The sequence below is a fragment of the Mesorhizobium sp. WSM4306 genome (genome assembly GCF_007003975.1).
Classification (GTDB): Bacteria; Pseudomonadota; Alphaproteobacteria; order Rhizobiales; family Rhizobiaceae; genus Mesorhizobium.
Map to the genome: position 1 here is coordinate 56,849 of NZ_VFTC01000016.1, position 57,340 is coordinate 114,188.

Consider the following 57,340-nt stretch of genomic DNA (forward strand, 5'->3'; position numbering starts at 1 on the left):
GCGCTATGTCGACCATTTCCCGACGTCGGGCGAGTTCGTCACCTTCGACCGCTCCTGGTACAATCGCGGCGGTGTCGAGCCGGTGATGGGCTTCTGCACGCCGGAACAGCACGAGAAATTCCTCGACGAGACGCCGCATTTCGAGCGGATGATCTCCAACGAGGGCATCTATTTCTTCAAATTCTGGCTGAACATCGGCCGCGAAACCCAGCTCGAACGGTTTCACGACCGCCGCTGGTCTCCGCTGAAGAACTGGAAGTTCTCGCCGATCGACATTGCCGGCATCACCAAATGGGATGACTACACCAAGGCCCGCGACCAGATGGTCGACCACACGCACAAGGAATTTGCGCCCTGGATCGTCGTGCGGGCGAACGACAAGCGGCGCGCGCGGCTGGCCGTCATGCGGCGCATCCTGTTGTCGTTGCCTTATGATGGGCGTGATCTCGACGCCATCGGCAAGGAAGACAAGAAGATTATCGGCGAAGGGCCGTCATTCCTCGAGAAGTAGACGCGGGCAAAACAGAGCCCACCCCTGATACAGGGATGGGTTCTGTTTTATTGTTTGCCACGACTATGCTGCCGTCATGCCGCCAGGCGAGGGATCCGCTGCAGCCGCTTCAGCGCGGTGTCGTCCTGCAGCGCCTGCTGGAACAGCGTGATCTCATGATCGATACGGTCGCACAGCACGTCCGTATCGCCCTTTGCGCGCTTCTGCAGAAGTGCGGCAACCAGCTTTTAGCCAGCTGCCTCGCCCTGCCTTCTCCGATCTCACGACGCCTGCCGCATGCCGAGCATGTCGGGCGTGCCTCTGGCCAGCACCGGGGCGTGATGGTTGCGGCGCGAGCGCACGACATCGAGCGTGTGTTCGTTGAAGGTCAGCAAGGTGGCGACGACCTGCTGGGTGCCATAGGTGTGCTGATAACCGAGCGGCGTCGCCAGGAAGTGCAACTGCAGCGTCCGCAGCACCCACACCGGCTCGACCTCGATAATGACCTGATTGATATTGCGTGCGAGACCCCATTCGACGAAGCCGGCGATCAGCTCGGTTCCGACCGTAGACACGCCGCGCTTGCCATCGCGAAAGCCTGGCGCCACCGCGTAGCGGGTGAGCTCCCAGACATTCGGTCCCGAAGGGCGGTTTCCCTCGCAGAGTTCCGGCATCACATCGCTCAGGAGATGCGGCCGCGTGGTCGGCAGCATGCGCAGATAGCCGGCAAGCTCGCCATGGCGGATGATGAGGTGATGCTCGGCCTCATCATGGTCGAATTGATCGATTTCGAGGCCGTTCGGGCGGGCGAGATCGGTCCACTGCATCTCTTCGACGAAGACTTTGTAACGCAGGCGATGGACCGCCTCCCACAGGTCGGGTCGCTCCATCAATTGTTGAGTGGTGAGGGAAAATAGCATTAGCCGTCTCCTGGGCTTAAGAGGAAGATACGGCCGGGCTTTCCCGAAAAAATTGCGCGAAGGTGTTGGCAAGGATTTCTAGGCTGCCTAGCCGACATGGCTAATATAGCTGCGCCCAGTCGCCTCCGCGACGGCTTGCGCCCTGCTGTGGGCGCCGAGTCTGCTTTTGGCGTTAAGAAAGTATTATTTTCATGTCGCGCAAAAGCGGCCTTGGTTTTGCGACAACGACATGCGTTAGCCGTCTTAAGAGGGCGATAGGATCGGTCTTTCCTGAAGATATTGAGTCAACGAGGCAGCCGACAATTTTCGGAGCCGTCAGAAAGCTGAAGCACGTCGAGCGAAAACAGATTCTCACAACGCGCTTCAGGTCTTTGTTTGACGCATGTCGCCGCGCAAAATCGAGGTCATTAGTCAGCTGATATAGCCGTGCCTGATTGCTTCGGCGACTGCCTGCACGCGGTTGGCGGCGCCCAGTTTGCTCTTGGCGTTGAGAAGGTGTTTCTCAGAGGTATGCTCCGAGATGCCGAGGATCTGCGAAATCTCCCACTCGGATTTGCCGACCGCCGCCCATTGCAGGCATTCGCGCTCGCGCGGCGTCAATTCAATGTGATCGATCGTTTTGCCGGCCGTCGTTTGAAGCTGCATGGCGCGGCCGATGGCATAGGTGGAGGCCAGCGAGACCATTGCGAATTCGGCGTCGGACAATTCGACCGCCTCACCGCCCAGCGAAACCAGCGCGATCTGGCCTTCGAGCGTGACCAGCGGGAAGGCGAGGCCGTCACGCAGCTTGAACTGGCGGGCGTCGCGCATCACCTCGTCGCTGCTCTTGTCGGCGGGCATGCTTTGAACGGCGTCGCGCCATTGGAATGGCGCCCGCAACAGCTTCAAATGGCTGACGACCGGATCGTGGTCGACGTAGTTGCGCGCCAGGTAACGCTCCAGCCATTCGCTGGGCCAATCGCAGAGCAGCACATGGTCCTTCGTCTGGCTGCTTGGTGTACCGGGCTGCGGCACCGTTGCGGCTATCAGGGCCGTCAATCCGAAATTCGAGGTGACACTGAGTAGCTGTTCGCAGACCGCGGCCGCCGTGCCGGCACGCTGAACCCGGTCAATATATTCAAGTGTCCGGTCAAAATAACCCATCGCAACATCTACCCCATGTTGCCTACCGCTCTTGAGACCGATGTTACGTGCCTAATCCGCACTTCGCCATCAACCCCGGATTGCAAGCCGCATGCTTGTTTTTCTAGCGCAGCGACCGCTTGCCCTCGGACCGAATCTGCGCGGCTATTTGCAACCTCACTAAAGCATAACCTGAAACTTGCCCTTTGAAATCAAAAACAATTGTGCTTGCGCCGTTTTTCGTATCAAAAGCCAACGGCCAAGACGGGCGGAGTTCTTTCGTGACATCTCGCTGGATAGCCATCGCCTTGCTGTCGCTGCTGGTCGGAGCGCAGCCTTTTGCCGGCGTCGCACGGGCGACGGAACCGCAGGTGCCGGTGCTTTGGGACGCCAAGGAGCGGCTGCCGAAACCGGATCTCTCGGCGCTGCCGAGGCTCAGATTCCTCACCACCACCGATTTCCCGCCCTTCAACTTTCTCGACGGCGCCGGCCGGCTGTCCGGCTTTCACATCGATCTGGCGCGGGCGATTTGCGCCGAACTCGACATCGCCGACAAATGCCAGATCCAGGCGCTGCCCTGGGCCGAGCTCGACGACGCGTTGCAGAAAGGCGAAGGCGAGGCGATCATCGCCGGGATCGCCGCGACTCCGGAAACGCGGGCGAAATACAGTTTTTCGCGCTCCTATCTGCAGTTTCCGGCGCGCTTCATCATGCCGAAAGCCAAGGCCTTCGCCGAGCCGATCCTCGACAAATTGCGCAGCAAGCGGGTCGGCGTGCTGGCCGGCTCGGCGCACGAAAAAATGCTGCGCGATTATTTCGGCACAGTGCAGATCGTCCCCTTCAACAGCCCTGAAGACCTCTACACCGATTTGAAAAGCAGCAAGATCGACGCCGCCTTCGGCGACGGCATGCGTTTTTCCTTCTGGCTGGGCGGCACGGACGCGGCAGGCTGCTGCCGCTTCGCCGGTGGCCCTTATCTCGCGCCGGAATATTTGGGGTCCGGCATGACCATTGCCACAAGGGCCGGCGACCCGGCGCTGGCTGCGGCCATGGACTACGCATTGCAGGAAATCTCGGTGAAGGGCACGTTCGCCGAATTCTATCTACGCTATTTCCCGGTCAGTTTCTTCTGATCCGGTCCCGGTCAGCTTTTTCTAGGGACTGCCGATATTAAGGTGATGCCGGCCTGCGAACGGCTCGACCCGCCCTGACCTGAATCTCAACAGCCCCCTACCGGCGAGACTTTCAGGTCAATGTCCGCAGCCGGGCCTTCGCGCCGCGGGCGATGGCTGCGACGGTCAGCGTGTCGAGATCGAGCTGGCGGCGGATCAACTGCAGCACCCGCAATTCCTCCATGCGCATTTCGAGATCGACGGCGGCAACCTCGAAGGCGGCGGCATAGGCGGTGTCGTGCAGCCGCTCGGGCAAGGCCTCGCCAACACGCTCGAGAACGCCTTCCAGCCCATCCTTTTCAAGCAGCATCTTCTGGCAATCCTGGGCGATGGCAATCAGCCTGTCCTGCCTGAAATCCTCGAACACCGGCCATGTGCGCACGACGTCGCCGATGCGCGCCAGTTCGATATCGGTCATGTCGCGATCGGAAGCCGAGGTGATGACCATCAGGTAGATCAGGGCTTCATGCGTGGACAGCAACGGCATTCAAAACTCCTTGATGTTGGGTTTCGAAGGTAGGAAGGCGGTATCAGTGCCGCAAGGAAAAACCGCCGCGCGCGTTGACGCCCAAGGCGTGCACGCCTAGAGACCGGTTGAAAACTCCGATCCGGCGATGCCGGTGCATGATTTGGAAGACAGCGACATGACGGGATCAAACATCGTCGATCTCAATCCCGAGATGCTTGCGGCAGCGACCGAAAGCAAGGCCTGGCCGTTCGAGGAAGCCAAAAAGATCATCGAGCGCTACAAAGGCGTCGACTTTCCCGAGACCGTGTTGTTCGAGACCGGCTACGGGCCGTCGGGCCTGCCGCATATTGGCACTTTCGGCGAGGTCGCCCGCACCTCGATGGTGCGCCACGCCTTCCATGTGCTGACCGGAAACAAGGTCAAGACCAAGCTTCTGTGCTTCTCCGACGACATGGATGGCATGCGCAAGATCCCCGACAATGTGCCGGATCGCGCCGCACTCGAGCCGTACCTGCACATGCCGCTGTCGTCGGTGCCTAATCCGTTCGGCGGCGACTATGCGAGCTTTGCCGACCATAACAACGCAATGCTGTGCCGGTTCCTCGATACGTTCGGCTTCGACTACGAGTTCGCCAGCGCGACGCAGTACTACAAGGCCGGCCGCTTCGATGCGATGCTGCTGCGCGCCGCCGAGCGTTATGACCAGATCATGGCGGTGATGCTGCCGACGCTCGGGCCGGAGCGCCAGGCGACCTACAGCCCGTTCCTGCCGATCTCGCCGAAAAGCGGCCGCGTGCTCTACGTGCCTATGAAGCATGTCGACGCCAAGGCCGGCATCATCACCTTCGACGATGAGGGCACCGAGACCACGCTCTCGGTGACCGGCGGCAGGGTCAAGCTGCAGTGGAAGCCGGATTTCGGCATGCGTTGGGCAGCGCTCGGCGTCGATTTCGAAATGTTCGGCAAGGACCACCAGACCAATGCGGTGGTCTACGACCGCATCTGCAACATTCTCGGCGGACGCGCGCCGGAGCATTTCGTCTACGAGCTGTTCCTCGACGAGAACGGCCAGAAGATCTCGAAGTCGAAGGGCAACGGGCTGACCATCGATGAATGGCTGCGCTATGCGCCGACCGAAAGCCTCGGCCTGTACATGTACCAGCGGCCCAGGCAGGCGAAAAAACTCTATTTCGACGTCATCCCGAGGGCCGTGGACGAGTACTACACCTTCCTCGGCGCCTATCCGCGCCAGGACTGGAAGGAGCGGCTGGGCAATCCGGTCTGGCATATGCATGACGGCAAGCCGCCTGCGATCGACCTGCCGGTGCCGTTCTCGCTGCTGCTCAATCTGGTCAGCGCCTCCAACGCGCAGAACAAGGATGTGCTGTGGGGCTTCATCTCGCGCCATACGTCCGGCGTGACCCCGGCAACGCATCCCGAGCTCGACCAGCTGGTCGGCTTCGCCATCCGCTATTTCGACGATTTCGTGAAGCCGACGAAGACGTTCCGGCCGGCCGACGACGTCGAACGCACGGCGCTTGAAGCTCTTGGCAACGCGCTTGCTGGCCTGCCGGCCGGCGCGGACGGCGAAGCGATTCAGAACGCTTCGCTCAACGTCGCGCGCAAGATCGAACGCTATCAAGATCATTCCAAGCAGAGTCCGGACGGCGGTCCCGGCGTTTCCGGCGCCTTCTTCCAGATGATCTACCAGGTGCTGATCGGCCAGGAACGTGGCCCGCGCTTCGGCTCGTTCGCGGCGCTTTACGGCATCGCCGAGACGCGCGCCCTCATTGAGCGGGCGCTGGCTGGTCAGCTGGCGGCGTAGCACCCGTCCCGGCCGGCGGCGTGTCTGTCGCCGGGGCATCGAGGATCGGTTGCGATGCCGTCGGTGCGGCAACCGGCGTTGGCGCCGGTGGCAAGCCGCCAAGATCGGGCGCGGCGCCGAAGATGCCCTTTTTGGCAGTGCGCGCCTTGTCGCCCGCTTCGACATAGGGGCCGCCGGCCACCGCGCGCGCCCAGCCGTTTTCGACCAGCCACTGGCCGACATCCTGCTTACCGATGCGGCATTCGGCGGCGATCAGGTTGCGGCCGGCCTCCGGCGGCACCTTGCACGCCACGGCCCGGCCGCGCAGGAAAGACCGAAACGCGGTGCGCGCGCGAACACCGCAAGCCCAGGACTTGCCGTCCTCGGTGCAGGTCTCGTCCTCCCTGACGATGTCGATGCCGGAAACCGCAACGGAATAACCATTGGCCTCGATCAGGCCGGCGGCGGATGCGACCGGCTGGAACAGTTTTGTCCCGCCCCAGTCGTCGACTGCTTTGGGCCGGCGCGGCTTGGGCGGTCCGGCCAGCGCCAGATCGCTCAGCGGCGCGCGTGGCTCGACGCGTTCGAACTCCTCTGCCGGCAGCGGGGGCGGCGCGATGGCCTCGGGATCGATCGTTCTTGAATGCACCGGAGGCGAAGGCACGGGAGGCTCGGCGGGCTGTATCTGGGGGATGGCCGACGTTGCCGGCTCCTCGGGCACGGCGTCAGCGCCCGGATCGATCTGGTCGACGACGACGCTGTTCTGCTCGGGCTGCAGGACGCGGCCGCCGGCGACAACCAGGGCCACCATTGCCGGGACCGCCAGCACGGCCAGGGCCAGTTGCAGCAGCCGCACTACTGGCTCGCCCAGACGATCCGCGCCACCCATTCGACATCGCGCATGGAGATGTCGCGGTCCGGGTGGTCGGGATTGAGCGAGATCAGCACGATCGATTTCGTCGTCTGACGGTCGAGCACCTTGGCCATGACCTCCCCGGCATTGGTCTTGACGACGACGCGGTCGCCCTTGCGGGTAGCGGCGCCCGGCTCGACGATCAGCACATCGCCATTGCGGTAGAGCGGCAGCATGGAATCGCCCTGCACCTTCAGCGCATAGGAGGTTTCCGTCGCCCGCGCCGGAAGCTCGACCAGATCCCAGCCCTGGCCGGAGGGATAGCCGGCATCGTCGAAGAATCCGCCGGCCCCGGCCTGGGCAAAGCCAAGCAGCGGCACCGCTGAACGTTGCGCTGTCGTGGCGCCTGAAGCGTCCCTGGCGCGGCCTTCGACCAACCCGGTGAATTCGTCGAGCGAGGCGCCCGTCGCCTCGATGATCTTGGCCAGCGATTCGGTCGAGGGCCACCGCGGCCGCCCATCCGAGGACAGCCGCTTGGACTTGTTGAACGCGGTCGAATCCAGGCCGGCACGCCGGGCAAGGCCTGAGGCCGACAGCGAATAACGCTCGGCGAGAGCGTCGATGGCGGCCCAAACGCGGTCATGCGAGAGCAATTCGCTCTCCTCAAAACAGGAAAAAATACCTTTTCCTGTCTAGCGCGCATTCGCCTGATTGTCCACCGGCGGAGCTAGCGGATCATCGAGAAAGCTGAACCGAGACGGAGGGCCTATCCGATCCCGGCCAAGGCCTTCGGCAGGCCCTTTCTGAGTTCCTCGGCGTTCATGACCGGCACGAAATCCACGTCGGCATTGAACGCAAGGAAGAAGCGCTCACTAAAATAGGGCATCTCGGAACTGTCCTTGATGTCGACGAAAAGATAGGCGGTCCGCCGACCCTTGTCGGCGGTGAAATAAGCGGCTTCCGGCTTCAGCTCGGACAGGCTGTGTTCGATGAATTTCTCCATGCTGCCGTCCTTGAGCGCCTTGTTGCCTTCCACGGTCGGAACAGAAATTTTCAGCATCATGCGCATGATAATTGCTCCCTCCGTCAACAGTTTCCTTAGCGACAGCTAATTTTAACACCTGCGCGCGTTACAAAGAAGCACCCGCCCTCTGCTCCCGAAAGCGTGATCAGGCGCGCTTGGCCTCGTCGCGCAGATTCCGGTGCGAGGCCATGAACGTCCGCTCGGCATTGGTGGGCGGACGCGGTTTGGCAGAACGGCCAAGTGCCGCGACGACCTGGTCGATGTCGAGCAAGCGGCGGCCGCGACGATCGTAGACGCCGCCCGTGGTCATGATCAGCGCGGCTGTCTCGCCATTGTCGAGGACAAAGCGGTGCTTGCCGATGATCGAGGTGCCGTCCCAGGTCTCGATCGAGGACGCCACCTCGAACCGGTGCCACAGCCTTATATCGCGCACATAGGCCGCTTGCAGCCCGCCGATCCCATCGGCGCCCAGCCATGCTTCCTGGTCAAGTCGATGAAGCCGACGCGCAGGAAAATGTCGATGCGCCTGCAGCGCCGCGCGTCCTATTGGACGCGCAAAGGACGCTGTAGCACTTTGAGCTGGCGCATGATCCTTTCCGAAAATCGATTCCGATTTTCGGGGTCATGCGCGAGATCGGCCGGCATCATGTAGCGGGCATTGTTGAGATGGCTGTTGAAGTCGATGTCGGTCGGCAGGCAACGAAAGGCGAGCCGGCTTTCGTCACCCATGTGATAAGGGCCACGGCGCGACGCCGTGGCCATCATGCGCGCCAGGCGACCCCAGACATACATCCTGAGGGCGTCAGGCTGCCTTCTTCACATCGCCCTTCGCGTAGGGATCGAAGCGCTGGTAGAAGGTCTCGCCCTTCTCGGCCAGGTCGAGCAGCAGCTTGGGCGCCTTGAACTCGGCGCCGTATTTCTTCTGCAGGCCCTTGGCGATCTTGACGAACTCCTTGGCGCCGATGCCGTCGATATAGGACAGCGCGCCGCCAGTGAACGGCGCGAAGCCGAAGGCCAGGATCGAACCTACATCGGCCTCGCGCGGATCGGTGACGATGCCCTCTTCCATCACCCGCGCCGCTTCGAGCGCAATGGTGACCAGGAGGCGCCGCTGCAGCTCCTCATAGTCGACCTTCTCCGGCTTCAGCTGCGAATAGAGATCCTTCAGCCCCGGCCACAGCTTCTTCTTGGCGGGCTTTGCGGGATAGTCGTAAAAACCCTTGCCGTTCTTGCGGCCGAAGCGGCCATGGGTGTCCACCAGCGTGTTGATCAGCGCCATCTGCTTGGGATCGACGGCCTTGTCGCCGAGGTCCCTGATGGTCTGCTTCATAATCTTCTGCGCCAGATCGATCGCCGTCTCGTCGGTCAGCGCCAGCGGGCCGACCGGCATGCCGGCGGCCTTGGCGGCATTCTCGATCATCGGCGCCGGAACGCCCTCGATCAGCATCTTGTAGGCTTCCGACATGTAGCGCAGCACGCAGCGGTTGACGTAGAAGCCGCGCGTGTCGTTGACGACGATCGGCGTCTTCTTGATGGCGCGGACAAAATCGATCGCGGTGGCCAGCGCCTTGTCGCCGGTCTTCTTGCCCAGAATGATCTCGACCAGCATCATCTTGTCGACCGGCGAGAAGAAGTGGATGCCGACGAAATTCTTCGGCCGCGCCGAATTCTTGGCCAGCGCGGTGATCGGGATGGTCGAGGTGTTGGAGGCGAAGATCGCCGACGATTTCAGCACCGCTTCGGCCTGTTCGGTGGTAGCCTTCTTGACGGCCGAATCCTCGAACACCGCCTCGACGACGAGGTCACAGCCGGCGAGATCGGCATAGTCCGCCGTCGGCGTGATCAGCGACAGCAGCGTCTCCTTCTCCTCAGGCTTGACGCGGCCCTTCTTGACCTGATCCGAGATCAGGCTGTCGGAATGCGCCTTGCCCTTTTCGGCCGACGCCATGTCGCGGTCGAGCAGCACGACCTGGATGCCAGCCTTGGCGGTGACAAAGGCGATGCCGGCGCCCATGAAGCCGGCGCCGAGAATGCCGACCTTCTTGAACCTGGTTTCCGGCACGCCGGCCGGGCGGCGGGCGCCCTTGTTGAGCTCCTGCAGCGAGACGAACAGCGAGCGGATCATCGCTGCCGCTTCCTTCGACTGCATGATTTCGGTGAAATAGCGCTGTTCGATCCGCAGACCGGTGTCGAACGGCACCAGCAGGCCCTCATAGACGCATTTCAGGATGGCCGCGGCGGCCGGATAATTGCCATAGGTTTCGCGGCGCAGGATGGCGATGGCCGGCGGCCACAGATTGAAGCCGGCGGGCGAATAGATCTGGCCCCCGGGCAGCTTGAAGCCCTTCTCGTCCCAAGGCTGGACGGCTTTCAGGCCGTTCTTGATCATTGCTTTGGCAGTGTCGATCAGTTTGCTCGGCTCGGCGACCTCGTGGACCAGGCCCATGGCCTTGGCCTTCTGCGCCGACAGGTTCTGGCCCGTGGTCAGCATCTGCAGCGCCTGCTGCTGGTCGGTCAGCCGCGGCACGCGCTGGGTGCCGCCGGCGCCGGGGAAGATGCCGACCTTGACTTCCGGCAAGGCCATCTTGACCTTATCGCTATCGGCTGCAACACGGCCGTGGCAGGCAAGCGACAGTTCGAAGGCGCCGCCCATGCAGGTGCCGTTGATGGCCGAAACCCAGGGCTTGCCCGAGGTTTCGAGCTTGCGCCAAAGCGCGCCCATACGGCCGGCATTGTCGAACAGAAGCTTCGCCGCCTTCTCCGGGTCCTTGCCTTTCTCCTTGGCGAAAACCGTCAGCATCTTCTGCAGCATGGTGAGGTCGGCGCCGCCGGAGAAGCTGTCCTTGCCCGAGGTGATCACCGCACCCTTGATGCCAGCGTCGGCCACCACCTGGTCGATGATCTTGTCGAGCTCGTTCATCACCTCTTCGGTAAAGACGTTCATCGACCGGTCCGGCATGTTCCAGGTGACCAGCGCAATGCCGTCTGCGTCGGTGTCGACCGTGAAGTTCGTGTAGGTCATGTCTCTCTCCTTCCGGCCGAAAATCAGACGCGTTCGATGATCGTTGCGGTGCCCATGCCAGCGCCGATGCAGAGCGTCACCAGAGCGGTGTTGAGGTCGCGACGCTCCAGCTCGTCGAGCACCGTGCCCAGGATCATCGCGCCGGTGGCGCCGAGCGGATGGCCCATGGCAATGGCGCCGCCATTGACGTTGATCTTGTCGTGCGGGATGTCGAAGGCCTGCATGTAGCGCAGCACCACCGACGCGAAGGCCTCGTTGAGCTCGAACAGATCGATGTCCGACAGCTTCATCTTGGCGCGCTTCAACAGCTTCTCGGTGACGTCGACCGGACCGGTCAGCATCAGCACCGGCTCGGAGCCGATATTGGCGAAGGCGCGGATGCGGGCGCGTGGCTTGAGACCCATTGTCTTGCCAGCCTTCTTCGAGCCGAGCAGCACGGCGGCCGCACCGTCGACGATGCCGGACGAGTTGCCGGCGTGGTGGACGTGGTTGACCTCTTCGACTTCCGGATGCTTCTGCACCGCAACCGCGTCGAAGCCGCCCATTTCGCCCGGCATGACGAAGGATGGGTTGAGCGAGGCCAGCGACTGCATGTCGGTCGACGGCCGCATATGCTCGTCATGGTCGAGGATGGTCAGCCCATTCTGGTCCTTGATCGGGATGACCGAATTGTTGAAGCGGCCATCGGCCCAGGCCTTGCCCGCGCGCTTCTGGCTCTCGACCGCATAGGCGTCGACGTCGTCTCGCGAAAAACCGTATTTGGTGGCGATCAGGTCGGCCGAAATACCCTGCGGCACGAACCAGCCGGGCAGGCCGACGGAGGGGTCCATGAACCAGGCGCCGCCGGAGGCGCCCATGCCGACGCGCGACATCGATTCGACGCCGCCGGCAATGACGATCTCGTCCGCCCCTTGCGCAATCTTGGCGGCACCGAAATTGATGGCGTCGAGGCCCGAGGCGCAGAAGCGCGATATCTGCATGCCCGGCGCCCTGTTGTCGTAGCCGGCCTCGAAGGCGGCGGCACGCGGAATGACCGAGCCGGCCTCGCCGACCGGATCGACGCAGCCGAAGATGATGTCGTCGACAGTGCCGGTGTCGAGCCCGTTGCGGTCGCGCAGCGCTTCAAGCGTCTTTGCAGCAAGCCGCACCGCCGGCACTTCGTGCAGCGAGCCATCCTTCTTGCCCTTGCCGCGCGGCGTGCGCACGGCGTCATAGACATAAGCTTCGGCCATTTTCTTGCTCCTTGGGTTTGCCGGTCGTGGCTCTCAGAGAGAGCGGCCAATCAGCAATTTCATGATCTCGTTGGTGCCGCCGTAGATGCGCTGGACGCGGGCGTCGCGGAACATGCGGGCGATCGGATATTCATTCATGTAGCCATAGCCACCATGCAATTGAAGGCATTCGTCGACGACTTTTCCCTGCAGGTCCGAGAGCCAGTACTTGGCCATAGAGGCGGTGACAGGGTCGAGGCCGCCATTGATATGGCGGCTGACGCAATCATTGTAGAAGACGCGGCCGATGGTGGCCTCGGTCTTCAGCTCGGCCAGCTTGAACTGGGTGTTCTGGAACTCGATGATCGCCTTGCCGAAGGCCTTACGATCCTTGACGTAGTCGATTGTCAGCGCCAGCGCGCGCTCGATCATGGCAATGGCGCCGGTGCCGATCTGCAGGCGTTCCTGCGGCAATTGCTGCATCAGCTGGATGAAGCCTTGTCCCTCTTCATGACCGAGCAGGTTGGAGGTCGGCACGCGCATATCGTTGAAGAACAATTCGGACGTGTCGTTGGCCTTCAAGCCGATCTTGTCGAGGTTGCGGCCGCGCTGAAAACCTTCGACCTCGTCGGTCTCGACGACGATCAGCGAGGTGCCCTTGGCGCCCTTGGCCGGATCGGTCTTGGTGACGACGATGATAAGATTGGCGAGCTGGCCGTTGGTGATAAAGGTCTTGGAGCCATTGATCTTGTACTGGTTGCCGTCCTTCTCGGCTCGCGTCTTGACACCTTGCAGGTCGGAGCCGGCGCCCGGTTCGGTCATGGCGATGGCGCCGATCAGCTCGCCGGTCGCCAGCTTCGGCAGCCACTTCTTCTTCTGCTCTTCCGAGCCGTAGTGCAGGATGTAAGGGGCGACGATCGCATTGTGCAGGCCGATGCCGAAACCGTCGACGCCGACATGGCCGATGGCCTCGATGATGGCGCTCTCGTGTGCGAAGGTGCCGCCGGAGCCGCCATACTCCTCCGGCATCGAGGCGCAGAGCAGGCCGGCGGCACCCGCCTTGCGCCAGCTTTCGCGGTCGACCATCTCGTTCTTCTCGAACTCGTCGTAGCGCGGTGCGATCTCTTCCGACATGAAGCGATGCGCCATGTCGTAAAGCATGCCGACCTCGTCCGCCGCCCAGGCGGGCTTCGGCAAAGAGAGCACTTCGGCTGGATTTGTCATGCTATTTCCTCCCCGGCGCCGACGTTCCCCTCCCCCTCGAGGGGAGGGTGGCCGCGCAGCGGCCGGGTGGGGTCGCCGATGACGTGCTCGACTTTATCCTTGAACAGTTGAGGCCCATGCATTTGCGATCTTCCTCCTGCCAGCGCTCCCAAGGAGGCCAGCGCACTTCACGCAGGACCCCTCCCGGCCCTTCGGGCCACCCTCCCCTCGAGGGGAGGGGGACGCCGGCTTTTTTAGAACGCTTCCGCCGGCAGCGCCATTAGCGTCTCCGCACCACTGGAAATGCGGGCGAGATGCGCCGACGTCTCGGGCATGATCCGCTCCATGAAGAAGCGAGCCGTCACCACCTTGTTGTCGTAAAAGGACTGCGAGCCGTTGGCGCCGGTCTTGGCCTGGGCCGCCTTGGCCATCTGCGCCCACATGTAGCCCAGCGCCACCAGGCCGAAGAGATGCATGTAGTCGGTCGAGGCGGCACCGGCATTGTCGGGCTTGGCCATGCCGTTCTGCAGCAGCCACATCGTCGCCGCTTGCAAATCGTTGAGGCCCTTCTTCAGCGCCTTGGTGAACGGCGCCAGCTTCTCGTCGGAGCGGTTCTCCTCGCAGAATTCGCCGACGTCTTTGAAGAACGCCTGGATGGCGCGGCCGCCGTTCAGGCCGAGCTTGCGGCCGACGAGGTCGAGCGCCTGGATGCCGTTGGCGCCTTCATAGATCATGGCGATGCGGGCATCGCGCACGAACTGGCTCATGCCGTGCTCTTCGATATAGCCGTGGCCGCCGAACACCTGCTGCGCCATGACGGCGTGGTCGAAACCCTTGTCGGTGAGCACGCCCTTGATCACCGGCGTCAGCAGGCCGGTGTAGTCGTCGGCTGCCTGGCGGTCCTTGTCGTCGGCGGAGCGGTGGGCGATGTCGGACTTGATCGCCGTCCACAGCGCCAGCGCGCGGCCGGCCTCGTTGAAGGCCTTGATGGTCATCAGCGAGCGGCGGATGTCGGGGTGGACGATGATCGGATCGGCCTTCTTGTCCGGCGCCTTGGCGCCCGACAACGAACGGCCCTGCAGCCGGTCCTTGGCGTAGGACACCGCGTTCTGGTAGGCGATCTCAGACAGCGACAGGCCCTGCAGGCCGACGCCGAGGCGGGCTTCGTTCATCATCGTGAACATCGCCTTCAGCCCGCCATTGGCCTCGCCGAGCAGCGTGCCCTCGGCCTCGTCATAGTTCATGACGCAGGTCGAATTGCCGTGGATGCCCATTTTCTCCTCGATCGAGCCGCAGGAGAGCGTGTTCTTGTCGTCCGGATTGCCCGAGGCATCGAGCTTGAGCTTCGGCACGATGAACAGCGAGATGCCCTTGACGCCTTCCGGCGCGCCCTCGATGCGGGCCAGCACCAGATGGACGATGTTGTCCGACATGTCGTGCTCGCCAGCCGAGATGAATATCTTCTGGCCTGATATCTTGTAGGTGCCGTTGCCGTTGGGCACCGCCTTGGTGCGCAGCAGGCCGAGATCGGTGCCGCAATGCGGCTCGGTCAGGTTCATGGTGCCGGTCCAGGACCCCTCGACCAGCTTCGGCAGCCAGGTCGCCTTCTGCTCGTCGGTGCCGTGGGTGATGATCGCCGCGATCGCGCCTTGCGTCAGGCCGGGATACATCATCAGCGCCATGTTGGCCGAGACCATGTATTCGGCAACGGCGGTGTGCACGGCGTAGGGCAGGCCCTGGCCGCCGAATTCTACGGGCGCCGCCAGTCCCATCCAGCCGCCTTCGCGATACTGGTCGTAGGCCTCCTTGAAGCCTTTCGGCGTCGTCACCGAGCCGTCGTCATGGCGCACGCAGCCTTCCATGTCGCCAACGCGGTTCAAGGGATGCATGACGTTTTCGGCGAGCTTGGCGCCCTCGGCGAGGATCGCCTCGACCACATCGGGCGTCGCGTCGGCAAACCCGGGAAGATTGGAATAGCGCTGGTAGCCCAGCACCTCATTGAGCACGAACAGCGTGTCCTGGACCGGAGCCCTGTAGATCGGCATGTGTTTCCTCCACCATGCGGTCTTGGTCGCGGGATCAGGTCCCGAAAACGAGCTCGGGGCAGCATGCAGACCAATGTTGAAAGCGGGATAGCAAAAATTGACGTTTGCGTAAACGTCAATTTTGTCGCCGCGACAAAATTTCCTTGTGCCAGCCTATCGGCACGAAGTGACAGACACCAGCGGTCCACGGGTTGAGCAGGCGAAGATGGCGGCAAACGAAAAGAGCCGCGCGGGCAGCCCGCGCGGCTCTTTTCAAACTTCTTGGTGGAGCGAGATCAGCTCGCGGCGCTGGCCGGCGCTGAACGCTCGGACAGCATCTGGCGCACGGCCGACATCGAGCCGCTCAGTTCGTTGATCGCGTCGTCGATCAGCGCGCGCTGCTTCTGCAGGCGGGCAAGCTGCTTCTCCGACTTGTCGAGAGCCAGCCGCAGCTGCTTGGTATTCGATCCCGTGGGATCGTAGAGATCCATCATCTGCTTGACGTCGCGCAGCGAGAACCCGACCTTGCGGCCGAGCAGGATCAGCTTCAGCCGAGCCTTGTCGCGACGCGTGTAGAGGCGCGTTGCCCCGTCGCGCTTCGGATTGAGCAGGCCCTTGTCTTCATAGAAGCGCAGCGTGCGCAGGGTCACGCCGTACTTCTTGGCCATCTCGCCGATGCGCACGAGTTCCTCGCCGGCTTCGACAGACATATTGTTGGTGTTGGCCGCGGCTTCGCCGGGCGAAACAAGTTTCATGGTCACTGGCTTTCCCCTGTAGTGGCGTGGCGGTCTCGGACCTTGCAACGCCTGAGTGGAAGCGGGGGCATGCTTCCAGTCGTGGGTTTCAACGAATTCATCGCAAAAGGCACGAACAGCGCCCCTCTTACGTTTACGTCAATTCTATATCGATAGCCGCCTCATGACGCAAGGGCGTTCTGGGGTTGCGAAACCTTATGCCGCACCCCCGATGCCGGGTCCGGACGGGCGCTGCCTGTATTTCAGCAACGTCGTAACTTCTTAAGCTTGGTTAACGCCTTGTTTACCACGATGGGTGAAATGTGCGCATGTCGGTCATCCGTGTTTATCCTGTAGCGAATTTTTCACGGTTTTTCGGAGAGCGGGCCTGGCCCGGGAAGCTCGTCTTCCGCCGCAGCATAGCCGCGCGGCCGCCTTCGTTCCCGACAGGGACTTTGGGGAAACTGGCAGCAAGCCGGCCATTCTGAAAAACGGACGCATCGATGAACAGCAAGCGGTCCTATCTCGATACACTCAACGCCGGCAGGCCACGCAGGCCGAACACCACGCTTGATGAATTGAACCGCTCGCTGGAAACGCTGGAACAGCGGCTGGAGCGCAAGCGCGAGGACGTGGGAGAGCGCTTCGATCCGCGCCGGCCACCGGTCGAGCCGCGCTACGCCAGCGCCCAGCCCTACGCCCCGCCGCGCTGGTACGAGGACCCGCAGCCCGCGCCGCGGCCGAAAAGCCCTGTGACGTCCGGCTTCGACCAGAATTATCAGGGGCTTGCGCGCGACATCGACCGTGTGCGCGGCCAGGAAGACAGCGTCGCCGTGGTCGGCAAGATCGCCGGCGAATTGCGCGGCCTGCGCGAGGAATTGCGCCATCAGATGACCGCCGGCCTGCAGCGCGAATTCGCCGCGCTGCGCAAGGACATCGAACGGGCGTTCCAGGCGAGCAGCCAATCGGGAGGCCAATCAAGCGGCTTACCCGGCAAGGGCAGCGCCGAACTCGGCCTCGAGTTCGAGCGGCTTTCCGGCGCCATCCAGACGCTGGCCGAAAAGAGCGACGACAGAAGCGTCAACATGCTGCGGCTCGAGCTCGAGCAGGTGAAGACCGCGCTCGACACGCTGGCGCGCGAGGAAAGCGTGCTGAAGGTCGACCGCCGCTGGGACGATTTCGACCGCCGCTGGAGCGCGTTCGAGGACCGCGTCGACGCCGACCAGCGCAACCGCGCGGACGGCCCGGGATTTTCGGCCCTGACCGACCGGCTCGAGCAGATCAGCAATGCCGTCAACAATCTGCCGGAATCGCTGTCGCTGCGCTCGATGGAGGAAAAGGTCCGCACGCTGGCCGGCGCCGTCGATCACTTCGTCAGCCAGCAAAACAACCGCGGCGGCGACACGCTCGGCCTGATCGACGAACGGCTTGACGAGATTACGCGCGCCATTGTCGCCTCGACCGTCGCCGCCCAGGCCAATTCCTTCGACCCCGAGCCCTTCGAGCGCATCGAGAAGCGGATCGCCTCGCTGGCGCAGCAGATCGAGGAAGTGGTGCAGGTCCGTCCGAGCGGAGAGGTTCTTGACCGTCTCAGCATGCTGTCGAACCGGGTCGACGACCTCGCCGGCCGCGCCAATCTGCCGGAAAAGGCGATGGAGCGCCTCGGCAACCAGATCGCGATGATTGCCGACAAGATCGACCGCGCCCCGGCCATCCCGGACGTCGACTATATTTTCCAGGGCCTGGAACAGCGCTTCGACGTGCTGTCGGGCATGATGGAACGCCGGCAGGGCGACGCCATCGAACAGGGCAACATGCTGTTTCGCGATCTCGAGCGGCGGCTGGACGAGGTCGCCGACCGGCTGGACCAGCGTCAGCCGCAAGCCGACAGCGCCGAAATCATGGACGCCATCGACGCTCGCTTCACCGCGCTTGCCAAGCGCATGGAGACGCGTGTCCCCGATCCTGCCAACGAGGCGGCGATCCGTGGCCTGGAAAGCCGGCTCGAAGACATTTCAAGCCGGCTGGAATCGTCGGCCGCGCAGGTCGCCGGCATCGATCCGGCACTGATCCGCAGCCTCGAGGCTCAGGTCTCCGGCCTGTCGGCGCATCTGTCGAAGCCCGGCACGCCGCTGCCGGAATTCGAGGACATCAGCCCGCGCCTCAACGAAATCGAGAAGTCGCTGGCCGGCACCCGTGAGTCCATCATGGGCGCGGCACGCGAGGCGGCCGAGAGCGCCGTGCGCTCACTGGCCGATTCCAACGCCAACACCGCGGCCGTCACCGGCCTTGCCCAGGATCTGAAGACGCTGGAAGCGCTGACGCGCCGTTCGGACGAGCGCAATTCGCGGACATTCGAGGCTATTCACGACACACTGCTCAAGATCGTCGACCGCCTGGGCTCGCTGGAAACCAGCGAGCCGGTCGAGGCGGTGAGCGAACTCCTGGATGCGCCGGCCGAGCCGGGACGACGAGCCCGCGCTGCCCGTGCCTCCAAGATCGCGGTGCAGGATGCACCGTCGATGGACATCGACCAGCCGCTGCCGCTGACCGGAGACATGGCCGACCTCGACGGTCGCGCCGCCGCCATCATGCGCACCGAGCCCGATATGCGCAGCGACCCGGTCATGCACAGCGAGCCGGTGCGGCGCTCGCCGGCCGAGGCTGCCGCGGCCGCTGCCCAGGCAGCGCTTGGTTCCGATACGATTGCCGAGAAAGGCGAAGGCACGGCCAAGAAGTCGCTGTTCGGCGGATTGGCGCGCGCCTTCAGGGGCAAGAAGCAGGCGGATATGCCGCCACTCGCCGGTTCGACGCCCAATGTCGACATGCCGAGCGTCGATCTCGACGAGCCGCTCGACCCCAAGTTCGCCAACCGGCCGCTGGAGCCAGGCTCCGGCGCGCCTGACCTCAACGCCATCATGAAGCGCGTGCGCGACGAGCGCGGCCCGCCGGCGCGCCAAAGCACCGGCGATGCATCGAAATCCGACTTCATTGCCGCCGCCCGGCGCGCGGCGCAGGCCGCGGCCGCCGAGGCCGACGCCCTGAAACGCCAGTCCACCATGAAGGGTCCGGTAAAAGCGCTGCGGATCGGCGACCTGCTCAAGGCGCGGCGCAAGCCGATCCTTATGGGAGCGATCGCGATCATGCTGGCGCTTGCCGGCCTGCAGCTGGGCAAGGCCTTCTTCGCCGACCCGGTCGAGGTCGCCAGCAACGATACGGCGCCGATTGTCGCATCGCAGCCGGTCGAGACCGCATCGGTCAACGCTCCCAGCCAACCCAAGGCAGACACGCAGGCAACCGTGCAGGATGCACCGGCCCGGATGGTCAGGCAGGCGGAGCCATCGCAGCCGCCCGCCAAGGATGACGCGCCGATCGAGGCTGCTTCGACAAGTTCTGTTGGCCCTGACCTGCCAGCAGCCGAATCCACGCCAGCACCAATGGCTTTGGCCGATCCTGCCCCGGCGCCAGACGCAACATTGCCGACGACCGCCACTGCGGAACCGGCGGCTGACGCGCAACCTGCGGCCGCTGTCGTGGCGCCCTCGGCATCGGATACGACCGGCGCCGTTCCGCCCGCTGACGCTGCGGCAACGCCTGTCGTCGCCAAGATCGACGTTCCGGCCGATGCCGGCCCGCAAGCCTTGCGCGACGCGGCCGCCGGCGGCGACGCCAAGGCGCTGTTCGAGCTCGGTTCGCGCTATGCCGAATCGCGCGGCGTCAAAGAAGACATGGCGGCAGCCGCCAAATGGTACGAAAAGTCGGCCGAACTCGGCTTCGCGCCGGCCGAGTACCGCATCGGCAATTTCTACGAAAAGGGCATCGGCGTCACGCGCAACATCAAGAAGGCAAAGACCTTCTACCAGCTCGCCGCCGCGCAAGGGAACGCCAGCGCCATGCACAACCTCGCCGTGCTCTTTGCCATGGCCGCGGACGGCGTGATCGACAATGAATCGGCCGCGCACTGGTTCCAGGCGGCGGCTGATGTCGGCGTCAAGGACAGCCAGTTCAATCTCGGCATCCTGGCGGCCAAGGGCGTCGGCATGAAACAGAGCCTGGAGGAATCCTACAAATGGTTCGCACTCGTCGCCAAGGCCGGCGACAAAGATGCGGAGGCCAAGCGCGACGAAGTCGCCAGTGCGCTGCGGCCCGAACAGCTCGAGCGGGCGCGCGCCGCCACCGAACTGTGGAAGCCGAAGCCGCTCGACCCGGCTTCCAACTCGGCCGACATCCCGGAGTCCTGGCAGGAAGGCACGCCGCAGACGACCGCCAGCGTCGACATGAAGAAGGCAGTCAAGAACATCCAGCTCATCCTTAACAAGAACGGCTACGATGCCGGCGGCGCCGATGGCGTGATGGGCGGCAAGACCAAGACCGCGATCATGGCCTTCCAGACCGACAACAAGATGCAGGCGACCGGCGAAATCGACGAAAAGCTGGTGAAGGCGCTGCTGGCGCACAAATAACGGCAGATGCGTCGCTAACGCGACGCTCTTGCCACACATTTGCCTGTTAACTGATTGAGATGTTTTTTGTTTCGGCAGAGCGGCGGGGTTTGACCCGAGCGCCCCGTCGGCGCAAGGAAAAATTGGCTTTTCGGTGCGACAATGCCCGGCAATGGCTGCAATCGCCGACAGGCAAACTGATCGAGACTGACGGGTGGGCATCTATCTCCCGATCGCGGAAATTTCCGTCAACGTCTTCGTCCTGCTGGCGATGGGCGCGGCGGTGGGTTTCCTGTCGGGCATGTTCGGGGTCGGCGGCGGCTTTCTGATCACGCCGCTCCTGATCTTCTACAACATCCCGCCGGCGATCGCGGTCGCGACCGGCGCCAACCAGGTCATCGCCTCCTCATTCTCCGGCGCGCTCTCGCACATGAAGCGCGGCACGCTCGACTTCAAGCTCGGCGGGGTGCTGCTGGCCGGAGGTGTCGTCGGCTCGACCGGCGGTATCTTCGTCTTTGCCTTCCTGCGCCGGCTCGGCCAGCTCGATTTGTTCATTTCGCTGCTCTACGTCGTGCTGCTCGGCACCGTCGGCGGGCTGATGCTGGTCGAAAGCGTCAATGCGCTGCGCGCCACGCGCAGCGGTGCTGCGCCGGTCTTGAAGAAGTCCGGCCAGCACAACTGGATCCACCGGCTGCCGCTGAAGATGCGGTTCAGGGCCTCGAAGCTGTTCGTCAGTGTCATTCCGGTGCTGGGGCTCGGCGCGGGTATCGGCTTCCTGTCGTCGATCATGGGTGTCGGCGGCGGCTTCATCATGGTGCCGGCGCTGATCTACCTGCTGAAAGTGCCGACCAACGTCGTTATCGGCACTTCGCTGTTCCAGATCATCTTCACCTCGGCCTACACCACGCTGGTGCACGCCACCACCAACCAGACGGTCGACGTCATGCTTGCCTTCCTGCTGATGGCGGGCGGCGTCGCCGGTGCGCAATATGGCGCCAAGGCAGGCCAGAAGCTGCGCGGCGAACAGCTCAGGGCGCTGCTGGCGCTGCTGGTGCTGGCGGTCGCGATCCGGCTTGCCATCGGTCTCTTCGTCACGCCGCCAAACCTCTATTCGCTGACCGCGGCAGGCCTGAACTGATGCGGGGATGGAGGATTTTTTCGGCCGCCGCTTTGCTTTTCGCCCTCGCCCTGCCGGCGGCAGCACAGGCGCCGAACCCGCTGCCGGAAGGCATCCAGATCGGTCTTTCCACCGACGCCGTGTCGATCACCGCCGGTTTTTCCGGCGCCGACCTGACCATTTTCGGTTCGCTGGAAAACCCCGATCCGCTGGTGGCGCGGCAGGGACGCTATGACGTCATCGTCGTGCTGGAAGGGCCGCCGCGGCCGGTGGTGGTGCGCCGCAAGGACCGGGTGCTTGGCGTCTGGGTCAATCTGGAATCCGAGACCTTCGAAAACGTGCCGGTGTCTTATTCCGTCGCCACGACGCGGCCGCTGCAAGACATCACCGAACCCAACAGCTACAAGCAGCTGTCGCTCGGCGCTTCCAATCTTTACATGCAGCCGGCCGATGCCACCGACGGCCCGGCGACGATCGAGGAATTCACCACGGCCCTGCGCGAGCGCAAGGCGGCGACCGGCCTCTACAGCGAGAATGTGGGTGGCGTGCAATTCCTGTCGCAGAACCTGTTCCGCGCCACGGTGCGGCTGGCGCCCAACGTACCGGTTGGAACGCATAAAGCCCGCGCGTTCCTGTTCAAGAGCGGCCTGTTCCTCAAGGAAAGCTCGGCCCAGCTCGAAATCCGCAAGTCGGGTTTCGAACAGTCGATCTTCCGCGTCGCGCACGATTATTCCTTTCTCTACGGCGTCTTCGCCGTGTCGCTGGCCATGATCACCGGCTGGCTGGGCAGGCTGATCTTCCGCAAGGATTGACGCGCAGCACCCATTTCCCGGGGGAAAGGGGTTCCCCTTTTCTCAATCTTGCGATAGACCGCCGCCTCCCAACCCACGGGTAAACACGCACAATCATTCGGCAGAACGGTCAGACCCCTGGACGGCGTGTCTTGCGACGCCTGCCACCGCGACGACCCAATGACAGGAGGCTGCAATGCACCAGGCATTTGGCGGCATCGATTTCGGCACGTCCAATTCCACGGTGGGCGTAATCCGGAACGGCCAGGCACGACTGGTGGCGCTGGAAGGGGAACAGCCGACATTGCCCAGCGCTGTGTTCTTCAACTTCGAGGACGGCCACACCTATTTCGGCCGCCGCGCCATTGCCGACTACACCGACGCCATCGAAGGCCGGCTGATGCGGTCGCTGAAGAGCGTGCTCGGCAGTTCGCTGGCGCATGAGAAGACGCGCATCAAGGCACGCCAGATCGGCTTCATCGACATTGTCGGCATGTTCGTCGACCATCTGAAGAAACGGCTCGAGGAAAATGCCGGCGCTCCGGTGGAGAGCGTCGTACTCGGTCGCCCGGTGCAGTTTGTCGACGACGATGCGGAAGCCGATGCCAAGGCGCAGGGCGAGCTTGAAAAGGCAGCTCGCGCGCAAGGCTTCAAGCACATCGCCTTCCAGTTCGAACCGATCGCCGCTGCACTCGATTACGAACAGGGTGTGGCACGTGAAGAGCTGGCGCTGATCGTCGACATGGGTGGCGGCACGTCCGACTTCTCGATCGTGCGGGTTTCGCCGCAGCGCGCGCGCTCAGGCGACCGCAAGGACGACATCCTGGCCAACCGTGGCGTCCATATCGGCGGCACCGATTTCGACCGGCTGCTCAGCATCGCCCATGTCATGCCCAAGCTCGGCTATCTCTCACCGACGAAAGACGGCAAGCGCAACCTGCCGGCGAGCTACTTCATCGACCTGGCGACGTGGCAGCGCATCAACCTTGTCTACACCGCCAAGGCGATGACGGACCTCAGGCAGATCCGCTTCGAGGCCAAGCGCGCCGATCTGGTCGAGCGCTTCATCCACATTGTCGAGCATCGCTACGGCCACGCGCTCGCCGGGCTGGTAGAACGAGCCAAGATCACACTGACGGATCAGGCTTCGGCCGATGTGACGGTGGCGCTGCCCGACGTGCATTTTGCCGCCGAAATTACGCGGGCCGGCCTGGAAGAGACGATTGCCGCCGACATCGAACGGGTATCCGCGACGGTGCGGCAGACGATCGCCGACGCCAGCGTGAGAGCGTCCGACATCACAGCCGTGTTCCTGACCGGCGGTTCGACCGCGATCCCGCTGGCGCGACGAGAGATCCTGTCGCTGGTGCCACAGGCAGCTGTGATCGACGGCGACATGTTCGGCTCGGTCGGCCTTGGCCTGGCGCTGGATGCGCAGCGGAAGTTCGCTTAGCCCTAAGCGGGATTGCTGCTGCCGGGCTCGGCGCCGAGATGCGCCTTCAGCGCCATCTGCGCCAGGCTTGCCTGGCGGTCGCGATGGGTGATCATGGCAAAGTCGCGTTTCGGCAGCTCGAGCGGCACCGACCGGAGACTGCCCTCGGCAACGGCGCGCCCGACGACCAGATCCGAGATGATGGTGGCGCCGGCGCCGGCCTCGACCGCCTGGCGAACCGCCTCGTTGCTCGGCAGCACCAGGAATATCTGCAGGTCGGCGAGCGAAACCCCCTCGCGGCGTGCCAGATCCTCCAGTACCTCGCGCGTGCCCGAACCGCCCTCGCGGATGATCCAGCGCAACCCCCTGATGTCGGGGCGGCCCGGCGCGATTTCGGCGATCTCGGGATGCGAGGCGGCGACAACAAGCATCAATCTGTCGACGTCGACCTTGGTGCGGCGAAGGATGTCGGATTCGGTGCGCCCTTCGACCAGGCCGAGATCGGCAGTGCCGTCCAGCACATTGGCCTCGACCTGCCTGGTGTTGCCGATGCTGACGCTTAGCCTGACCGCCGGGTAGGCCTCGTGGAAAGACGCCAGCCGGCGCGGCAGCCAATAGCTGGCAATGGTCAGGCTGGCGGCGATCGAAAGACTGCCGGCGACCGTTTGCGAGACATGTTCCAGCACGTTGCGGGCGGCGGCGGCGCGCTCCAGCACAGCCTTGGCCTCGGGCAAGAAGCGGTGGCCGGTTTGCGCCAGCTCGATGTTGCGTCCGACCCGGTTGAACAGATGAACGCCGTGCTGCTCTTCAAGCGCGCGGATGGCCGCCGACGCGGCCGACTGGGAGATGCCCAAAAGCTCTGCCGCCTTGGTCATATGGCCACGCTCGGCGACGGCGACGAAAATGCGCAATTGGTCCAGGGTCATGAGACCATTAAGAACCAATTTCGATCGAATTTACAAGAACAACTGATTAGACAGATCGATAGCTTTATTCTACTTTTTCTGGCGAAGTTAGAACAAATTCGCCAACAGATCGCAGCCAACAAAATGATCGGGCGGTTCAGATCCCTGCTTGCGCATTGGACCCGTGGCCTCAGGCGGCGGCTGGCCGGCGACCGCTATCATCCTGAAGAGCACTATATGCGCGGCCCCGGGCCGAAGACGCGGGCCAAATTCTCAGGTAGCAAAAGCACGCCTGGCCTATGAAGAACGGAGCGCCGCGGGGGGCCAATTCCGCACCGTCGCAACGGCCGCTTGCCGATACACGCGCGCCGGACGAAGGCGACGGCGTCGACACCTCTCCCAAAGTTTCCGACAGCATCGCCAAGACCACCTGCTATATGTGCGCCTGCCGTTGCGGCATCGACGTCCATATCAAGGACGGCAAGGTGCGCTACATCAACGGCAACAAGGACCATCCGGTCAACCGCGGCGTGATCTGCGGCAAGGGCAGTTCGGGGATCATGCAGCATTACAGCCCGGCGCGGCTGAAGAAGCCGCTGTTGCGCAGCGGCCCGCGCGGCTCCGGCGAGTTTCGCGAGATCGAATGGGAGGAAGCCTTCTCGATCGCGACGGAGCGGCTTTCCAAGATACGCCAGACCTATCCGAAGAAACTCGCCTTCTTCACCGGGCGCGACCAGTCGCAATCGCTGACCGGCTGGTGGGCGAGCCAGTTCGGCACGCCGAACTTCGCCGCCCATGGCGGCTTCTGCTCGGTCAATATGGCGGCCGGTGGGCTCTACACGATCGGTGGCTCGTTCTGGGAGTTCGGCGAGCCCGACTGGGACAACACCAAATACTTCATGCTGTTCGGCGTCGCCGAGGACCATGATTCCAACCCGATCAAGATCGGGCTCAGCAAGCTCAAGGCGCGCGGTGCCAAGGTGGTGTCGATCAATCCCTGCCGCACCGGCTACAACGCCATTGCCGACGATTGGATCGGCATCCGTCCCGGCACGGACGGCCTGTTCGTCTTCGCGCTGATCCATGAACTGCTCAAGGCCGGCCGCGTCGATCTCGATTATCTCATCCGCTACACCAACGCGCATGTGCTGGTCATCCAGGAGCCGGGCGCCGCCGATGACGGGCTTTTCCTGCGCGACAGCGACGACAATCCCGTCGCCTGGGACCGAGTGGCGAAGGCCTCCATCGACGCAGCCGATCCAGAGGCAAAGCCGGCGCTGACCGGCAGCTACACCGTCGCCGGCCGCCGTTGCGTGCCGGTGTTCCAGCTTGTTGCCGACCGCTACATGGACGACAGCTACGCGCCCGATGCGGTCGCGGCACGCTGCGGCATTCCGGCCGACACGATCCGCCGGATCGCGGCCGAACTCGCGCATGTCGCCTTTGAACAGACGATCGAACTGCCGGTGGCGTGGAGCGATTGGGCCGGGCGTCGGCACGAGACGATCAAGGGACGGCCGGTGTCGATGCACGCCATGCGGGGCATCTCGGCCCACTCCAACGGTTTTCACACTTGCCGCGCCATCCACCTCTTGCAGGTGCTGCTGGGCACGATCGACGTGCCCGGCGGTTTCCGTTTCAAGCCACCCTACCCGCGCTCGGCGCCGCCGGGGCCGAAGCCGTGCGGCAAGACGGTCAAGCCGATGACGCCGCTGGACGGCGTGCCGCTCGGCTTCGTCTGTGGGCCGGATGACCTGCTGGTCGATGAGGCCTGCACGCCGCTTCGCATCGACAAGGCCTATTCCTGGGATGCGCCGCTCGCCGCGCACGGGCTGATGCATACGGTCATCCGCAATGCCTGGGCCGGTGACCCGTACAAGATCGACACGCTGATGATGTACATGTCGAACATGGCGTGGAACTCGTCGATGAACACCGTCGAGACGATTGCCATGCTGACCGACCATGACGGAGCCGGCAACTACAAGATCCCCTTCATCATCTATTCCGATGCCTATTATTCGGAGACGGTGCCGTTCGCCGATCTGGTGCTGCCCGACACCACCTATCTCGAACGGCATGACTGTATCAGCCTGCTCGACCGGCCGATCAGCCATGCCGACGGGCCGGGCGACGCCATCCGCCATCCCGTCGTCGAGCCCGACCGCGATGTCAGGCCGTTCCAGTCGGTGCTGATCGAACTCGGGGCGCGGCTCGGCCTGCCCGGCTTCGTCAATGATGACGGGTCCGCGAAATACAGCGACTACGCCGACTACATCGTCAATCATGAGCGTACACCGGGCATCGGCCCACTTGCCGGCTGGCGCGGCAAGGATGGCGAAGCCATCGGCAAAGGCGAGGTCAACCCAAACCAGCTGCAGCGCTACATCGACAATGGCGGCTTCTGGCACCAGGACTTTGCCGCCGACCAGCGCTATTACAAGATGGCCAACCGCTCCTATCTCGACTTCGCGGTGCAGATGGGTTTCATCTCGAAAGCCGAGCCCATCATCTTCCAGCTCTATTCCGAACCGATGCAGCGTTTTCGCCTCGCCGCGCGGGGCCATGGCCGCGTACAGCCCCCGGAGGCAGAACGCGAACGCATCGAGACCTACATGGACCCGCTGCCGTTCTGGTTTACGCCGTTCGAAGAGGCCGCCGTCGATCTCGAAAAATATCCGCTGCATGCGCTTACGCAGCGGCCGATGCACATGTATCATTCCTGGGGTTCGCAGAATGCGTGGCTGCGGCAGATCACCAGCCAGAACCGCCTGTTCGTGCATCACCAGACCGCCGCTGACCTCGGCCTTGTCGACGACGACTGGGTGTGGATCGAAAGCATTAACGGCCGCGTGAAGGGGCAGATCAAGCTGGTCGACGGGGTCAATGCGGATACGGTGTGGACCTGGAACGCCATCGGCAAACGGCGCGGCAGTTGGGGGCTGAAGGATGACGCCGCCGAGAGCAATCGCGGCTTCCTGCTCAACCACATTATCGGCGACCAGACATCGGCCGATGCCAACGGCAAGCGCTATTCGAATTCCGATCCGGTGACAGGACAGGCGGCGTGGTTCGATTTGCGCGTGCGCATCGTCAAATGCGCTGATGAAGAAGCGGGCTTCACCGAGCCGCAATTCGAGCGTTTCAGCCAACCGCCAAATGTCGCGCCATCGCCCGACATCCTTCGCTACGGCGCCGAATTCCGCGTCAACAGGGAAGCCGTGGAATGACCTGCCTTCCCGCCCATACCGACAAGAAACTGGGTCTGGTCATCGACCTCGACACCTGCGTCGGCTGCCAGGCCTGCGTCACCGCCTGCAAGGAGTGGAACACCGGCGGCCACATGGCGCCGCTGACCGACATCCACCCCTATGGCGGCGATGTCGACGGCGTCTGGTTCAACCGCGTGCACAGCTACGAGCACACGACGGAGGCGGGCGGGCGCACGGTGAACTTTCCGCGCTCCTGCCTGCATTGCGAGACGCCCGCCTGCGTCACCGTCTGCCCGACCGGCGCCTCCTACAAGCGGGCATCGGACGGCATCGTTTTGATCGACGAAAGCAAATGCATCGGCTGCAAACTGTGCAGCTGGGCCTGTCCCTATGGCGCGCGCGAGTTCGATACCGATGTCGGCGTGATGAAGAAATGCACGCTGTGTGTCGACCGCATCTACAATGACAATCTGGCCGAGGAAGACCGCGTGCCGGCCTGCGTTGCCGCCTGCCCGACCAGCGCCCGGCATTTCGGCGACCTCGGCGATCCAGCCTCGGCGGTGTCGCAACTGGTGGCCAGCCGTGGCGGCGTCGACCTGATGCCGGAGATGGGCTACAAGCCGACCAACAAATACCTGCCGCCCCGTGCCCAGCGCGCCGCATCGGTGGCGGCGCCAAGGCTCGAGCCGGTCAAGGCCGAAGGCGGTTTCCTCGGCTGGGTCGACCGCATGCTTTCGAACTGACCAATGCATCCAGCCTTTTCCGTCGTCTTCTTCACCACCGCTACCGGCGCGGGCTACGGCCTGCTGGCACTGCTTGGCGTGCTTGCCTGGCTAGGGTTCATCCCGGCCGATTTCTGGCTCGGCCTCATAGGCATGGGGCTGGCGCTCGGCCTGATCGCCGCCGGCTTGTTGTCCTCGACCGGCCATCTCGGCCGCCCCGAACGTGCCTGGCGCGCCTTCTCGCAGTGGCGCAGTTCCTGGCTGTCGCGCGAAGGCGTGGCGTCGGTAGTGACCTTCATTCCAGCCGGGCTGCTCGGCCTTGGCTGGGTGGTCTTCGGCCGCACCGGCGGCTGGGTAGCCATCGCCGGGTTTCTGACGGCTATCGGCGCCGTCGTCACCGTCTGCACCACCGGTATGATCTATGCCTCGCTGAAGCCGATCGCGCAGTGGCACAGCCGCTACACGCTGCCCGGCTATCTCATCTTCTCAGTGATGACCGGCAGCGTGTTGCTCAACGCGCTAGTGCAGGCCTTCGCCATCGGCTCGACCGTCATTGCCGCCGCCGCCCTGCTGTTCATCTTGCTGGGTTGGGGCTGGAAGCTGGCGACTTGGCGATACAATGACGCGCTGGAGATCACGACCACCGCAAACACCGCGACAGGGCTTGCCAGCGGCACTGTGCGCTCGCTGGAGTGGCCGCACACCGAAGAAAATTATCTGCTCAAGGAAATGGGCTTTCGCATCGCCCGCAAACACGCCGCCAAGCTACGTGGGATTACGCAGTTGCTGGCTTTCGCCTTGCCTGCCCTGCTGCTCGTCATCGCCTTCGTCGTGCCGTGGCCGGTTGCAGGGGTCCTGTCGGTGCTTGCGGCTATCATCCAGTTCGCCGGCATGCTGGTCGAACGCTGGCTGTTCTTCGCCGAGGCCAAGCACACCGTCACCCTCTATTACGGCCGGTAGCTTCTTCTGGCTGTCACGCCCGCAAGGCTTATCGCCTATGGCAGTGCCAGCCCCCTCTCCGTCTCGGCTTCGCCGAGCCACCTCTCCCCCGCTCTCGCGGGGGCGAGGAAGCTAATCGCAAAGGTCGCGGCCTCTATAAGCTTGGGTTCCTCGCCCCCACAAAATGGGGGAGAGGTGGCCGCGTAGCGGACGGAGAGGGGGCTGGCGCTGCCCTATGCGATTGCCCTTCCCATGCCCGTGCCGAAACCGGCAAATCCTTCATCAGAATCTCGATCGCGGCATCAACGACGGCAGTCCTGCGGTCGTGCGCGTAGAGACCGTATTGGACGGTGAGCGGCTCGGGCACCGATGTCTTCAGCACCCGCATCGAAGCGGTGCGCACCGATTCCGGCGGAAGCAGTCCGACGCCCAGTCCGTTCTCGATCGCCGCCTGCAGGCCGGTCACGCTCTGGCACGACAAAACGATCCTGTGCTGCCGGCCGGCGGCGACCAGCGCCTCGATCATGCGCCTGCGCCAAGGGCAGGTTGCACCGAAGGCGACGAGATCGAGCGGCCGTTCCTGATCCAGCACATAGTCCGTAGCGCAGACCCACTGCAGTTCGACATTCCATGTCGTCAGGGCGTCGGCTGCTACGACGGATGTCGGGGCAATCATGACATCCAGCGCGTCCTCGCTCCAGAGCCGTCCGAGCGCGACGCTGTGCTCGACGGCCGCGTCGAGGCTGATGTCGGGATAGGTGCGATGAAGCCGCCCGAGTGCTGCCGACAGCGCGGCGGTGGTGACTTCCTCGGCGAGGCCGATGCGCACGCCGCCGCCAATGCCGGCCTGCTGCAGCCGCGCCACCGCTTCATCGCCCAGAGCTAGGATGCGGGTCGCATAGCCCAGAAACAACTCTCCCTCCGCAGTCGGCACGACGCCGCGGCCGGTGCGCTGGAACAGATGCCGATGGAGCAGGCCCTCGAGCCGGCGCATCTGCATGCTCAGCGACGATTGGGTTCTGCCGGTTTGTGCGGCGACCCTGCTCAGGCTGCCTTGCCGGCAGACCGCCACAAAGGTGCGAAGAAGGTCGAGGCCGATCTGTTCAGATATCATCTTCTTTGAACTCTGTTGTCAACGATATCAGTCTACAGCGATATCTCCTCACGCGCTATCTCCCTCCCACATGAACAGCGCAGGGAAGAAAAACATGAAAGCGATCCGTGTTCACCAGCATGGCGGGCCAGAGGTGCTTGCCTATGAAGATGTCGATATCGGCCAGCCCGGACCGGGCGAGGTCCGCGTGCGCAACCGGGCGGTCGGCCTCAACTTCGTCGACGTCTATTTCCGCACCGGCGAATATGCGCCACCCGCTTTGCCGTTCACGCCGGGCAATGAAGGCGCCGGCGAAATCATCGCGGTCGGCGAAGGCGTCAGCGGCTTTGCCCCGGGCGATCGCGTTGCGTATGTCGAGACGCTCGGCGCCTATGCCGAGGAGCGCATCGTGCCGGCGCATTTCGTGGTGCACCTGCCCGACGCCATCGATTTCGAGACGGGTGCGGCGATGATGCTGAAGGGACTGACGGCGCAATATCTGTTGCGCCGCACGTTTCGCGTCGAGGCCGGCCACACCATCCTCGTGCATGCCGCGGCAGGCGGTGTCGGCCTCATCCTGACGCAGTGGGCGAAGCATCTCGGCGCGACCGTCATCGGCACGGTCGGCTCACCCGAGAAGGCCGAACTGGCGCGCGCCAATGGCTGCGACCATGTCATCGACTACAGCAGGGAGGACTTTGCCGCGCGGGTGAAAGAGATCACCAAGGGCGAGGGCTGCCATGTCGTCTATGACGGCGTCGGCAAGGCCACCTTCCCGGCCTCACTTGATTGCCTGCGGCCGTTCGGCACCTTCGTCAGCTTCGGCACGGCGTCGGGATCGATCCCGCCCTTCGACATCATGCTGTTGATGCAGAAGGGATCGCTGTTCGCCACCTGGCAGTTGCTGTTCCATCATCTCGCCAGGCGCGAGGACGTTGTCGCCATGAGCGAGGATCTCTTCAATGTCGTGCTCAGCGGTGCGGTGAAAATACCAGTGCATACCCGCATGCCGCTCGCGCAAGTAGCCGAGGCGCATCGCCGTCTCGAAACGCGACAGACGACCGGCGCAACAGTTCTGCTGCCGTAGGGCTTAGCCCGGCCGCAGCATCGAACCGGAAATGGCGAAGATGCGCTCGGCGCCCAGCATATAGGCCATCAGGGTCTCGCGGCGGAACAGGCCGGCATAGGCGCGGTCGAGCACATTGAGCGAACCGGTATAGGCGCCGAAGGCCGGCATGATCATGCGGCCGCCATCGCCGGCAAAGCAGCGTCGCCGCACCGAACGGCCGCGCTGGACGATGCGCGCACAAGGATGCAGATGGCCTGCGACTTCGCCCTCGGTTCTCGCCTTCGACGGCTCGTGGCGGAACAGCAGCGAGCCAATGGCGAGTTCGCGCACCGTCTCGCCCGGCAGGTCGGCCGGCGCTTCCGGGTCATGGTTGCCGGCGACCCAGAACCAGTCGCGGCCGGCCATCAGCGCTTCCAACCGTTCGCGGAAGGATTGATGCATTCGCTCGGCGCCGCCGCCATCGTGAAAGGAATCGCCCAGGCTGATGACGATCGCCGGCTGGTAGTCGGCGATCACCGCCTGCAGCCGGAGCAAGGTTGCGGCGGTATCGTAAGGCGGGATCAGCGCGCCGCGCCTGGCGAAGGACGAGCCCTTTTCCAGATGCAGATCGGAGACCGCAAGCAGCCTGAGATCGGGGAAGTAGAGCACGCCGCGCGGATCGCAAATCGCGCGCTCGCCGGCGATGCCGACCACGTCGGCCTCGGCGATCAGTGTTGCACGCGCCAGCGAAAAATTCATTTCAAGTCAGACCCTCTTGGTCCGGTTTCGCCCTTGGCCCCATGGCCTCTTCGACCAGATCGGCGGCCTCCATGAGCAGGGACTCGTTGGCGCCGCCATTGACCGATTCCCTGCCGATCTCCAGCATGACCGGCAGAGCCAGCGGCGAAATCTGGTCGAGATGCTTATGCATGATTCGACCACGCACACGCGAGAGCATCTCGGCAAGTCTGCTGACATCGAGCAATCCGGCCGAGGCATCGGTGCGGGTTGCCTGCAGCAGGATATGGTCGGGTTCGTGGCTGCGCAACACATCGTAAATGAGGTCGGCCGAGACCGTCACCTGACGGCCGCTCTTCTCCTGCCCGGGAAAACGCTTCTCGATCAGGCCAGCAATGACGGCGCAGGTGCGGAAGGTGCGCTTCAGCATCCAGCTGTCGTTGAGCCAGGCCTCGAGATCGTCGCCCAGCATGTCCTCGTCGAACAGTTGACCAAGCGAGGGCTTCTTCGCCTTGAACAAGGCCGCCATGTCGTCGAGCGCCCAGACGGCAAGCGAATAGTCGGTGGCGACGAAGCCGAGCGGACGGGCGTTGGCGCGCTCCAGCCGGCGCGTCAAAAGCATGCCGAGCGTCTGGTGCGCAAGCCTGCCTTCGAAGGGATAGGCGACCATGTAATGGCGGTTGCCGCGTGGAAAGGTCTCGACCAGAAGGTCGCCGCGCTTGGGCAGCACCGACTTTTCCTTCTGCAGCCTGAGCCAGTCGGCGACCTGCTCGGGCAGCGCCTGCCAGCGGTCGCTGTCGGCCAGCATGCCGCGCACCTGCTCGGCCAGATAGGTCGACAGCGGAAACTTGCCGCCGGCATAGGAGGGCACGATGATGTTGGCGCCGGCGCCGTTCGAGACGACGCATTCGTTCTCGCGGATGCCCTCGAAATGCAGCACCTTGCCGGCGAACAGGAAATTGTCGCCGGGGCGCAGCGTCTCGGCGAAATATTCCTCGATCTTGCCCAGCACCGGTCCGCCGCGCCCGACCATGCCGCGGCCCTGCCTGACATAGCGGACGTTGAGCTCCGGCATTTCGACGATGGTGCCGACATTCAGCCGGTATTGCTGGGCAACGCGCGGATTGGAGACGCGCCACAGCCCGTCCCTGGTCTGGCGGATGCGGGCGTAGCGCTCATAGTTCTTCAGGGCATAACCGCCGGTGGCGACGAAGTCGACAACACGGTCGAAAGTCCGGCGCTCCAGCCCCGCATAGGGCGCAGCGCTGCGCACCTCTTCGAACAGTTGGTCAGCGTCGAAAGGCGCGCCGCAGGCGACACCCAGCACATGCTGCGACAGCACATCGAGCGCGCCATTGATCAGCGGTGGCGTGTCCTGCGCGCCGAGATAATTGGCGTCGAGTGCCGCCCGGCATTCCAGCACTTCGAAGCGGTTCGCCGGGATGAGGATCGCCTTCGACGGCTCGTCCATGCGGTGGTTGGCGCGGCCGATGCGCTGCGCCAGCCGGCTGGCGCCCTTGGGCGCGCCGACATGGACGACCAGGTCGACATCGCCCCAGTCGATGCCGAGGTCGAGCGTCGAGGTGGCGACGATGGCGCGCAGCGCGTTGTCTGCCATCGCCTTCTCGACGCGGCGGCGCTGGCCGACGTCGAGCGAGCCATGATGCAGCGCGATCGGCAGCGAGTCCTCATTCGCCCGCCACAGTTCCTGGAACAGCATCTCGGCCTGGCTGCGGGTGTTGACGAAGAGCAGCGTCATGCGGTGCTTCTGGATCGCCTCATAAATCTCGGGAATGGCATAGCGCGCCGAGTGTCCCGACCACGGCACGCGCTCGCGCGAGTCGAGGATGGAGATATCGGGCCTGGCGCCGCCGGAGACGGTGATTAGCCCGGCCATCTCGCCGGCTGGATTCTGCCCGACCAGCCAGCGCCGCAACTCATCGGGCTCGGCCACGGTTGCCGACAGGCCGATCGTCTGCAGGCCGGGCACGTAAGCGCGCAGCCGCGCCAGGCCGAGCGCCAAAAGGTGGCCGCGTTTCGAAATCACCAGCGAATGCAGTTCGTCGAGCACGACATAGCGCAGATCCTCGAAGAAGCGCCTGGCATCGGGCGCCGCGATCAAGAGCGCCAATTGCTCGGGCGTGGTCAGCAATATGTCGGGAGGCGCCAGCTTCTGGCGCTGGCGCTTGTGCGAGGGCGTGTCGCCAGTGCGCGTCTCGATGGTGACGGGCAGGCCGATCTCTTCCACCGGCTTGCCGAGATTGCGCTCGATATCGACCGCCAGCGCCTTGAGCGGCGAGATATAGAGCGTGTGAATGCCGCCATGCGCCTGGCCGGGTTTGCGTCGGGGACGGTTGGCCAGTTCGGTCAGCGACGGCATGAAGCCGGCCAGCGTCTTGCCGGCCCCGGTCGGCGCGATCAGCAGCACGGATTGTCCGGCCTGGGCTCTCGCCAAAAGTTCGATCTGATGGGCGCGCGGCGACCAGCCCTTCTCGCCGAACCATCTGACGAACGGTTCGGGCAAGGCGACACTGGCATTCTGTTCGGCAAGGCGCGGCTGCTCGGTCACGCGAAAGAGGTAGCGCGAGCGCGCGCGAACGCCAAGCGAAATCGGAACAAAAGGTGATCGGGGAGAGCGCTCCTCGCCCCGTTTACGGGGAGAGGATGCCGGCAGGCAGGTGAGGGGCAGCGCTAACGTGTGAGGTTGTCGACGTCAGCGCCGCCCCTCATCCGCCCTTCGGGCACCTTCTCCCCGTGAACGGGGCGAAGGAAGGGAGGCTACAGCCTTCGAAACCCCGTCGGCCCGCCATACAGATACCCAATCCGGTCGATCGCGTCCTTCAGTCCTTCGCGCGATACCAGCATGGTGTGGCCGTTGGCGTGGATCATATCGCGGGCGTCGGTCATGATGGCGACGTGGCCCTTCCAGAACACCAGGTCGCCGCGCTTCAGCCCGGCGAAATCCGGACCCGGATCGAGCGGCTCGCCGAGGCCTGCCGCCTGCATGTCGGAATCGCGCAGGACATTGCGGCCGGCCATGCGCATGGCCAGTTGGACAAGGCCCGAACAGTCGATGCCGAAGCCCGACGTGCCGCCCCAGAGATAGGGCGTGCCGAGAAACATCTCGGCCACCGAGACGTAGTCGGCGGCGACATCGCCGAGCGGTCGCAGATGGCCGGCGATCAGCGCCTCGCCGGAGGGCAGCAGCGCATAGTGGGTGCCGCGCGTTTCGGCAGCGCTCGTCACCGTCACTGTCGAGCCCATCGACAGCTGGCCGGCGATCGGAAAGCGCAGGTCGGCGCCGGGATACAGGAAGGTGCGCGGCGCAGACACAATATGGGTGGGCGCATGCGCGCGAGCACCCAGCATCGTGGCACCGACATAGCCGACATAGCCGTCGCGTTCAGCCTGGACCCAGGCCCAGCCCTCGGCTTCCTCGAAGACAAGCACATCGTCACCAAACAGCACCTGCGTGTTGACGCCGGCATCCGGGCGCGGCGCCTTGCGGATATCGGCCACGGAGGCCGCGATGCGCGCCGGACGGCCGGTGACGAAGCGATCGGCCGATACCTCGCCTTTCAGCCTGGCATCGGCGAGGTCGGAACGGAAGGCGTGAAGGCGGGCATCCCTGGCAGTCAAATCAGCAATCCAGCTATTGGGTATGGTCAGATGGGCAGCTCATGCGCCCGGGCAACGATACCATCGCCGAAGCGCTCGACAAAGAGCGCGCCTTCGACCGTGCGCCGGATCAGCACGTTGCGCTTGTCGAGCTCGTCGCGATGGCGCGACACCAGCTTCAGCGCGCCCATCGTATCCAGCGCGCGGGTGATGACCGGCTTGGTGACGTTGAGCCGGGCTGCCAGGCCGCGCACTGTATGCGGCGGGGGATCAAGATAGATGGTGAACAGGATCGCCGTCTGGCGCATGGTGAGATCGGGCGCGTTATCGCGCACCTGCGACAGCATCACCTGCTGCCACAGTCGCATCGCCTGGCTCGGACGCATCGAAATCGACATCGCCCGAGCATGACGGCAAATTGTTTCGGTTCCGTTTCAGTCTGGAGGCCGTGCGCTATGCCTCATGACCTCAGGCATAGCGCCTCGAAATGATCCGCTCCAGCGCACGGATGCCTTGCGCCTCGCCGCCCGCAGGGCCGTAGGGGCGGTCGGACGGGTTCCAGGCAAAGATGTCGAAATGCGCCCAGCCCGGCGTCCGCTCGACAAAGCGTTTCAGGAACAGCGCCGCGGTAACCGAACCGGCAAAGCCGTCGGTGGTGACATTGTTGATGTCGGCGATCTTCGAGGCCAGCCTGGCATCGTAGGGCCGCCACAGCGGCATGCGCCACAACGGATCCTCGACGGCAACGGAGGCCGCCACCAATTCGGACGCCAGCGCTTCGTCGCCGGTGTAGAAAGGCGGCAGGTCGGGACCGAGCGCGACGCGCGCGGCCCCGGTCAGCGTCGCCATGTCGATCAACAGTTCAGGCTCCTCATCATCGGCCAGCGCCAGTGCATCCGCCAACACCAGCCGCCCTTCTGCGTCGGTGTTGCCGATCTCGACGGTGGTCCCCTTGCGGCTGGTCAGCACATCGCCAGGCCGGAAAGCATTGCCGGCAATCGAGTTCTCAACCGCCGGGATCAGGACGCGCAGCCGGACCTTCAGCCCGGCGGCCATGATCATCGAGGCGAGGCCCAGCACATTGGCGGCGCCGCCCATATCCTTCTTCATCAACAGCATGCCCGACGACGGTTTGATGTCGAGACCGCCTGTGTCGAAACAGACGCCCTTGCCGACCAGCGTCACCTTCGGCGCATCGGCCCGTCCCCAAATCATGTCGATCAGGCGCGGCGCCCCGACAGAGGCGCGGCCGACCGCATGAATCATCGGAAAATTCTGCTTGAGCAGATCGTCGCCCTTGATCACCGACACCTCGGCCTTGTGTGTCGCCGCCAAGGCCCGCACGGCCTTTTCCAACTCGTCCGGTCCCATGTCACTGGTCGGCGTATTGACGAGATCGCGCGTCAGGAAGACGCCGTCGGCGATGCGGCGGACACGGCCCGCATCGGCGCCGGCCGGCAGCGCAAAGCGCAATACCTTGCCTGGCTTCTTGCCGTATCGGGTGAAGACATAGCCGCCGAGAACCAGGGCTATGGCCGAGAGTTCCGGCTCGGCATGCGCCGAGGCAAGGTGCCAGTCGCCTTCCGGCAGGGCCCTCGCCAGCGCACCGATGGCCAGCGCGCCCTCGCCTTCGCCGATGCCGAAAAGGGCGCCGGCAAGCGCGCCGTTTTCGCCGGGCACGGCGAGTGTCCTGCCGGCTTCGCCGGAAAAGCCGTTGGCGGCCGCCCAGGTGATCGTGGAAGGCGAAAGCCCCAAGGCCTCCAGGCCATCCCTCGCGACCAGATGGACGGGCAAGGCAGTGTCTAGTGTCTCGACGAGTTCGACGGGCATTCGATGGTCTCCGCGCAGGCTTGCAAGTCGTCCCCAGTCACCTGACAGGGACGTCGAATGATTTCAACATCTATGCACAGAGGCCAGGCATAGGAAAATGCAAGCCAATGGCTTCCGGCGGGCCGCGTACCGATCTCAACGGGCCGCTTTTTAACTATCCGTTAGGGTTAACAGAATATTTCTGGGGGAATGAAGACGGCCACGCAATGGCCGCGCGCAGGAATGGAGAGCCCCGTGCCGATGCCGACCAACCGCAGGATGAACGTCACGGGCAAACGGTTGGTCACCACGGCGTTGCTGATGGCGCTCGCGGCCGGTGTTGCCGGGTGCGGAACCAGCAAGCTCACGACCGGCTCGATCGGGCGCACCAGCGGCAAACCGCTGGAAACCATGTCGGCCAACGAGTTGCACAGCGCGACCACGCGGCTTGGCGAATCCTACGCGAAGAATCCCAACGACAAGCGGCTGGCGACAAATTTTGCGGCGGCGTTGCAGATGGACGGCGATGCCGACCAGTCGCTTGCCGTGATGCGCAAGCTCGCGATCGCCTACCCCAAGGATCGCGACGTGCTCGCCGCTTATGGCAAGGCCCTCGCCGCCAACGGCCAGTTCGAGTCCGCGCTCGACGCCGTGCGCCGGGCGCAGACGCCGGAATATCCGGACTGGCGGCTGATGTCGGCGGAGGCCGCCATCCTCGACCAGATCGGCCAGAAGGATGAAGCGCGCCAGGATTATCGCAAGGCGCTGGACCTCAAGCCAAACGAGCCCTCGATCCTTTCCAATCTCGGCATGTCCTATGTGCTGGAAGGCGATCTGCGCACCGCCGAGACCTATATGCGCTCGGCCGCCCAGCAACCGAACGCCGACAGCCGGGTGCGCCAGAACCTGGCGCTGGTCGTGGGTCTTCAGGGCCGTTTCGACGAGGCCGAGAAGATCGCCTCGCAGGAGCTTTCGCCCGAACAGGCGCAAGCCAATGTGGCCTACCTTCGCCAGATGCTTGCCCAGCAGAACGCCTGGAGCCAGCTCAAGGATCAGGACAAGGGCAAGCCGGCGACCAACTGAGCGCCGAATACACCTCCGCGCAGCGCAAAATCCATCCACATCAAAGCTGAAAATCCAAGAGCCGTATTGCATCAGCAACGCGGCTCTTTCGTATGGCTGCAACGAAGCCTACTGGCTCGAGGAATTGTGCTGGTCGCCGAAGATGCCGCGCTGGCTAACCTGCATGCCGGCCGGTCCAAGAATGATGGCGAACAACACCGGCAGGAAAAACAGGATCATCGGCACGGTGAGCTTCGGCGGCAGGGCGGCGGCCTTCTTCTCGGCGGCATTCATGCGCATGTCGCGACTTTCCGAGGCCAGCACGCGTAATGCGTGCGCCACGGGCGTGCCGTAGCGCTCGGCCTGGACCAGCGCCTGGGACACCGACTTCACCGATTCCAGGCCGGTACGAGCCGCGAGGTTTTCATAAGCCTGCTTGCGCTCCTGCAGATAAGAGAGTTCGGCATTGGTCAGCACGAACTCCTCCGCCAACGCCACCGACTGCGAGCCGATCTCATCGGCGACCCTGCGCATTGCAGCCTCTACCGACATGCCCGACTCGACGCAGATCAGCATCAGGTCGAGCGCATCCGGCCACGCCTGCTGGATCGACTGCTTGCGCTTGGCGGCACGGTTGTTGACGTAAAGGATCGGCGCGTAGAAACCGGCATAGGCGACAAGGATGCAGACGAACAGCTTCACGAAAGCCGGCCGGTCCGGCAGCCCGCCGAGCACGAACAGATAGATCGCCGCCAGCGCGAAACCGACAAAGGGCAGGACCAGGCGGAAAAACAGGAAGCGCGTCAGCGGGTTCTGGCCACGAAAGCCCGCCACTTTGAGCTTCTGCAACGTGCCTTCATCGGCCAGCGCACGCCGAAGGTCCAGCCTGTCGACGATGTTGCGCATGCCGACAGACTGTTCCTCGCGCAGCCCCTTGCTGCGGCGATTGGCTTCGTTGGCCAGCCGCGCGCGCTGCTTGGCACGCAGTTCGTCACGCTCCAGCGCGACCGATTTCATGCGCGCCTTGAGCTGATTGCCGCCCAGGGCCGGCAGCAGCGTGAAGACGGTCGCGAACACCGCGATGCCGACCAGCAATGCGATCAGGAAGGCGGGATCGGTCAGCGATTTGACGACTTGGTCGGTCATTCGTTTTCAGTCTTTTCGTTCGAGCTTTCCGAAGTCGGGCCTAAACCTCAAAGTTCATCATCTTGCGCATCACGAGAATGCCGATAGACATCCAGACGCCGGAACAGCCGAGGATCAGATTGCCGGTGCTGGTGGTGAACAACGGCATGATGTAATTCGGGCTCGACAGGTAGACGAGAAGGGCGACGACAAAAGGCAGCGCGCCGATGATGACGGCCGAGGCCTTCGCTTCCATCGACAGCGCCTGGACCTTGGCCTTCATTTTCTTGCGATCGCGAAGCACGCGCGAAAGGTTGCCCAGCGCCTCGGAGAGATTGCCGCCGGCCTGCGACTGGATCTGGATGACGATGCCAAAGAAGCTTGCCTCGCTGCACGGCATGGTTTCGGCCATGCGCAAAGTGGCATCGGGGATGGACATGCCAACCTGCTGTGAATCGACAATGCGGCGGAACTCGGTCTTGACCGGCTCCGGCGATTCATTGGCGATCAGGCGAATGGCATCGTTGAGCGGCAGGCCGGACTTGACGGCGCGTACGATGATGTCGAGGGCGTTGGGAAACTCGTTGAGGAACGCCTTGACCCGGCGCGCGCGGCGAAACGAGACGAACCAGCGTGGCAGGCCGAACGCGCCGGCCAGCAGGGCGCCTGGCAAGACCAGCATCGGCGCCCCGGCGAAATAGGCAAGCGCCGTCAGCGCGATGCCGCAAAAGACGGAGTAGAGATAGAAACGCTCTATCGGGACCTGCATGCCGGCCTGACGAATCTGGGCCTTCAGCGGCGGCTTCTTGACAACGCGTTCGTTGGTCTTCTGCTTTTCATCGAGCTGTTTCAGCGAATCCTGAACGGATTTACGCCGCTTGACCGCCTCAGCGACACGGTCGCGCGAAGCCTTGACGACCGAACGATCGGTCTCGGCGGCCTTGATCGTCTCGAGCCGCTTGCCGGCCTGCTTCTCGTTGTTCATCCGGGTGAACAGAAACGCATAGGCGACCGCGCCGGCGCTGAAGCCGGCGAGCACGATGAACGCCAGTACGGTGGTGTCAATTCCGAACATCAACCTTGGTCCCCACGCCTCCAGATGCGTCAGTCAGCGCGTTTCTCCATCGATTCCAGCGCATTGGCGAGGCGCTGTTCCTCGCCATAGTAGCGGGCGCGATCCCAAAAATGCGGACGGCCGATGCCGGTCGAGACATGCTCGCCAAGCAGCCTTCCGTTCGAGTCCTCGCCCTTGATGTTGTAGAGCACGACATCCTGCGTGATGATAACGTCGCCTTCCATGCCGATCACCTCGGTGATGTGGGTGATGCGGCGCGACCCGTCGCGAAGGCGTGCTGCCTGGATGATGACATCGATGGAGCCGACGACGATTTCGCGCACGGTCTTCTGCGGCAGTGAATAGCCGCCCATGGCTATCATCGATTCGATACGATTCAGACATTCGCGCGGGCTGTTGGAGTGGATCGTTCCCATCGAACCGTCATGGCCGGTGTTCATCGCCTGCAGCAGGTCGAAAACCTCCGGTCCGCGCACTTCGCCGACGATGATGCGTTCGGGCCGCATGCGCAGGCAGTTCTTGACCAGGTCGCGCATGGTCACCTCGCCTTCGCCCTCGAGGTTGGGTGGGCGGGTTTCGAGACGCACCACATGCGGCTGCTGTAGTTGCAGCTCGGCCGAGTCCTCGCAGGTGATGACGCGTTCCTCGCGGTCGATATAGTTGGTCAGGCAGTTGAGCAGCGTCGTCTTGCCGGAGCCGGTGCCGCCGGAGATGACGATGTTGCAGCGGACACGGCCGATGATCTTGAGGATTTCGGCGCCCTGCGGCGAGATGGCGCCGAACTTGACCAGCTGATCGAGCGTCAGCTTGTCTTTCTTGAACTTGCGGATGGTGAGCGCTGTGCCGTCGATGGACAGCGGCGGGGCGATGACGTTGACGCGGGAACCGTCGGGTAGGCGGGCGTCGCAGATCGGGCTCGATTCGTCGACGCGGCGGCCAACCTGGCTGACGATGCGCTGGCAGATGTTGAGCAGTTGCTGATTGTCGCGGAAGCGGATGCCGGTCTGTTCGACCTTGCCGTTGACTTCGATGTAGACGTTCTTGGAGCCGTTGACCATGATGTCGGCGATATCGTCGCGGGCAAGCAACGGCTCCAGCGGGCCGTAGCCCAGCACGTCGTTGCAGATGTCTTCGAGCAGCTCTTCCTGCTCGGCAATCGACATTGCGAAATTCTTGATGGCGATGATGTCGTTGACGATATCGCGGATTTCCTCGCGCGCGCTCTCGGGATCGAGCTTGGCGAGCTGCGAGAGGTCGATGGTGTCGATAAGCGCGGAGAAGACCTGACTCTTTGTGTCGTAGTAGGTCTCGCTGCGTTCGCGCTGGACCTTTCTTGCCGGCTCCGCCGCCATCGGCGGCGCCTCAACAGCACGGCGAGCGGGCGGCATTGCCGGCGCAGCAGACGACGACGCTGCGGCGGGCCGGGAAAGAACGGCCGTGTCCGCAGGCTTTGCAGCCGCCGGCGCCGCGGGTGGCGGTGCTGGCTGACGGAATTCCGGGGTGGACCGGCTGCCGTCGTCGGAGCCTCTTTTACCAAACATGATCGACTACCAATTCCGCTTGAGAAGCGTCATTTCTTGTTACGCGAGAGCTTGCCGAGCAGGCCGCCAAGGCCTGCCTTTTTCTTGGCCTTGATTTCGCTGCGACCGGTCAGCACATGCGCGATTTCATTGATCATCCCGACGACCGGGCTCTTGGCATCCATCTCGCCCAGCATGCGGCCGTTGTTGGCGGCGTTTCCAAACAGCAACGGGTCGAAGGCGATCACCGACATCGGCGTAATGCCGAGCGGCTCGGCGAAGTCGGAAGCTGATATTTCGGGTCGTTTCGGCACCCCGGCCTGATTGATGATGAGCTTCGGCGGCGCATCGTTCGGGCGAAGCCGCGTCAGCATATCGACCATATTCTTGGTGTTGCGCAGATTGGCCAGTTCCGGTGTCGCCGTGATGACGATCTCGTCGGCCTTCATCAGTGTGTTCTTGGTCCAGCCGGTCCAGACATGGGGGACGTCGAGCACCAGCAGCGGCACGCTGCGCTGCGCGGTGTCGATGACTTGAGTGAAGGCCTCGGGATCAAAGTCGTAGACCCGCTCCAGAGTGGAGGGGGCAGCAAGCAACGACAGATGCTCGGCGCACTGGGCAAGCAACCGGTCGAGATAGACCTCGTCGACGCGTTCGGGCGAAAACACGGCCTCGGCTATGCCTTGCGCGGGGTCCTGGTCGAAATTTATGTTGGCTGTCCCGAAAGCCAGGTCGAGATCGGCGACGACCACTTCCGACTTGAACAGCGACGACATCGCCCACGCCACATTGTGGGCAATGGTCGAGGAGCCGACGCCGCCCTTGGCGCCGATGAAGGCAATCGAGCGGCCGATCGGCTCGGCTTCCGGATCGACGAAGATCGACGACACCACGGAGACGACATCGGCCATCGACACCGGCGCGATGACATATTCGGAAATACCGAAGCGGATGAGTTCGCGGTAAAGCCCGACATCGTTGTAGTGGCCGATCACCACGACTTTCGAGGAGGGATCGCAATATTCGGAAAGCTGGGCAAGCTGCTCCAGCAATTGCTTCGGTTCGCTGCGCGATTCCAGCAGGATCAGGTTCGGCGTCGGAGCCGACTGGTAGAATTCGATCGCCGTGGCGATGCCGCCCATATGCACTTTCAGATGCGCCTTCGCCATGCGGCGATCCTCGCCGGCCCGCTCCACCGGATGCGCGACACCTTCGGTCTCGCAAAATGCCTGGATCGAAATACGCGGGACCGGCCGCAGCGCCTGCATCGCGGCAATATCTGAATCTGATTGCGAGCTGTCGCCGCCGTCTACGGGCGCGTCGTAGGCAAGATTGCTCATCGTCATGCTCTTTCCGTGACTTCTCTTTCCGGTCTCTACGCGGGACTGGCGCTCCTAGTACGTCACTTCCGAATTGCCGAGGAACTCGTCCGAAATACCCCTACCGCGATAGACGTCGATCACTGCCCCGCGGTTCTCGGCGTCGATATCGGTCGACTTTCTTGGCCCCAGCAGATCCGCCGGATTGGCGAGCTGCGCGGCGAGGTTGTTCTGAGACGAGCAGCCGTAATCGGCGTAGTGCTTGTTTTCCGACGTCTCGAACAAGTCCTCTGGCCAGCGCCCGCATTTGTCGGTCTGGGCTCTCACCGAAATAAAGGAGACGCGGATAGGCGCCGAGGCCTCCGGGGAAACCGACTGATAGGAGGTAACGACGATCCGGTTTCGTTTGATGCCGCTGGCAACCGCCAGCCTGGCGAAATCGCGCGCCGCGGCAGTCGCTGCCACCTCGTTGGCCGAGCCGATCGGGGTTGCGATCGTCAGCGTCGGGGCAGCGCTCTTGTCGTAGCTGTCGAGGAAGCCGAGAAGCGTGTCGCGCTGCGAGCCGGTCATGCCGCGATCACCGGCGCCGACCGGAAGGTCGATCTTCTGGTTCTTCTCGGCTATCACGATCGGATGCGTGGTGCGATAATCATCGGGGATTGCCCCAACCGTGATGCTGTCGCGCTTGGCGCAACCGGCGAGCGAGGCCGCGATCGCGATCGCCAGGATCGGTATTGCCGATCGGCGGATCCGGGCACCACCGGACCGCACTGTTACGGCGACCGCCATTGCCTTCGATGCTGACTGAGACATGTCCGCTCCCCGCTTACTTGTAGATGAAGCCGACAACGCCGTGGTAGCGGCCGTTGGGCTTGTCGGTCTGCATGGTGCCGTAGACGCGGTTGACGCGGCCAAGGAACATGGCCGGGCCATCGCCGGCGGCATTGAAATTGTCGTCCGGCTTGGCCAGGTCGTTGCGCGCCACCGGCCGCGCCAGATAGGGGGTGATGATGATCACCAGTTCGCTTTCGTTGCGGACGAAATCGCGGCTGCGGAACAGCGTGCCGAGCACCGGGATCTTGGCCAGGCCGGGCAGACCCGAGACCGCCTGGCGGACGTCGTCGCGAACCAGGCCGGCGATCATCATCGAGCCGCCTGACGGCAATTCGACGGTGGTGTCGGCAAGCCTCTTGCGGATCGACAGGAGCGTCGTGCCGGGCAAGTTGGCGGCGCCCTCCAGGGTGGTCGCACCTTCCATGGTCGGCTCCGACACGGAGGTCCTGACCTTGAGGCTGATCCGGCCCGCCGACAGCACAACGGGCTGGAACTCGAGGCCTATGCCGTATTCGAGCTTTTCGTTGGTGTAGGTTACCTGACCGGTCTGGTTGTCGGTCGAAACGTTGCTCGTACGTGCGGTGATAAGATTGAATTCGCCGCCGGCCCTGAACGTTGCCTTCTCGCCTGAAACCGCCGTGAGGGTCGGTTCGGCAAGCGTCTTCATGACGCCGCTTTGCTCCATGGCGTTGATGTAGGCTTGAAGGCCATTGCCTTTCCCGTCACCCAGCAGATTCAACCCCGAATTCTGCGAAATCGGTTTGCCCAGCCCGTAGTTGGCCGAACTCAGCGCACCGTAGGAAATGCCGTCAATGCTGCCGTTGCCGACCATATTGACGCCGAGCTGCTTCATCACCGAGCGGCTGACTTCGGCCACGGTCACCTTCAGCGTCACCTGGTCGTCGCCGATGATCTGCAGCAGGTTGACGATCTTCGAGACCCGGCGCTCGGCATCCGGATTGTTGATGTCGACGCCGCCATTGGCATTGCCACCGGCCGCGGTCTGCGAATACTGGCCGGTCGTCGCTTCACCGCCTGACACGAAGATGGTTGCCAGATCGACGGCGCGCTTGGCATCGAGCGGCGTATCCACGGTGCCGGTCAGGACGACGTTGTCGTTCAGCAACTCGACCTTGATGTCGGCCGTCGGCAGAAAGCGCTTGAGATAGTCGTCCAACCCAGCGACGTCGCGTTCGACGGCCAGATCCAGGCTGACGATCTGCTCGCCATTGGGACCGAAGACGAAGATGTTGGTTTCGCCCACTGCCTTGCCGAACAGATAGATGCGCCTTGCCGTGCGCGTCACCGCATCGGCGACCGCCGGGTTGGCGACAAGGATGTCGTAGGCGTCGCTTGGCAGGTCGATGACCACCGATTTGTTGAGGCCGAGCTTGACGCGTTGCGTGGCAGTCGAAGCCGTGACCCCGGCCCTCTTGCCGGCGGCCTTGGCCTCGAGGAGGCCACTTGCATTGGCTCCGAGGAAAAGCAGGCCGATTGCCGCAGCCATGGTGACCGGCAGTTTAGCGATTAACCTCATTTCCTTGCCCCTACTTCGGAAACTTCGCCCGATTTGATCAACCGCACCGTTCCGCGCCGCCCATTGCCGGAAACGAGGTAGTCGGCCTCATCCGTATGTTTTTCCTTGTTGTCGGTGATCGAGCGCAGTGCCAGCGTCAGGCGATCGGCCATCTGCTGGGCGACAGTGATGATCTCGGCCTGCTGCGGCGTCAGCTCCAGCGTCGCCGTCTGTCCGACCCTGGTCTTCTTGCCTTCCTCATCCTCCTGGATGGTCTGGTCGATCGCCAGGACGCGGATGTTCTTGAGGATGGTTTCTGTAGTGAATCCGCTGCCGGCGTTGCCGGTGTCGGATCTGCGGGTCATGATGACGTCGACGAAATCGTTGGGCAGGATAAAGCCGCCTGCCGACGTATCGGCCGAGATCGCGGTGGCGACGGCCCGCATGCCGGTGGGCAGGATCGACGACATGAAGCTCTGCCCCTCGCCGATCAGCTTGGAGCGCCGCAACGGCTCGCCGGTGTACATTGCGACGCGGGCAACAGAGCCTTTCAGCTTCTCCAGCGCGTCGGGTTCGACGGCACGGGTGATGAAATTCGCGTTGATCCCTTCGGCCGGCCAGGACTCCCAGCTGATGTTGTTCTCAAGCGGACTGCCCATGGCGACGTCGCCGGAAAGCACGAGCACATCCTGCAAGGCGATTGCAGGCGCCTGAGGCGAGTCGACAACGACCTGCTGGGGCGGCGAGACCGCCACCATGTTCTTGGCAACGTAACCTGCACCACCCGCCGCAGCCACCGCTACGCCCAGAATGATCAGTCGGGATGCTGGCATCTGTCCGAACCCTCGCCTTTAGGCAAACCACCTAGCCAGGCCGGACTGTGCAGCGGCAATCGTCAAAACAAGGTTAATTTAATGCTTACGATCGTGATTAATTTAAGGTTTACATAAATTAGACGCATCCAACGCTGCGACAAACAAAAAGGCGGCCAAGCCGCGGCCAAGCCGCCTCTCATCGACGCCGGAGCGGCAAACGAGGTTCGCTTTATCAGGTCGCCAGTTGTGCCAGTGCCCACACCATCAAAGGTGAATCCGGATAGGTCACGAGCCCGCCAATGCCGAGTGCAATGCCGTAGGGAACGCCAGTCGTGTCGTCGGCGAAATGGCGCAGGAACGGATTGTGGCCGGTGTAAGTCGCCAGCGGCGATTTCCGATAGACGAGGATGACGAGCGTCAGCAGGCCACCGATGAATGTCGAGATCACGAGATACTCGACAAGGTGGCTGTTGCACCCCATCCAGACGGCGGTACCGGCGAGCAGCTTGGCGTCGCCGCCGCCCATGCCGCCAAGCGCAAACAAACCGAACGTCACGGCCAGCACCAGGGCGCCGGCAGCGAAATGCCAGCCATAGGTTGCCCAGTCCATGCCCGTCAACGGCGCAACCAGGGCAAACACCGCCAGCAGCAACACCGGTACGCGGTTGGCGATCGTCATCGACAGCATGTCGGAGATCGCGGCAAAGAGCATACAAAAGGGAAAGACGACGAAGATCAGGGCTTCAAGCATCGGCGCGGCGCCTTGGTCAGATTGTGTCGGACTTCAGCCTAGACAGGTTCGATTAACGATTGATGAGGCAGCGATCTCAAATTTACTGGTGTCGCCTGCGAATTGCGGATTCAGATCCCGCGCATCGCACAAATGAAACAAGGGCCGCAAAGAGCGGCCCTTGTTCCCAAACAATCGCTGATCCGTAATGTATTACGGAGCCACGCCGGTCGAGACGGCAGTGGCGATGTCGTTGAACTTCACGCCCAGGGCGTTGCCGAGCGAACCAGCACCGACCATGATGGCAAGCGCGATGAGAGCAGCGATCAGACCGTATTCGATAGCGGTCGCGCCGGACTCGTCCTTCACGAAACGTGCGATGAGATTAGACATTCGAGAGCTCCTACTCCACGTGTTACAGCACTTCCGTCAACTTCTGTGGTGGTTGATCGGATGCTGCCAATCTAGGGAGAAGCTCTTTCAATCGGCTTAATAAACAGCCTTACCGATTCCTTTCGCGCCTCGAACACCTTGCGTGGTTAACCGTAAACTAAACGCCGGACAGCGGCTCGCCTGCCGGTGAAAAGGCCATGAAAGCTAGGACTTCGCGGCTATCGGAAGGACGCTCTTTATATTAGCTAGATATTGGCTAGCGGCAAAATGCGTTCAGATATCCCAAGCCCAGTCATCGGCTTAACCGTTGGTTCACCAATCTCGTTCATGTTCCGTTGAACAAGTTTGCCGTGGAGCGCCTCGATGACCGCCATGAAATCGTCATTCCTGCTTGCCGCGCTCCTCTGTGTCCCGGCGTTTGTGCTGCCGGCCTGGGCCGGAGCCGGCATCGAAGTCACGATGAACCAGGCCAAGATCGTCAAATTGACACGCCCAGCCGACACCATCGTCATCGGCAATCCGGCGATTGCCGACGCCTCCGTCCAGGATGCATCGACCATCGTGCTGACGGGCAAGGGGTTCGGCGTCACCAATCTGGTTGTGCTCGATCAGGATGGCAGCCCAATCGTCGACGAGCAGGTAACCGTAGTGCGCCAGGACGCATCGTCGGTGCGTATCTACAGGCGCGCTTCGGTACAGACCATGTCCTGCACGCCCTATTGCGAGAGCTCGTTCAAGAGCGAGTCGGAGAAGACCTCCGAAGCCGAAATGAGCGCGGGGCAGTAAGCGCCTGGGCTGCTCGCTGTTTCCCCGAAACGCCGCTTCGGTTAGTGGCGGGTTAATGCGTTCCCGCCGAATTTAGCGGTCATCCAAACCGGACCTCAATGGGTTCTCGCTAAATGTGGCTGCTGGCACCGCATCAGGATCGGCAGGAACGGAACATGGGCGAGGATTCAACACCCGAGATAGGCAAGGCAACAGCAGGACCGGCGAAGCTCGGCCGCCGCTTCCTTGGCGATCGTCGCGGCAGCACGGCGATGGAATTCGCCATGCTGGCGATCCCGTTTGCACTTCTCGTCTTCGCCATCCTCGAGAGCTGCATTTCATTTGCCGGACAGGAGGTGATGGCCAACATCACCGACGACGTCGCCCGCCAGGTCCGCACCGGCCAATTGAAGCCGGCCGACCTGACCGGAACCAAGCTCCGGGACCTCATCTGCACCAGACTGGAGATCATGGTCGCCAAGACCTGTCCGGGACTGCTGGTGGATCTGCGCGAGTATCCGACCTTTGCCGATGCCGCCACGGCTGGCTTCAAGATCGTCGATGGCGAGATCGTGCTGACGCAAGGCACGAACTCGATGAGCTTCGCCGTGACGCCGGGCCTGGCGGAAACGAAGAACATGCTGCGGGTTTTCTACAAATGGCCGGTCATGACCGATTTCATGGCCAAATCGATGGCCAATCTAAAAGACGGCAACACGCTGCATTTCGCATCGGTGACCTGGCAGAACGAACCGTTCGACGACTGAGAACGCAGCGTTATTTTGGCTTAAAAGGGAAACAAGTATGTATCGTGCGGGGGCACATCAGGGATTTTCGGGTACCTGGGCAAGAGCGATGCGGTTCTGCTCGGATCGCCGCGGCGTCGCCGCTATCGAGTTCGCCTTCATCGTGCCCGTGCTGCTGATCATGTATTTCGTGACCATGGAGGCCTCGCAGGCCATCGAGACCAGCAAAAAGGTCAGCCGCATCGGCTCCATGGTTGCGGATCTGATCACACAGCAGCAGACAATCGTGGCCGCCGACATCGATGCGATCATGAAGATCGGCACCTCGACCCTGCAGCCCTACCACCGCTCAACGCCGACGATCATCGTCACGGCGATACAGGTCACGACCGAGACGCCGCCGAAGGTGAAGGTCGTATGGTCGCGCAAGCTGGTCGAGGGCACCTATACCGTCGACGCCGCCAAGGACACCATCACGACAGTCCCCCCCTCGCTCAAGATCGCTGACACTTTCCTCATCCGCGTCGAAAGCCAGCTCGCCTACAAGCCCATCGTCACCTGGTCGGCCGACAGCGAAAAGCGACTTGGGCTGACCTCGGCCTTCGACAAGATAACGATGGGCGAGACCTATTACCTCAGGCCGCGCCGGAGCACGACGATCCCCTGCAGCAACTGCTGAAGCGCCGGATCTACTGGCCGCTGCTGTCCGACAGCAGGCGCACGATTGCTGTTGCCATCGCATAGTCGCCGGCGGCGGCTGATATGAAGCCGCCGGAATGTTTCGATTCCACGAGATCGTAGACTTCCGGCGACTGCGATCGGAGATTGGTAAGGAAGACGGTCAGCCGGCGCTTGGCTTCAGGGTCGAGATCGCTGCGGACGGCGTGGGGACCGTATCGCAGCGCAGCGGAGGTCCAGATGATCTGGAGCGCGGCTTTTGGAATCCCCGCCGCCTCAAGCCGCGCCGCCGTGCCGTCCGGGTCAGTCGGCTGATCGCCAGCAATCGCCGCCCGGTTTCCCTCCGCGGCCCGCTCCCAGCCGAACACGGCATCGGCCTTGCCATCGACCAGCATCGCTTCGGCAGCGGCGGCCGAGCCGGCATGAGTGAGGAATGGCGCATCCTGGCTGATCTTGATGCCATCGGCGGCCAGCCCGGCGAGCGGCAGAAGAGAACCGCCCACATTGTCGGAAGGCGCCATGGCGATGCGGTGCGTTTGCATCGCCGCGAGATCAGGAAGCCTGCCGTCGCGCGTCAACAGCACGGAGCGGATGCCGGTGGCGCCGTCGGCATCGACCGGCGCCACTAGAGGTTCGACACAGCCGCAGCGCTCCGAGGCGGTAGCGTAGGCGGTTGCCGAATAGACCGCATACTGAATCCTGGCATTGGCCTGTGCATCGATCAGCGCGGCATAGTCATGCGCGACGACGAATTCCACCTTCATGCCGAGCGCCTTGCCGTAGGCGTCTGTCAGCAGGGCCAGACCCGGAACCGTGTTGCCTGCGCCCGGCTCGGCAACGATGCCGATCCGAAACGTCCCGATCTGGTCGCGCCAGTCGGCGTGCGCGGCGTGCGGCAAGGCCAGCAACGCCATGGTTGCCGCCAATGCCCTCCAACCCGGCCCTATAGCGAGATCCGCCCGTCTCATCGTTCCATGCCCCGTATCGCCGTTCCTCGTAGCGCGTCGCATGCGTACAGCGCGCCTGCCCACCATCACGACCATTGCGCCAGGCCGTTGCCACCCGGTTTCCGATTTGCCAATGCCGCGACGGGACCTTATGTCTGGTCACCCAGACTGGCAATGACGGCACCTATGGCGCGCGCCTTCCTCTTCGTTCTCGATTCCTTCGGCATTGGCGGCGCCGCCGATGCCGAACGCTATGGCGACGCCGGCTCGAACACATTCGGACATATCGCCCAGGCCTGCGCGGAAGGCCGCGCCGATCGCGAAGGCCTGCGCAAGGGACCGCTTCTGGTGCCCAACATGGTTTCACTCGGTCTAGCCCGCGCCGCGCACACTGCGAGCGGCTTCCGGTTCGACAGCAAGGCCGACGCCGTTTCGGCCTCCGCCTTCCACGGCGCCGCGCAGGAGACTTCGAGCGGCAAGGATACGCCGTCGGGCCACTGGGAAATCGCCGGCTTGCCGGTGCGCTTCGACTGGGGCTATTTCCCCGATACTGTCCCCGCCTTCCCTGCCGAACTGACCGAAGCGATGATCCGCGAGGGCAACGTGCCGGGCATTCTCGGCAACTGCCATGCGCCGGGTACGGAGATCATCGAGCGCTTCGGCGAGGAGCATATCCGCACCGGCAAGCCGATCTGCTATACCTCGGTCGATTCCGTCCTGCAGATAGCAGCGCACGAGGTTCATTTCGGCCTGGAGCGGCTCTACGAGTTCTGCAAGACGGTGCGCCGGCTGGTCGATCCGTTGAAAATCGGACGGGTGATCGCCCGGCCTTTCCTTGGCGAAACATCGGCCACTTTCGAGCGCACCTACAACCGGCATGACTACGCCGTGCCGCCGCCCGAGCCGACGCTGCTCGACCGCTTGACCGGGCGCGGCAGCCGGGTGATCGCGGTCGGCAAGATCGGCGACATCTTCGCCCACCGCGGCATCTCGGAAGTGCGCAAGGCGCCCGGCAACATGGCAATGTTCGACAAGGCGCTGGGCGCGATGGACGATGCCGGCGACGGCGACCTGGTGTTCGCCAATTTCGTCGACTTCGACACCGAGTTCGGTCACCGCCGCGACGTTGCCGGCTATGCGGCGGCGCTCGAAGCCTTCGACCGCCGGCTGCCCGAGGCGCTCGCGAAACTGAAGCAGGGCGATCTGCTGGTCCTCACCGCCGACCACGGCAACGACCCGACATGGCGCGGCACCGACCACACGCGTGAACGCATTCCGGTCATCGGCACCGCGCCGGGTCTCACGGGCGGCGACATCGGGCTCAGGACGACCTTCGCCGATATCGGTGAAACCGTGGCCGAACACCTCGCGCTCGGGCAACGCCGACACGGTACCTCCTTCCATGCGACGATAGGCGGCCATGCCTGAACTGCCCGAGGTCGAAACGGTCCGGCGTGGCCTGCAGCCGGTTCTGGAAGGCGCGCGCATCGTGCGCGTCGAGGCACGCCGGCCAGATCTCAGATTTCCGTTTCCGGCGAAATTTGCGCAGCGGCTGACCGGCAAGACCATCATCGCGCTTGGCCGCCGCGCCAAATATCTGACCATGCATCTGGACGGCGGTCCGGTTCTGATCTGCCATCTCGGCATGTCGGGCTCGTTCCGTATCGAAACCGCTGATGACAGCGGGACGCCAGGCAAGTTCCATCACGAGCGCTCGAAGGATGCCAAGCACGACCATGTCGTGTTCCACCTCGTGTCGCGAGCCGGCGTCCAATCTCGCGTGGTCTTCAACGACCCGCGCCGCTTCGGCTTCATGCTGTTTGCCGAAGGGCTGGCCGACGCGCATCCGATGCTGGCGGGACTGGGCGTTGAGCCTACCGGCAACGCGCTGGACGGCGCCCTGCTCGCCTTGCTGCTGAAGGGCCGCAGATCGCCGTTGAAGGCGGCGCTGCTCGACCAGAAGCTGATCGCCGGGCTCGGCAACATTTATGTGTCGGAGGCGCTGTGGCGCGCCGGCCTGTCGCCATTGCGCGAGGCAGGCACCATCGCCGGGACCGGCAAGAAGGCCAAGGAACAGAGCGAACGACTGGCCGAGGCAATCCGTTCGGTCATCGCCGATGCGATCGCCGCCGGCGGGTCGTCGCTGCGCGACTATGTGCACACAGACGGGTCGCTGGGCTATTTCCAGCATTCCTTCGCGGTCTACGATCGCGAGGGTGAGCCCTGCCCGACGCCCGGCTGCCGCGGCCATATAGGGCGCGTCGTGCAAAGCGGCCGCTCGACCTTCTATTGCCGGACCTGTCAGCGGTGAGCTGGAGCGGCTCACCGTTTCACGGAAACGGCGACCCGTTCCAGCTATTGTTTTGACGCAATTCCCAAGGGAAAGCGCTGCGTGCTTTTCCCGGGAAAACCGCTCACACTTTTCCTGGAATTGCTCTAGACCGATCCCTTCAATGGCGGAACGAGGAGGCCAGCCCATGAGTTATGAAACCATCATCGTGGAGACGCGCGGCAAGGTCGGCCTGATCACGCTGAACCGGCCCAAGGCGCTCAACGCGCTGAATGCCCAGGTGCTGGCGGACATATTGGTGGCGGCAAAGGGGTTCGATGCCGATCCGGGCATCGGCGCCATGGTCATCACCGGTTCCGAGAAGGCCTTTGCAGCGGGCGCCGACATCAAGGAAATGCAGACCGTCGCCTACGCCGACGCCTATGTGCAGGATCTTTTCGTCGGCTGGGAGGAATTCACACGCACGCGCAAGCCGATGATCGCGGCGGTCGCCGGCTATGCGCTGGGCGGCGGCTGTGAACTGGCGATGATGTGCGATTTCATCATTGCCGCCGACACCGCAAAATTCGGCCAGCCCGAAATAACGCTTGGCGTCATTCCCGGCATGGGCGGATCGCAACGGCTCACCCGCTTCGTCGGCAAGTCGAAGGCGATGGACATGTGCCTGACCGGACGGATGATGGATGCCGCGGAGGCCGAGCGGAGCGGCCTGGCGTCGCGCGTCGTGCCGGCTGCGGAACTGGTCGACGAAGCGCTGAAGGCCGCAGCCAGGATATCAGAATTTTCGCTGCCCTCGGTGATGATGGCCAAGGAGGCCGTCAACCGCGCTTACGAGACGACGCTGGCCGAGGGGTTACGCTTCGAACGCCGGCTGTTTCACTCGCTGTTTGCGCTCGACGACCAGAAGGAAGGCATGGCGGCCTTTGCCGAGAAACGGAAGCCGAATTTCACCAACCGCTAGCGTCAACGCGTTAGAGCATGATGCCGGGACAAACGGTTTCCGTTCGTCCGAGAAAAACCGCTTCACGCTTTTCGGCATCAGGCTCTGGCGGCGGGGGCCAAAAAGAAGCCAAAGCGGCGTTGACGTGCCGGGAAAGCTGAACTATAAGCCGCTCCAACCGAGGCGGCCGTTGGCTGCCCGTTTGTTTTTTGCGCCCTGCGGCATCCCGCATGCGCTCACCAGATCAGAAGAGAGGCACCATGGCCAATACCTCCTCGGCCAAAAAGGCAACGCGCAAGATCGCCCGCCGCGCAGCGATCAACAAGAACCGCCGCTCGCGCGTGCGCACCTATGTCCGCCAGGTCGAAGAGGCACTGGCTGCCGGCGACAAGGCAGCCGCGCTGGAAGCCTTCAAGGCCGCAGAGCCGGAATTGATGCGCGCCGCAACCAAGGGCGTGATTCACAAGAATACGGCATCGCGCAAGGTGTCGCGTCTGGCTCACCGCCTCAAGGTACTGTCGGCCTGATCGACTGTTCCTAAACTGTCGTTCTTTGAAACCCGGCCGATCGCGCCGGGTTTTTTCGTTTGCCGGCAAGCACTTAAAAAGAACGCCCGCAAAGCACACTCGGCCTGCATTCCAGAGTTCGGAATGCTTTGCCGGCACATACACTCCCACTGATATTCCAATCCGCCGAAAAGGCCCGCGCCAATAAATTTGGCTGTCACAAATTACTGATATTTTTCAATGACTTGCAGTCGGTGATCCACAGCTTGTTCACATCGCCTGTGGGCGACAGGCGGCAAGTTGGTGTCAAGCGAATTATTTCAGAAAATTTCAAACCGCACAGCCATTTTCATATTCGCGGCAAAAGGGTTTGAATCACAATGGCTTTGTCAAAATCTACGGTTCCAGGACGGGACCCGAACCCTTCATCAGTAACCAGATTCCTTAAAAATCCGTTAGACGTGGCCTTGCCCTATCCACAGCGATTTCGGTAATGTCGATTTATCGAAAGGGACGGGCCATTAGCCCATAACCCAGCCTGAATCGGCCAGCTCACAGTGGCAGAATTCATGACGCGGATCAATTCCGCGAACGGGTATGGTTTGTCTTTTCGAGGCGGTAGGGGACTGGCGTAATTTGTTCATGGCAGGTTGATGGCGCACCGGCGTTTTCGCCGGGTGGCGTTGCTTTGCCCGAAACATGTCAGACGGACTGGCTTTAGGCAGCCGGACCGATCCCTTGCTGACGAGGCAACGTCATTCGCCGGCGGCGGTGGTGGTGTTGCAGCGAAGATACGGTCGTCGGAAACATGGGTGCAGGAGGCGCATTCCCGGCGGAAAAAAGGTACAGAAGAACAAGGGACGCACAATCATGCAGAGCGGCATCGAGCGGGAGCTTACGGGCGACCTGCCATTTCCTGGAACATTGGTCGGAGCGCACGACATGGCGGCTTCCAGCGACGCGGAACAGAAGTTCGACCGGGTCAAGGCCCAGTTGAAGGCGCGTCTGGGAACCGAGGTCTATTCGAGCTGGTTCGGTCGGATGAAGGTGGCGGAGGCTTCCCGGGGCATTGTACGCATCTCTGTGCCCACGGCCTTCCTGCGCTCGTGGATCAATGGTCACTATCTCGACCTCATCGCCGACCTGTGGAAGCACGAAGACCCCGAGGTCCTGAAAATCGAGATCGTCGTGCGCACCGCGACCCGTCCGGCCCGCAATGGCGTCGAGCCCGAAGCCGTGCCTGCGCGCAAGATGACCAAGCAGACGCAAACCGCATTGGCGGCCGGCACGGCGGGTCCAGGCCGGGTGGAGCGGGCGCCCGCCCCTCGCCCCGGCACGCCGATCGAGGCCGAGTTCCGGCACAATGTGCTGGGGTCGCCGCTTGATCCGCGCTACACGTTCGGCTCCTTTATTGAAGGCCCGTCGAACCGGGTGGCCTTCGCTGCCGCCAAAGCCGTGGCGGAATCGCAGTCGAGCGCGGTGCGCTTCAATCCGCTGTTCCTCCATGCCACCGTCGGTCTTGGCAAGACGCACCTTTTGCAGGCGATCGCAGCCGAGTCGCTGAAACAGAACCCGAAGTCGCGCGTCGTCTATCTCACGGCCGAATATTTCATGTGGCGCTTCGCCACCGCGATCCGCGACAACAATGCACTGACGCTGAAGGAACAGCTGCGCGACATCGACCTGTTGATCATCGACGATATGCAGTTCCTGCAGGGCAAGTCGATCCAGCATGAATTCTGCCATCTCATCAACATGTTGCTCGACAGCGCCAAGCAGGTGGTGGTTGCTGCCGACAGGCCGCCGTCGGAACTGGAATCGCTGGAGCCGCGCGTGCGCTCGCGCCTCAATGGCGGTGTCGCGCTCGAAATGTCGGCGCCGGACTTCGCCATGCGCATCGGCATGCTCAAGCTGCGGCTTGCCACAGCCAAGGTCGACGATGCCTCGCTTAATATTTCGGAGGAGATCCTCAACCACGTCGCCCGCACCGTGACCGGCAGCGGGCGTGAACTGGAAGGCGCGTTCAACCAGCTGCTGTTCCGTCAGTCATTCGAGCCGGCGATCACCATCGACCGCATCGACGAAATCCTCGGCCACATCTATCGCTCGGGCGAGCCGAAGCGGGTGCGCATCGAGGACATCCAACGCATCGTGGCGCGCCACTA

General features: G+C 63.3%; 50 protein-coding genes and 1 pseudogene (2 of these 51 cut by a window edge). 21 read left to right on the plus strand and 30 right to left on the minus strand.

The annotated features are described in order from the left end of the window. Positions 1–511: the 3' portion of a polyphosphate kinase 2 gene (gene ppk2 / locus FJV77_RS19235; protein WP_142868342.1), read on the plus strand. 395 nt of this gene lie to the left of the window's left edge; the window shows 511 of its 906 coding nt (coding positions 396–906); the start codon falls outside the window, past its left edge; it ends in the stop codon at positions 509–511. A gap of 260 nt (positions 512–771) precedes the next feature. On the opposite strand, the gene FJV77_RS19245 is transcribed toward ppk2, so the two are convergent. Beyond that, complete coding sequence (locus FJV77_RS19245) at positions 772–1,410, minus strand: GNAT family N-acetyltransferase (protein WP_142868343.1); 639 nt, start codon at positions 1,408–1,410, stop codon at positions 772–774. Between the two features lie 411 nt (positions 1,411–1,821). Beyond that, positions 1,822–2,553: a LuxR family transcriptional regulator gene (locus tag FJV77_RS19250; RefSeq protein ID WP_142868344.1), complete on the minus strand. Its 732-nt coding sequence runs from the start codon at positions 2,551–2,553 to the stop codon at positions 1,822–1,824. A gap of 260 nt (positions 2,554–2,813) precedes the next feature. Between FJV77_RS19250 and FJV77_RS19255 the strand changes: the two genes are divergently transcribed. Beyond that, positions 2,814–3,665 (plus strand): transporter substrate-binding domain-containing protein, encoded by an 852-nt coding sequence (locus FJV77_RS19255; protein WP_142868345.1) that lies wholly within the window; start codon positions 2,814–2,816, stop codon positions 3,663–3,665. Between the two features lie 112 nt (positions 3,666–3,777). On the opposite strand, the gene FJV77_RS19260 is transcribed toward FJV77_RS19255, so the two are convergent. Next, complete coding sequence (locus FJV77_RS19260; RefSeq protein WP_142868346.1) at positions 3,778–4,191, minus strand: tellurite resistance TerB family protein; 414 nt, start codon at positions 4,189–4,191, stop codon at positions 3,778–3,780. Positions 4,192–4,348: 157 nt separating this feature from the next. On the opposite strand from FJV77_RS19260, the gene FJV77_RS19265 reads away from it, so the two are divergent. Further along, positions 4,349–5,998, plus strand: coding sequence for a lysine--tRNA ligase (locus FJV77_RS19265; RefSeq protein ID WP_142868347.1), 1,650 nt, complete (start codon positions 4,349–4,351; stop codon positions 5,996–5,998). Here the strand turns inward: FJV77_RS19265 and FJV77_RS19270 are convergent. The 10 genes and pseudogenes from FJV77_RS19270 to FJV77_RS19315 form a co-directional block, all read right to left on the minus strand. Next, a complete protein-coding gene (locus FJV77_RS19270; RefSeq protein WP_185970379.1) occupies positions 5,961–6,833 on the minus strand; it encodes a thermonuclease family protein in 873 nt (290 codons plus the stop codon). The two genes, FJV77_RS19265 and FJV77_RS19270, sit on opposite strands and share 38 nt — an antisense overlap. Beyond that, positions 6,833–7,483 (minus strand): helix-turn-helix transcriptional regulator, encoded by a 651-nt coding sequence (locus FJV77_RS19275; protein ID WP_142868349.1) that lies wholly within the window; start codon positions 7,481–7,483, stop codon positions 6,833–6,835. Before FJV77_RS19275 ends, FJV77_RS19270 begins: the two co-directional genes overlap by 1 nt. Positions 7,484–7,596: 113 nt before the next feature. Continuing rightward, positions 7,597–7,899, minus strand: coding sequence for a hypothetical protein (locus FJV77_RS19280; RefSeq protein WP_142868351.1), 303 nt, complete (start codon positions 7,897–7,899; stop codon positions 7,597–7,599). 100 nt (positions 7,900–7,999) lie between these two features. After that, positions 8,000–8,287 (minus strand): hypothetical protein, encoded by a 288-nt coding sequence (locus FJV77_RS19285; protein ID WP_348643828.1) that lies wholly within the window; start codon positions 8,285–8,287, stop codon positions 8,000–8,002. Between the two features lie 197 nt (positions 8,288–8,484). Continuing rightward, positions 8,485–8,646, minus strand: a pseudogene (locus FJV77_RS19290) (thioesterase); the annotation flags it as partial. A gap of 10 nt (positions 8,647–8,656) precedes the next feature. Beyond that, a complete protein-coding gene (locus FJV77_RS19295; protein ID WP_142868352.1) occupies positions 8,657–10,876 on the minus strand; it encodes a 3-hydroxyacyl-CoA dehydrogenase NAD-binding domain-containing protein in 2,220 nt (739 codons plus the stop codon). A gap of 23 nt (positions 10,877–10,899) precedes the next feature. Further along, on the minus strand, positions 10,900–12,108 hold the full coding sequence (locus FJV77_RS19300; RefSeq protein WP_142868354.1) for an acetyl-CoA C-acetyltransferase: 1,209 nt from the start codon (positions 12,106–12,108) through the stop codon (positions 10,900–10,902). A 33-nt stretch (positions 12,109–12,141) separates the two neighbouring features. Next, positions 12,142–13,311: an acyl-CoA dehydrogenase family protein gene (locus FJV77_RS19305; RefSeq protein WP_142868355.1), complete on the minus strand. Its 1,170-nt coding sequence runs from the start codon at positions 13,309–13,311 to the stop codon at positions 12,142–12,144. A 233-nt stretch (positions 13,312–13,544) separates the two neighbouring features. Beyond that, on the minus strand, positions 13,545–15,335 hold the full coding sequence (locus tag FJV77_RS19310; protein ID WP_142868356.1) for an acyl-CoA dehydrogenase: 1,791 nt from the start codon (positions 15,333–15,335) through the stop codon (positions 13,545–13,547). Between the two features lie 275 nt (positions 15,336–15,610). Continuing rightward, positions 15,611–16,069: a MerR family DNA-binding transcriptional regulator gene (locus FJV77_RS19315; RefSeq protein WP_142868423.1), complete on the minus strand. Its 459-nt coding sequence runs from the start codon at positions 16,067–16,069 to the stop codon at positions 15,611–15,613. A 482-nt stretch (positions 16,070–16,551) separates the two neighbouring features. On the opposite strand from FJV77_RS19315, the gene FJV77_RS19320 reads away from it, so the two are divergent. From FJV77_RS19320 to FJV77_RS19335, 4 genes are all read left to right on the plus strand, one after another. Continuing rightward, on the plus strand, positions 16,552–20,511 hold the full coding sequence (locus tag FJV77_RS19320; RefSeq protein ID WP_142868357.1) for an SEL1-like repeat protein: 3,960 nt from the start codon (positions 16,552–16,554) through the stop codon (positions 20,509–20,511). Positions 20,512–20,704: 193 nt separating this feature from the next. Then, the gene (locus FJV77_RS19325) at positions 20,705–21,628 is read left to right on the plus strand and encodes a sulfite exporter TauE/SafE family protein (RefSeq protein WP_142868358.1); all 924 of its coding nucleotides are present in this window, start codon (positions 20,705–20,707) and stop codon (positions 21,626–21,628) included. After that, positions 21,628–22,419 (plus strand): TIGR02186 family protein, encoded by a 792-nt coding sequence (locus FJV77_RS19330; protein ID WP_142868359.1) that lies wholly within the window; start codon positions 21,628–21,630, stop codon positions 22,417–22,419. The genes FJV77_RS19325 and FJV77_RS19330 overlap by 1 nt, the downstream gene beginning before the upstream one ends. Before the next feature lie 175 nt (positions 22,420–22,594). Further along, positions 22,595–23,851, plus strand: coding sequence for an Hsp70 family protein (locus FJV77_RS19335; protein ID WP_142868360.1), 1,257 nt, complete (start codon positions 22,595–22,597; stop codon positions 23,849–23,851). A 2-nt stretch (positions 23,852–23,853) separates the two neighbouring features. Here FJV77_RS19335 and FJV77_RS19340 read toward each other — a convergent pair whose 3' ends face one another. Further along, positions 23,854–24,756: a LysR family transcriptional regulator gene (locus tag FJV77_RS19340; protein ID WP_142868361.1), complete on the minus strand. Its 903-nt coding sequence runs from the start codon at positions 24,754–24,756 to the stop codon at positions 23,854–23,856. On the opposite strand from FJV77_RS19340, the gene FJV77_RS19345 reads away from it, so the two are divergent. Genes FJV77_RS19345 through FJV77_RS19360 form a run of 4 tightly spaced genes read left to right on the plus strand, consistent with a single transcriptional unit; the run spans position 24,706 to position 29,629 of the window. Beyond that, a complete protein-coding gene (locus tag FJV77_RS19345) occupies positions 24,706–25,038 on the plus strand; it encodes a hypothetical protein (RefSeq protein WP_185970382.1) in 333 nt (110 codons plus the stop codon). The two genes, FJV77_RS19340 and FJV77_RS19345, sit on opposite strands and share 51 nt — an antisense overlap. Beyond that, the gene (locus FJV77_RS19350) at positions 25,035–27,965 is read left to right on the plus strand and encodes a molybdopterin oxidoreductase family protein (RefSeq protein ID WP_142868363.1); all 2,931 of its coding nucleotides are present in this window, start codon (positions 25,035–25,037) and stop codon (positions 27,963–27,965) included. The genes FJV77_RS19345 and FJV77_RS19350 overlap by 4 nt, the downstream gene beginning before the upstream one ends. Continuing rightward, positions 27,962–28,690, plus strand: coding sequence for a 4Fe-4S dicluster domain-containing protein (locus FJV77_RS19355; RefSeq protein ID WP_142868364.1), 729 nt, complete (start codon positions 27,962–27,964; stop codon positions 28,688–28,690). The genes FJV77_RS19350 and FJV77_RS19355 overlap by 4 nt, the downstream gene beginning before the upstream one ends. A gap of 3 nt (positions 28,691–28,693) precedes the next feature. Further along, positions 28,694–29,629 (plus strand): DmsC/YnfH family molybdoenzyme membrane anchor subunit, encoded by a 936-nt coding sequence (locus FJV77_RS19360; protein ID WP_142868365.1) that lies wholly within the window; start codon positions 28,694–28,696, stop codon positions 29,627–29,629. Between the two features lie 133 nt (positions 29,630–29,762). Here FJV77_RS19360 and FJV77_RS19365 read toward each other — a convergent pair whose 3' ends face one another. Next, a complete protein-coding gene (locus tag FJV77_RS19365) occupies positions 29,763–30,722 on the minus strand; it encodes a LysR substrate-binding domain-containing protein (RefSeq protein WP_142868366.1) in 960 nt (319 codons plus the stop codon). A gap of 94 nt (positions 30,723–30,816) precedes the next feature. Between FJV77_RS19365 and FJV77_RS19370 the strand changes: the two genes are divergently transcribed. Next, complete coding sequence (locus FJV77_RS19370) at positions 30,817–31,788, plus strand: quinone oxidoreductase (RefSeq protein ID WP_142868367.1); 972 nt, start codon at positions 30,817–30,819, stop codon at positions 31,786–31,788. Positions 31,789–31,791: 3 nt separating this feature from the next. Here FJV77_RS19370 and pdeM read toward each other — a convergent pair whose 3' ends face one another. The 5 genes from pdeM to FJV77_RS19395 all read right to left on the minus strand — a co-directional run bounded on the left by pdeM (position 31,792) and on the right by FJV77_RS19395 (position 37,935). Then, positions 31,792–32,508, minus strand: coding sequence for a ligase-associated DNA damage response endonuclease PdeM (gene pdeM / locus FJV77_RS19375; protein WP_142868368.1), 717 nt, complete (start codon positions 32,506–32,508; stop codon positions 31,792–31,794). 1 nt (position 32,509) lies between these two features. Then, complete coding sequence (locus FJV77_RS19380) at positions 32,510–35,056, minus strand: ligase-associated DNA damage response DEXH box helicase (protein ID WP_185970380.1); 2,547 nt, start codon at positions 35,054–35,056, stop codon at positions 32,510–32,512. A 209-nt stretch (positions 35,057–35,265) separates the two neighbouring features. Then, positions 35,266–36,126, minus strand: coding sequence for an NlpC/P60 family protein (locus FJV77_RS19385; RefSeq protein WP_142868370.1), 861 nt, complete (start codon positions 36,124–36,126; stop codon positions 35,266–35,268). Between the two features lie 26 nt (positions 36,127–36,152). Beyond that, positions 36,153–36,503 (minus strand): MarR family winged helix-turn-helix transcriptional regulator, encoded by a 351-nt coding sequence (locus FJV77_RS19390; protein WP_142868371.1) that lies wholly within the window; start codon positions 36,501–36,503, stop codon positions 36,153–36,155. 70 nt (positions 36,504–36,573) lie between these two features. Further along, positions 36,574–37,935: a M17 family metallopeptidase gene (locus FJV77_RS19395; RefSeq protein ID WP_142868372.1), complete on the minus strand. Its 1,362-nt coding sequence runs from the start codon at positions 37,933–37,935 to the stop codon at positions 36,574–36,576. Between the two features lie 240 nt (positions 37,936–38,175). Here FJV77_RS19395 and FJV77_RS19400 point away from each other — a divergent pair, with 240 nt between their 5' ends. Beyond that, positions 38,176–38,997, plus strand: coding sequence for a tetratricopeptide repeat protein (locus FJV77_RS19400; RefSeq protein WP_142868424.1), 822 nt, complete (start codon positions 38,176–38,178; stop codon positions 38,995–38,997). A 108-nt stretch (positions 38,998–39,105) separates the two neighbouring features. Here the strand turns inward: FJV77_RS19400 and FJV77_RS19405 are convergent, their stop codons facing one another. From FJV77_RS19405 to FJV77_RS19445, 9 genes are all read right to left on the minus strand, one after another. Beyond that, on the minus strand, positions 39,106–40,122 hold the full coding sequence (locus FJV77_RS19405; RefSeq protein WP_142868373.1) for a type II secretion system F family protein: 1,017 nt from the start codon (positions 40,120–40,122) through the stop codon (positions 39,106–39,108). Between the two features lie 40 nt (positions 40,123–40,162). Further along, entirely contained in the window at positions 40,163–41,176 is a 1,014-nt protein-coding gene (locus tag FJV77_RS19410) for a type II secretion system F family protein (protein ID WP_142868374.1), read from the minus strand. A 29-nt stretch (positions 41,177–41,205) separates the two neighbouring features. Continuing rightward, the gene (locus tag FJV77_RS19415; protein ID WP_142868375.1) at positions 41,206–42,717 is read right to left on the minus strand and encodes a CpaF family protein; all 1,512 of its coding nucleotides are present in this window, start codon (positions 42,715–42,717) and stop codon (positions 41,206–41,208) included. A 29-nt stretch (positions 42,718–42,746) separates the two neighbouring features. After that, a complete protein-coding gene (locus FJV77_RS19420) occupies positions 42,747–44,036 on the minus strand; it encodes a CpaE family protein (RefSeq protein WP_246691313.1) in 1,290 nt (429 codons plus the stop codon). 54 nt (positions 44,037–44,090) lie between these two features. Then, positions 44,091–44,828, minus strand: a complete 738-nt coding sequence (locus FJV77_RS19425; protein ID WP_142868377.1) for a CpaD family pilus assembly protein — start codon at positions 44,826–44,828, stop codon at positions 44,091–44,093. Between the two features lie 13 nt (positions 44,829–44,841). After that, entirely contained in the window at positions 44,842–46,386 is a 1,545-nt protein-coding gene (locus FJV77_RS19430; protein ID WP_142868378.1) for a type II and III secretion system protein family protein, read from the minus strand. Then, positions 46,383–47,198, minus strand: a complete 816-nt coding sequence (gene cpaB / locus FJV77_RS19435) for a Flp pilus assembly protein CpaB (protein ID WP_142868379.1) — start codon at positions 47,196–47,198, stop codon at positions 46,383–46,385. Before cpaB ends, FJV77_RS19430 begins: the two co-directional genes overlap by 4 nt. A gap of 214 nt (positions 47,199–47,412) precedes the next feature. Further along, complete coding sequence (locus FJV77_RS19440; protein ID WP_142868380.1) at positions 47,413–47,931, minus strand: prepilin peptidase; 519 nt, start codon at positions 47,929–47,931, stop codon at positions 47,413–47,415. A gap of 192 nt (positions 47,932–48,123) precedes the next feature. Then, on the minus strand, positions 48,124–48,303 hold the full coding sequence (locus tag FJV77_RS19445) for a Flp family type IVb pilin (RefSeq protein WP_142868381.1): 180 nt from the start codon (positions 48,301–48,303) through the stop codon (positions 48,124–48,126). Between the two features lie 363 nt (positions 48,304–48,666). On the opposite strand from FJV77_RS19445, the gene FJV77_RS19450 reads away from it, so the two are divergent. The 3 genes from FJV77_RS19450 (at position 48,667) to FJV77_RS19460 (ending at position 50,493) form a co-directional block, all read left to right on the plus strand. Next, positions 48,667–49,089 carry a pilus assembly protein N-terminal domain-containing protein gene (locus FJV77_RS19450; protein WP_142868382.1) on the plus strand — a complete coding sequence of 141 codons (423 nt, stop codon included), beginning with the start codon at positions 48,667–48,669 and terminating at the stop codon, positions 49,087–49,089. A 155-nt stretch (positions 49,090–49,244) separates the two neighbouring features. Next, entirely contained in the window at positions 49,245–49,835 is a 591-nt protein-coding gene (locus FJV77_RS19455) for a TadE/TadG family type IV pilus assembly protein (RefSeq protein ID WP_142868383.1), read from the plus strand. 37 nt (positions 49,836–49,872) lie between these two features. Next, the gene (locus FJV77_RS19460; RefSeq protein ID WP_142868384.1) at positions 49,873–50,493 is read left to right on the plus strand and encodes a TadE/TadG family type IV pilus assembly protein; all 621 of its coding nucleotides are present in this window, start codon (positions 49,873–49,875) and stop codon (positions 50,491–50,493) included. 10 nt (positions 50,494–50,503) lie between these two features. Here FJV77_RS19460 and FJV77_RS19465 read toward each other — a convergent pair whose 3' ends face one another. Further along, a complete protein-coding gene (locus FJV77_RS19465; protein WP_142868385.1) occupies positions 50,504–51,406 on the minus strand; it encodes a PhnD/SsuA/transferrin family substrate-binding protein in 903 nt (300 codons plus the stop codon). 219 nt (positions 51,407–51,625) lie between these two features. Between FJV77_RS19465 and FJV77_RS19470 the strand changes: the two genes are divergently transcribed. The 5 genes from FJV77_RS19470 to dnaA form a co-directional block, all read left to right on the plus strand. Further along, positions 51,626–52,867, plus strand: a complete 1,242-nt coding sequence (locus tag FJV77_RS19470; protein ID WP_142868425.1) for a phosphopentomutase — start codon at positions 51,626–51,628, stop codon at positions 52,865–52,867. Then, complete coding sequence (mutM, locus tag FJV77_RS19475) at positions 52,860–53,750, plus strand: bifunctional DNA-formamidopyrimidine glycosylase/DNA-(apurinic or apyrimidinic site) lyase (RefSeq protein WP_142868386.1); 891 nt, start codon at positions 52,860–52,862, stop codon at positions 53,748–53,750. The genes FJV77_RS19470 and mutM overlap by 8 nt, the downstream gene beginning before the upstream one ends. 166 nt (positions 53,751–53,916) lie before the next feature. Further along, the gene (locus tag FJV77_RS19480; RefSeq protein WP_142868387.1) at positions 53,917–54,690 is read left to right on the plus strand and encodes an enoyl-CoA hydratase; all 774 of its coding nucleotides are present in this window, start codon (positions 53,917–53,919) and stop codon (positions 54,688–54,690) included. Positions 54,691–54,929: 239 nt separating this feature from the next. After that, the gene (gene rpsT / locus FJV77_RS19485) at positions 54,930–55,196 is read left to right on the plus strand and encodes a 30S ribosomal protein S20 (RefSeq protein WP_142868388.1); all 267 of its coding nucleotides are present in this window, start codon (positions 54,930–54,932) and stop codon (positions 55,194–55,196) included. Positions 55,197–56,045: 849 nt separating this feature from the next. Next, positions 56,046–57,340, plus strand: partial view of a chromosomal replication initiator protein DnaA gene (gene dnaA, locus FJV77_RS19490; RefSeq protein WP_142868389.1) — the 5' portion only. It continues 250 nt past the right edge of the window; only the first 1,295 of its 1,545 coding nucleotides appear in the window; it begins with the start codon at positions 56,046–56,048; its stop codon lies off the right edge, out of view.

What these genes read in the sequence shown, in the direction of transcription:
- FJV77_RS19245 (WP_142868343.1), bottom strand. Translation starts at nt 1,410, where the DNA reads ATGCTATTTTCCCTCACCACTCAACAATTGATGGAGCGACCCGACCTG.
- FJV77_RS19250 (WP_142868344.1), bottom strand. Translation starts at nt 2,553, where the DNA reads ATGGGTTATTTTGACCGGACACTTGAATATATTGACCGGGTTCAGCGT.
- FJV77_RS19260 (WP_142868346.1), bottom strand. Translation starts at nt 4,191, where the DNA reads ATGCCGTTGCTGTCCACGCATGAAGCCCTGATCTACCTGATGGTCATC.
- FJV77_RS19265 (WP_142868347.1), top strand. Translation starts at nt 4,349, where the DNA reads ATGACGGGATCAAACATCGTCGATCTCAATCCCGAGATGCTTGCGGCA.
- FJV77_RS19280 (WP_142868351.1), bottom strand. Translation starts at nt 7,899, where the DNA reads ATGCGCATGATGCTGAAAATTTCTGTTCCGACCGTGGAAGGCAACAAG.
- FJV77_RS19295 (WP_142868352.1), bottom strand. Translation starts at nt 10,876, where the DNA reads ATGACCTACACGAACTTCACGGTCGACACCGACGCAGACGGCATTGCG.
- FJV77_RS19300 (WP_142868354.1), bottom strand. Translation starts at nt 12,108, where the DNA reads ATGGCCGAAGCTTATGTCTATGACGCCGTGCGCACGCCGCGCGGCAAG.
- FJV77_RS19305 (WP_142868355.1), bottom strand. Translation starts at nt 13,311, where the DNA reads ATGACAAATCCAGCCGAAGTGCTCTCTTTGCCGAAGCCCGCCTGGGCG.
- FJV77_RS19310 (WP_142868356.1), bottom strand. Translation starts at nt 15,335, where the DNA reads ATGCCGATCTACAGGGCTCCGGTCCAGGACACGCTGTTCGTGCTCAAT.
- FJV77_RS19315 (WP_142868423.1), bottom strand. Translation starts at nt 16,069, where the DNA reads ATGAAACTTGTTTCGCCCGGCGAAGCCGCGGCCAACACCAACAATATG.
- FJV77_RS19320 (WP_142868357.1), top strand. Translation starts at nt 16,552, where the DNA reads ATGAACAGCAAGCGGTCCTATCTCGATACACTCAACGCCGGCAGGCCA.
- FJV77_RS19330 (WP_142868359.1), top strand. Translation starts at nt 21,628, where the DNA reads ATGCGGGGATGGAGGATTTTTTCGGCCGCCGCTTTGCTTTTCGCCCTC.
- FJV77_RS19335 (WP_142868360.1), top strand. Translation starts at nt 22,595, where the DNA reads ATGCACCAGGCATTTGGCGGCATCGATTTCGGCACGTCCAATTCCACG.
- FJV77_RS19345 (WP_185970382.1), top strand. Translation starts at nt 24,706, where the DNA reads ATGGCCACGCTCGGCGACGGCGACGAAAATGCGCAATTGGTCCAGGGT.
- FJV77_RS19340 (WP_142868361.1), bottom strand. Translation starts at nt 24,756, where the DNA reads ATGACCCTGGACCAATTGCGCATTTTCGTCGCCGTCGCCGAGCGTGGC.
- FJV77_RS19350 (WP_142868363.1), top strand. Translation starts at nt 25,035, where the DNA reads ATGAAGAACGGAGCGCCGCGGGGGGCCAATTCCGCACCGTCGCAACGG.
- FJV77_RS19355 (WP_142868364.1), top strand. Translation starts at nt 27,962, where the DNA reads ATGACCTGCCTTCCCGCCCATACCGACAAGAAACTGGGTCTGGTCATC.
- FJV77_RS19360 (WP_142868365.1), top strand. Translation starts at nt 28,694, where the DNA reads ATGCATCCAGCCTTTTCCGTCGTCTTCTTCACCACCGCTACCGGCGCG.
- FJV77_RS19365 (WP_142868366.1), bottom strand. Translation starts at nt 30,722, where the DNA reads ATGATATCTGAACAGATCGGCCTCGACCTTCTTCGCACCTTTGTGGCG.
- FJV77_RS19370 (WP_142868367.1), top strand. Translation starts at nt 30,817, where the DNA reads ATGAAAGCGATCCGTGTTCACCAGCATGGCGGGCCAGAGGTGCTTGCC.
- pdeM (WP_142868368.1), bottom strand. Translation starts at nt 32,508, where the DNA reads ATGAATTTTTCGCTGGCGCGTGCAACACTGATCGCCGAGGCCGACGTG.
- FJV77_RS19390 (WP_142868371.1), bottom strand. Translation starts at nt 36,503, where the DNA reads ATGTCGATTTCGATGCGTCCGAGCCAGGCGATGCGACTGTGGCAGCAG.
- FJV77_RS19395 (WP_142868372.1), bottom strand. Translation starts at nt 37,935, where the DNA reads ATGCCCGTCGAACTCGTCGAGACACTAGACACTGCCTTGCCCGTCCAT.
- FJV77_RS19400 (WP_142868424.1), top strand. Translation starts at nt 38,176, where the DNA reads ATGCCGACCAACCGCAGGATGAACGTCACGGGCAAACGGTTGGTCACC.
- FJV77_RS19405 (WP_142868373.1), bottom strand. Translation starts at nt 40,122, where the DNA reads ATGACCGACCAAGTCGTCAAATCGCTGACCGATCCCGCCTTCCTGATC.
- FJV77_RS19410 (WP_142868374.1), bottom strand. Translation starts at nt 41,176, where the DNA reads ATGTTCGGAATTGACACCACCGTACTGGCGTTCATCGTGCTCGCCGGC.
- FJV77_RS19415 (WP_142868375.1), bottom strand. Translation starts at nt 42,717, where the DNA reads ATGTTTGGTAAAAGAGGCTCCGACGACGGCAGCCGGTCCACCCCGGAA.
- FJV77_RS19420 (WP_246691313.1), bottom strand. Translation starts at nt 44,036, where the DNA reads ATGAGCAATCTTGCCTACGACGCGCCCGTAGACGGCGGCGACAGCTCG.
- FJV77_RS19425 (WP_142868377.1), bottom strand. Translation starts at nt 44,828, where the DNA reads ATGTCTCAGTCAGCATCGAAGGCAATGGCGGTCGCCGTAACAGTGCGG.
- FJV77_RS19430 (WP_142868378.1), bottom strand. Translation starts at nt 46,386, where the DNA reads ATGAGGTTAATCGCTAAACTGCCGGTCACCATGGCTGCGGCAATCGGC.
- cpaB (WP_142868379.1), bottom strand. Translation starts at nt 47,198, where the DNA reads ATGCCAGCATCCCGACTGATCATTCTGGGCGTAGCGGTGGCTGCGGCG.
- FJV77_RS19440 (WP_142868380.1), bottom strand. Translation starts at nt 47,931, where the DNA reads ATGCTTGAAGCCCTGATCTTCGTCGTCTTTCCCTTTTGTATGCTCTTT.
- FJV77_RS19445 (WP_142868381.1), bottom strand. Translation starts at nt 48,303, where the DNA reads ATGTCTAATCTCATCGCACGTTTCGTGAAGGACGAGTCCGGCGCGACC.
- FJV77_RS19450 (WP_142868382.1), top strand. Translation starts at nt 48,667, where the DNA reads ATGACCGCCATGAAATCGTCATTCCTGCTTGCCGCGCTCCTCTGTGTC.
- FJV77_RS19455 (WP_142868383.1), top strand. Translation starts at nt 49,245, where the DNA reads ATGGGCGAGGATTCAACACCCGAGATAGGCAAGGCAACAGCAGGACCG.
- FJV77_RS19460 (WP_142868384.1), top strand. Translation starts at nt 49,873, where the DNA reads ATGTATCGTGCGGGGGCACATCAGGGATTTTCGGGTACCTGGGCAAGA.
- FJV77_RS19465 (WP_142868385.1), bottom strand. Translation starts at nt 51,406, where the DNA reads ATGGCGTTGCTGGCCTTGCCGCACGCCGCGCACGCCGACTGGCGCGAC.
- FJV77_RS19470 (WP_142868425.1), top strand. Translation starts at nt 51,626, where the DNA reads ATGGCGCGCGCCTTCCTCTTCGTTCTCGATTCCTTCGGCATTGGCGGC.
- mutM (WP_142868386.1), top strand. Translation starts at nt 52,860, where the DNA reads ATGCCTGAACTGCCCGAGGTCGAAACGGTCCGGCGTGGCCTGCAGCCG.
- FJV77_RS19480 (WP_142868387.1), top strand. Translation starts at nt 53,917, where the DNA reads ATGAGTTATGAAACCATCATCGTGGAGACGCGCGGCAAGGTCGGCCTG.
- rpsT (WP_142868388.1), top strand. Translation starts at nt 54,930, where the DNA reads ATGGCCAATACCTCCTCGGCCAAAAAGGCAACGCGCAAGATCGCCCGC.